The organism is Plantibacter sp. RU18, from assembly GCF_050613355.1.
GTDB lineage: Bacteria > Actinomycetota > Actinomycetes > Actinomycetales > Microbacteriaceae > Plantibacter.
On the sequence record NZ_CP159618.1, the window covers coordinates 2376316 to 2433986 of the forward strand.

Annotated in this window: 50 protein-coding genes, 1 tRNA gene and 2 pseudogenes (2 of these 53 only partly in view); 5 read left to right on the forward strand and 48 right to left on the reverse strand. The window is 67.9% G+C overall.

Annotation, left to right across the window (positions count from 1 at the left end; all coding sequences use genetic code 11):
* The 4 genes from rpsA to polA all read right to left on the reverse strand — a co-directional run.
* Window positions 1–1008 carry the 5' portion of a 30S ribosomal protein S1 gene (gene rpsA, locus ABMA10_RS11435; protein ID WP_347868772.1) on the reverse strand. 450 nt of this gene lie to the left of the window's left edge, so only the first 1008 of its 1458 coding nucleotides appear in the window; its start codon is at window positions 1006–1008; its stop codon lies off the left edge, out of view.
* Window positions 1009–1185: 177 nt separating this feature from the next.
* Window positions 1186–2172 (reverse strand): epimerase, encoded by a 987-nt coding sequence (locus tag ABMA10_RS11440; protein WP_431030567.1) that lies wholly within the window; start codon window positions 2170–2172, stop codon window positions 1186–1188.
* Window positions 2169–3845: a DUF885 domain-containing protein gene (locus ABMA10_RS11445; RefSeq protein WP_347868774.1), complete on the reverse strand. Its 1677-nt coding sequence runs from the start codon at window positions 3843–3845 to the stop codon at window positions 2169–2171. Before ABMA10_RS11445 ends, ABMA10_RS11440 begins: the two co-directional genes overlap by 4 nt.
* Window positions 3846–3920: 75 nt before the next feature.
* Window positions 3921–6581 (reverse strand): DNA polymerase I, encoded by a 2661-nt coding sequence (gene polA, locus ABMA10_RS11450; RefSeq protein ID WP_347868775.1) that lies wholly within the window; start codon window positions 6579–6581, stop codon window positions 3921–3923.
* Window positions 6582–6636: 55 nt separating this feature from the next.
* Here polA and ABMA10_RS11455 point away from each other — a divergent pair, with 55 nt between their 5' ends.
* Entirely contained in the window at window positions 6637–7059 is a 423-nt protein-coding gene (locus ABMA10_RS11455) for a hotdog fold thioesterase (protein ID WP_347868776.1), read from the forward strand.
* 69 nt (window positions 7060–7128) lie between these two features.
* Here ABMA10_RS11455 and ABMA10_RS11460 read toward each other — a convergent pair whose 3' ends face one another.
* Complete coding sequence (locus ABMA10_RS11460) at window positions 7129–7734, reverse strand: ANTAR domain-containing response regulator (RefSeq protein WP_347868777.1); 606 nt, start codon at window positions 7732–7734, stop codon at window positions 7129–7131.
* A 54-nt stretch (window positions 7735–7788) separates the two neighbouring features.
* Here ABMA10_RS11460 and ABMA10_RS11465 point away from each other — a divergent pair.
* Window positions 7789–7872 (forward strand) — tRNA-Leu (locus ABMA10_RS11465).
* A gap of 86 nt (window positions 7873–7958) precedes the next feature.
* The gene (locus ABMA10_RS11470) at window positions 7959–8231 is read left to right on the forward strand and encodes a hypothetical protein (protein ID WP_347868778.1); all 273 of its coding nucleotides are present in this window, start codon (window positions 7959–7961) and stop codon (window positions 8229–8231) included.
* On the opposite strand, the gene ABMA10_RS11475 is transcribed toward ABMA10_RS11470, so the two are convergent.
* The 43 genes and pseudogenes from ABMA10_RS11475 to ABMA10_RS11685 all read right to left on the reverse strand — a co-directional run bounded on the left by ABMA10_RS11475 (window position 8228) and on the right by ABMA10_RS11685 (window position 55574).
* Window positions 8228–8890: a histidine phosphatase family protein gene (locus tag ABMA10_RS11475; protein ID WP_347868779.1), complete on the reverse strand. Its 663-nt coding sequence runs from the start codon at window positions 8888–8890 to the stop codon at window positions 8228–8230. The genes ABMA10_RS11470 and ABMA10_RS11475 overlap by 4 nt on opposite strands.
* An 88-nt stretch (window positions 8891–8978) precedes the next feature.
* Entirely contained in the window at window positions 8979–10394 is a 1416-nt protein-coding gene (gene pyk, locus ABMA10_RS11480; protein ID WP_347868780.1) for a pyruvate kinase, read from the reverse strand.
* 92 nt (window positions 10395–10486) lie between these two features.
* On the reverse strand, window positions 10487–11944 hold the full coding sequence (locus tag ABMA10_RS11485; protein ID WP_347868781.1) for a glutamate synthase subunit beta: 1458 nt from the start codon (window positions 11942–11944) through the stop codon (window positions 10487–10489).
* Window positions 11937–16406, reverse strand: a complete 4470-nt coding sequence (gene gltB / locus ABMA10_RS11490) for a glutamate synthase large subunit (RefSeq protein WP_431030568.1) — start codon at window positions 16404–16406, stop codon at window positions 11937–11939. The genes ABMA10_RS11485 and gltB overlap by 8 nt, the downstream gene beginning before the upstream one ends.
* A gap of 218 nt (window positions 16407–16624) precedes the next feature.
* Window positions 16625–17632 (reverse strand): prolipoprotein diacylglyceryl transferase, encoded by a 1008-nt coding sequence (gene lgt, locus ABMA10_RS11495; RefSeq protein ID WP_431030569.1) that lies wholly within the window; start codon window positions 17630–17632, stop codon window positions 16625–16627.
* Window positions 17633–17756: 124 nt separating this feature from the next.
* Window positions 17757–18587 carry a tryptophan synthase subunit alpha gene (trpA, locus tag ABMA10_RS11500; protein ID WP_347868784.1) on the reverse strand — a complete coding sequence of 277 codons (831 nt, stop codon included), beginning with the start codon at window positions 18585–18587 and terminating at the stop codon, window positions 17757–17759.
* Window positions 18584–19828: a tryptophan synthase subunit beta gene (gene trpB / locus ABMA10_RS11505; RefSeq protein WP_347868785.1), complete on the reverse strand. Its 1245-nt coding sequence runs from the start codon at window positions 19826–19828 to the stop codon at window positions 18584–18586. Before trpB ends, trpA begins: the two co-directional genes overlap by 4 nt.
* Window positions 19825–20601, reverse strand: a complete 777-nt coding sequence (gene trpC, locus ABMA10_RS11510) for an indole-3-glycerol phosphate synthase TrpC (protein ID WP_347868786.1) — start codon at window positions 20599–20601, stop codon at window positions 19825–19827. The genes trpB and trpC overlap by 4 nt, the downstream gene beginning before the upstream one ends.
* A gap of 2 nt (window positions 20602–20603) precedes the next feature.
* Complete coding sequence (locus ABMA10_RS11515) at window positions 20604–20834, reverse strand: DUF6704 family protein (RefSeq protein ID WP_431030570.1); 231 nt, start codon at window positions 20832–20834, stop codon at window positions 20604–20606.
* 115 nt (window positions 20835–20949) lie between these two features.
* On the reverse strand, window positions 20950–21714 hold the full coding sequence (locus tag ABMA10_RS11520; RefSeq protein WP_347868788.1) for a Trp biosynthesis-associated membrane protein: 765 nt from the start codon (window positions 21712–21714) through the stop codon (window positions 20950–20952).
* Window positions 21711–23234 carry an anthranilate synthase component I gene (locus ABMA10_RS11525; protein ID WP_347868789.1) on the reverse strand — a complete coding sequence of 508 codons (1524 nt, stop codon included), beginning with the start codon at window positions 23232–23234 and terminating at the stop codon, window positions 21711–21713. The genes ABMA10_RS11520 and ABMA10_RS11525 overlap by 4 nt, the downstream gene beginning before the upstream one ends.
* A gap of 25 nt (window positions 23235–23259) precedes the next feature.
* Entirely contained in the window at window positions 23260–23637 is a 378-nt protein-coding gene (gene hisI, locus ABMA10_RS11530) for a phosphoribosyl-AMP cyclohydrolase (RefSeq protein WP_347868790.1), read from the reverse strand.
* Entirely contained in the window at window positions 23634–24398 is a 765-nt protein-coding gene (gene hisF / locus ABMA10_RS11535; protein ID WP_347868791.1) for an imidazole glycerol phosphate synthase subunit HisF, read from the reverse strand. Before hisF ends, hisI begins: the two co-directional genes overlap by 4 nt.
* 47 nt (window positions 24399–24445) lie before the next feature.
* Window positions 24446–25285 (reverse strand): ATP phosphoribosyltransferase, encoded by an 840-nt coding sequence (hisG, locus tag ABMA10_RS11540; protein WP_347868792.1) that lies wholly within the window; start codon window positions 25283–25285, stop codon window positions 24446–24448.
* 133 nt (window positions 25286–25418) lie between these two features.
* The gene (locus tag ABMA10_RS11545; protein WP_347868793.1) at window positions 25419–25682 is read right to left on the reverse strand and encodes a phosphoribosyl-ATP diphosphatase; all 264 of its coding nucleotides are present in this window, start codon (window positions 25680–25682) and stop codon (window positions 25419–25421) included.
* Window positions 25683–25748: 66 nt separating this feature from the next.
* Entirely contained in the window at window positions 25749–26417 is a 669-nt protein-coding gene (gene rpe, locus ABMA10_RS11550; RefSeq protein ID WP_347868794.1) for a ribulose-phosphate 3-epimerase, read from the reverse strand.
* A gap of 10 nt (window positions 26418–26427) precedes the next feature.
* A pseudogene (locus ABMA10_RS11555) lies at window positions 26428–27925 on the reverse strand (RsmB/NOP family class I SAM-dependent RNA methyltransferase).
* Window positions 27922–28854: a methionyl-tRNA formyltransferase gene (gene fmt, locus ABMA10_RS11560; protein WP_347868795.1), complete on the reverse strand. Its 933-nt coding sequence runs from the start codon at window positions 28852–28854 to the stop codon at window positions 27922–27924. Before fmt ends, ABMA10_RS11555 begins: the two are co-directional and overlap by 4 nt.
* A gap of 28 nt (window positions 28855–28882) precedes the next feature.
* A complete protein-coding gene (locus ABMA10_RS11565; protein WP_347868796.1) occupies window positions 28883–30817 on the reverse strand; it encodes a primosomal protein N' in 1935 nt (644 codons plus the stop codon).
* A 26-nt stretch (window positions 30818–30843) separates the two neighbouring features.
* Window positions 30844–32037, reverse strand: a complete 1194-nt coding sequence (gene metK / locus ABMA10_RS11570; protein WP_347868863.1) for a methionine adenosyltransferase — start codon at window positions 32035–32037, stop codon at window positions 30844–30846.
* Between the two features lie 202 nt (window positions 32038–32239).
* Window positions 32240–32497, reverse strand: a complete 258-nt coding sequence (gene rpoZ / locus ABMA10_RS11575; RefSeq protein WP_347868797.1) for a DNA-directed RNA polymerase subunit omega — start codon at window positions 32495–32497, stop codon at window positions 32240–32242.
* A 68-nt stretch (window positions 32498–32565) separates the two neighbouring features.
* The gene (gene gmk, locus ABMA10_RS11580; protein ID WP_347868864.1) at window positions 32566–33444 is read right to left on the reverse strand and encodes a guanylate kinase; all 879 of its coding nucleotides are present in this window, start codon (window positions 33442–33444) and stop codon (window positions 32566–32568) included.
* Between the two features lie 28 nt (window positions 33445–33472).
* The gene (pyrF, locus tag ABMA10_RS11585; RefSeq protein ID WP_347868798.1) at window positions 33473–34315 is read right to left on the reverse strand and encodes an orotidine-5'-phosphate decarboxylase; all 843 of its coding nucleotides are present in this window, start codon (window positions 34313–34315) and stop codon (window positions 33473–33475) included.
* Complete coding sequence (gene carB, locus ABMA10_RS11590; RefSeq protein ID WP_431030571.1) at window positions 34312–37602, reverse strand: carbamoyl-phosphate synthase large subunit; 3291 nt, start codon at window positions 37600–37602, stop codon at window positions 34312–34314. Before carB ends, pyrF begins: the two co-directional genes overlap by 4 nt.
* The gene (gene carA / locus ABMA10_RS11595; protein WP_347868800.1) at window positions 37602–38771 is read right to left on the reverse strand and encodes a glutamine-hydrolyzing carbamoyl-phosphate synthase small subunit; all 1170 of its coding nucleotides are present in this window, start codon (window positions 38769–38771) and stop codon (window positions 37602–37604) included. The genes carB and carA overlap by 1 nt, the downstream gene beginning before the upstream one ends.
* Complete coding sequence (locus tag ABMA10_RS11600) at window positions 38768–39370, reverse strand: hypothetical protein (RefSeq protein ID WP_347868801.1); 603 nt, start codon at window positions 39368–39370, stop codon at window positions 38768–38770. The genes carA and ABMA10_RS11600 overlap by 4 nt, the downstream gene beginning before the upstream one ends.
* Window positions 39370–40737, reverse strand: coding sequence for a dihydroorotase (locus ABMA10_RS11605; protein WP_414693669.1), 1368 nt, complete (start codon window positions 40735–40737; stop codon window positions 39370–39372). Before ABMA10_RS11605 ends, ABMA10_RS11600 begins: the two co-directional genes overlap by 1 nt.
* Window positions 40730–41689 (reverse strand): aspartate carbamoyltransferase catalytic subunit, encoded by a 960-nt coding sequence (locus ABMA10_RS11610; protein ID WP_347868802.1) that lies wholly within the window; start codon window positions 41687–41689, stop codon window positions 40730–40732. The genes ABMA10_RS11605 and ABMA10_RS11610 overlap by 8 nt, the downstream gene beginning before the upstream one ends.
* Window positions 41686–42228 (reverse strand): annotated as a pseudogene (gene pyrR, locus ABMA10_RS11615) (bifunctional pyr operon transcriptional regulator/uracil phosphoribosyltransferase PyrR); the annotation flags it as partial. The gene ABMA10_RS11610 and the pseudogene pyrR, both read right to left, overlap by 4 nt.
* 72 nt (window positions 42229–42300) lie before the next feature.
* Complete coding sequence (locus tag ABMA10_RS11620; protein WP_347868803.1) at window positions 42301–42711, reverse strand: VOC family protein; 411 nt, start codon at window positions 42709–42711, stop codon at window positions 42301–42303.
* 2 nt (window positions 42712–42713) lie between these two features.
* Window positions 42714–43130, reverse strand: coding sequence for a transcription antitermination factor NusB (gene nusB / locus ABMA10_RS11625; protein WP_347868804.1), 417 nt, complete (start codon window positions 43128–43130; stop codon window positions 42714–42716).
* Window positions 43127–43690, reverse strand: coding sequence for an elongation factor P (gene efp, locus ABMA10_RS11630; protein WP_347868805.1), 564 nt, complete (start codon window positions 43688–43690; stop codon window positions 43127–43129). Before efp ends, nusB begins: the two co-directional genes overlap by 4 nt.
* 116 nt (window positions 43691–43806) lie before the next feature.
* The gene (locus tag ABMA10_RS11635) at window positions 43807–44250 is read right to left on the reverse strand and encodes a type II 3-dehydroquinate dehydratase (protein WP_347868806.1); all 444 of its coding nucleotides are present in this window, start codon (window positions 44248–44250) and stop codon (window positions 43807–43809) included.
* Between the two features lie 50 nt (window positions 44251–44300).
* Complete coding sequence (gene aroB / locus ABMA10_RS11640; protein ID WP_431030572.1) at window positions 44301–45401, reverse strand: 3-dehydroquinate synthase; 1101 nt, start codon at window positions 45399–45401, stop codon at window positions 44301–44303.
* On the reverse strand, window positions 45398–45916 hold the full coding sequence (locus ABMA10_RS11645) for a shikimate kinase (RefSeq protein WP_347868808.1): 519 nt from the start codon (window positions 45914–45916) through the stop codon (window positions 45398–45400). Before ABMA10_RS11645 ends, aroB begins: the two co-directional genes overlap by 4 nt.
* A 9-nt stretch (window positions 45917–45925) precedes the next feature.
* Window positions 45926–47140 carry a chorismate synthase gene (gene aroC, locus ABMA10_RS11650; protein WP_347868809.1) on the reverse strand — a complete coding sequence of 405 codons (1215 nt, stop codon included), beginning with the start codon at window positions 47138–47140 and terminating at the stop codon, window positions 45926–45928.
* A gap of 78 nt (window positions 47141–47218) precedes the next feature.
* A complete protein-coding gene (locus ABMA10_RS11655) occupies window positions 47219–48091 on the reverse strand; it encodes a shikimate dehydrogenase (protein WP_347868810.1) in 873 nt (290 codons plus the stop codon).
* Between the two features lie 18 nt (window positions 48092–48109).
* The gene (mltG, locus tag ABMA10_RS11660; RefSeq protein ID WP_347868811.1) at window positions 48110–49642 is read right to left on the reverse strand and encodes an endolytic transglycosylase MltG; all 1533 of its coding nucleotides are present in this window, start codon (window positions 49640–49642) and stop codon (window positions 48110–48112) included.
* Between the two features lie 13 nt (window positions 49643–49655).
* Window positions 49656–50126: a Holliday junction resolvase RuvX gene (ruvX, locus tag ABMA10_RS11665; RefSeq protein ID WP_347868812.1), complete on the reverse strand. Its 471-nt coding sequence runs from the start codon at window positions 50124–50126 to the stop codon at window positions 49656–49658.
* Between the two features lies 1 nt (window position 50127).
* On the reverse strand, window positions 50128–52782 hold the full coding sequence (gene alaS / locus ABMA10_RS11670) for an alanine--tRNA ligase (protein ID WP_347868813.1): 2655 nt from the start codon (window positions 52780–52782) through the stop codon (window positions 50128–50130).
* Between the two features lie 68 nt (window positions 52783–52850).
* A complete protein-coding gene (locus ABMA10_RS11675) occupies window positions 52851–53084 on the reverse strand; it encodes a hypothetical protein (protein ID WP_347868814.1) in 234 nt (77 codons plus the stop codon).
* 189 nt (window positions 53085–53273) lie between these two features.
* Window positions 53274–53903, reverse strand: a complete 630-nt coding sequence (gene rpsD / locus ABMA10_RS11680) for a 30S ribosomal protein S4 (RefSeq protein WP_347868815.1) — start codon at window positions 53901–53903, stop codon at window positions 53274–53276.
* A 222-nt stretch (window positions 53904–54125) separates the two neighbouring features.
* Window positions 54126–55574 carry a replication-associated recombination protein A gene (locus tag ABMA10_RS11685; protein ID WP_347868816.1) on the reverse strand — a complete coding sequence of 483 codons (1449 nt, stop codon included), beginning with the start codon at window positions 55572–55574 and terminating at the stop codon, window positions 54126–54128.
* A 183-nt stretch (window positions 55575–55757) separates the two neighbouring features.
* On the opposite strand from ABMA10_RS11685, the gene ABMA10_RS11690 reads away from it, so the two are divergent.
* A complete protein-coding gene (locus ABMA10_RS11690) occupies window positions 55758–56564 on the forward strand; it encodes a peptidylprolyl isomerase (protein WP_347868817.1) in 807 nt (268 codons plus the stop codon).
* A gap of 132 nt (window positions 56565–56696) precedes the next feature.
* Window positions 56697–57671 carry the 5' portion of a DUF349 domain-containing protein gene (locus ABMA10_RS11695; RefSeq protein ID WP_414693670.1) on the forward strand. Its footprint extends 255 nt past the window's final position, so only the first 975 of its 1230 coding nucleotides appear in the window; its start codon is at window positions 56697–56699; its stop codon lies beyond the right edge, outside the window.

A 57671-nucleotide genomic window follows, 5' to 3' on the forward strand; every position in this document is an offset into this window, starting at 1 on the left:
CTGCTCAGCGAGCTCGACGTGCTTGCCGGACAGCTCCGAGATGTGCACGAGGCCCTCGATGCCGTCTGCGACGCGCACGAACGCACCGAACGGAACGAGCTTCGTGACCTTACCCGGTGCAACCTGGCCGATTGCGTGGGTACGGGCGAAGACCTGCCACGGGTCCTCCTGCGTCGCCTTGAGCGACAGGGAGACGCGCTCGCGATCCAGGTCCACCTCGAGGATCTCGACGGTGACTTCCTGACCGACCTCGACGACCTCGCTGGCGTGCTCGATGTGCTTCCAGCTGAGCTCGGAGACGTGGACGAGACCGTCGACGCCGCCGAGGTCGACGAACGCGCCGAAGTTGACGATCGAGGAGACGACGCCCTTGCGGACCTGCCCCTTCTGGAGGTTGTTGAGGAAGGTGGTGCGGCTCTCGGACTGCGTCTGCTCGAGGAGCGCACGACGCGACAGGACCACGTTGTTGCGGTTCTTGTCGAGCTCGAGGATCTTCGCTTCGATCTCCTGGCCGAGGTACGGCGTGAGGTCGCGGACGCGGCGCAGCTCGATGAGCGAAGCCGGGAGGAAGCCGCGGAGGCCGATGTCGACGATGAGGCCGCCCTTGACGACCTCGATGACCGAACCGGTGACGACGCCGTCGGATTCCTTGATCTTCTCCACATCGCCCCAAGCACGCTCGTACTGAGCGCGCTTCTTCGACAGGATCAGACGGCCTTCCTTGTCCTCCTTCTGGAGAACGAGAGCCTCGATCGTGTCGCCGACGTTGACGACCTCTGAGGGGTCGACGTCGTGCTTGATGGAGAGTTCACGCGAGGGGATGACGCCCTCGGTCTTGTAACCGACGTCGAGGAGGACCTCGTCGCGGTCGATCTTCACGACGGTGCCCTCGATGAGGTCGCCGTCGTTGAAGAACTTCAGAGTCTTTTCGACCGCTGCGAGGAAGTCCTCAGCAGATCCGATGTCGTTGATTGCGACCTGCCTGGGGGCGGTCGTTGCGCTTGTCATGTAGTAATTGCTCCAGTGTGGACAATGATTCAGGCCGTGCCTCGCGCATCGTTCCCGACCCGTGGATGACCACGAGCCGTGACCGGGTCGATGCTGTTGTGTGATTCCGATCCGGGGATCGGTTTCGCTCTGCGAGACGGGCAGGCGGATAGGACGTCACAATTGTGACAGTCCAGTTTAGCGGGATTCCGTGCTCATCGGCAAGCTGCGGGCAGCGACGATGTCGCGCAGCGCGGGATCGAGCTCCGGGTACGAGAACCGGTAGCCCGCGTGGAGGAGGCGTTCCGGCAGCACCCAGCGGCTCTTCAGAACGAGTTCCGTCTCGGTACGCAGGATGAACATGCCGAGCTCGAGCATCCAGCGGGGTGCTGCGAGTCCGAACGGTCGACCGAGTGCGTACCGGAGGGTCCGCATGAATCCGCGGTTGTCGGTGGGATTCGGTGACGAGACGTTGATCGGGCCGTCCAGCTCGGGGTGGTCCCTGACGAATCGGACCGTTCCGACCACGTCATCGAGGTGCACCCAGCTGAACCGCTGACGGCCCCCTCTGGCGCCGAGGTCATGCGCGGTTCCGGCCGTCCGTCTGGTTCGGGAAGTCGGCCACCGTCCATCCAACTGGGGCCCGCCGAGCCCGAAGCGCGCCAGCATGAGCAGCGGGATGAGCGCGCCGCCGTCGCCGAGGACGATGGCGATCCGAAGCGCCACTCGCCGGGTGGCGGGCAGGTCGCCGTCGAAGAACGCATCCTCCCAGGCCGTGGCGACACCGACGGAGAAGCCGGTGCCGATCTCCCCGTCCCGCTCGGTCATCGGTCGATCCTCGGCATGGCGGTAGATCGTCGCCGTCGAGGAGTTGATCCAGAGCGACGGTGGCGTCGAGGCCGCGCGGACCGAACGACCGAGCTCTTCGGTGGTCTCCACGCGCGACCGAACGATCTCAGCCCGATTCGCCGGACCGTAACGGCAGTTCACGCTCTTCCCCGCGAGGTTGACGAGGAGGTCGGCGCCATCGACGAGCGCGTCGATCGCCTCCTGGTCGCCCCATCGGGCGTCTGCGCCAGAGCGCCCGATCGTGCTGACGGAGGCGCCCTCCTCGCGGAACGAGGCGACGAGGCGCTGCCCGATGAATCCTGATGCGCCGGCGATGACGACCCGCTGGCTGGTCATTCGAGGATCGCGGATCGGAGGGTGTCGAGTCCGACGCCGCCGAGGTCCAATGCGCGTCGATGGAACTCCTTGATGTCGAACGCCGCTCCCTCGCGTCGTGCGACCTCGTCCCTGAGATCCTCCCAGATGCGCTGACCGATCTTGTAGGACGGCGCCTGCCCCGGCCAACCGAGGTACCGGTTCACCTCGAACCGGACGAACTCCGGGGACATGTTGACGTTCCGGCCCATGAAGTCGAAGGCGTATTCGGCGCTCCAGGTGCCGCTGCCGTCCGGCAGGGGCTTGCCGAGGTGCACCCCGATGTCGAGTACGACGCGAGCGGCACGCATCCGCTGGCCGTCGAGCATACCGAGGCGGTCGGCCGGGTCGTCCAGATATCCCAGCTGCTCCATCAGCCGTTCGGCGTACAGCGCCCACCCCTCGGCATGGCCCGACGTCCCGGCGAGCTGCCGACGCCACAGGTTCAGCTTGCCGCGATTGACGACCGCCTGACCGATCTGCAGGTGGTGGCCCGGCACGCCCTCGTGGTACACGGTCGTCAACTCGCGCCAGGTGTCGAACTCGGTGACACCGACCGGCACCGACCACCACATGCGCCCGGGGCGTGAGAAGTCGTCCGTGGGCCCGGTGTAGTAGATACCGCCCTCCTGCGTCGGCGCGATCATGCACTCGAGCGAGCGGATCTCCTGTGGGATGTCGAAGTGCGTCCGACCGAGTTCCTCGACGGCGCGGTCACTCGTCTCCTGCATCCACCGCTGCAGCGCCTCGGTGCCGTGGAGTTTCCGGGCGGGGTCCTGCTCGAGGAATGCCACGGCCTCCTCGACCGACGCGCCGGGGAGGATCTCGTTCGCGATGGCCTCCTGCTCGGACACCATCCGTCCGAGCTCCTCGATCCCCCATTCGTAGCTCTCGTCGAGGTCGACCGTCGCGCCGAGGAACCGTCGTGACTGCAGAGCGTAGAGCTCGCGACCGATCGCATCCTGCTCGGTGGCGACCGGGAGCAGCTCCTGCGCGAAGAAGTCCGCCAGACGGTGGTAGGCGACAGCGGCGGCGCCCGCCCCTGTCGAGAGCTCGGCGGCCAGCGAAGCCGGCAGCTGGCCGTCGTCCGGGACGGCGTTGGCCGCGAAGTCGACGAAGAAGCCGTCATCGGCTCCGGTGCGCAACACCTGTTCGTACACCTCCGCGACCTGACGCTTCGCCGGGGTGATGCCCCGCGAGATCCCTTCGCGGAGCGTCTCGATGTATCCGTCCACGGCGTTCGGAAGCGCTGCGAGGCGCGTGCGGATGATGCCCCAGTCGTCGACCGTGGCGGTCGGCATCAGGTCGTACACGTCCCGCAACTCCTGCGACGGCGACGCGATCACGTTGAGGTCGCGGTACTGCAGTCCGGCCTCGGATGAAGCGAGGTCGAGCTCCAGTTCCGCTGACAGGTCGGTCTGCGTGACCCGGTCCACGGCGTCGACGGGGCTTGCCGCGCGGAGGTCGGCGAGCGTCCGGGATGCCGCGGCGATGTAGGCCTCGTGTCCCGCCGGCGAGTAGTCACCGTAGCGATCGTTGACGTCGGTCCGGCCGATGTACGTGCCGACCTCCGGTTTGAGCTGGACGAGGGTCTCGACCCAGCTCTCAGCGATTGCGTCGATCGGTGTGCTCTGACGTGGTTCCTCGTGCGACATGCCTTCGAGCCTAGTCCGCACCCGTCACGGACGCCCGGTGCGGATCCTCGATCCGTCGGCCCGGTCGTCCGGCGATCAGTGTGCTGCTGCGTCCCAGTCGTTGCCACGCCCGATCTGGACGTCCAGTGGGACGGACAGGTCTGCGGCGCCGGCCATCCGGGTGCGCACGACGCGTTCCAGGGCGTCCCACTCCCCCTCGGCGACTTCGAAGATCAGCTCATCGTGCACCTGCAGCATCATGCGCGAGGACAACGACTGCGTCGTGAGGTCGGACTCGATGCCGATCATCGCCCGCTTCATGATGTCGGCGGCCGACCCCTGGATCGGCGCGTTGAGGGCTGCGCGCTCCGCATTCTCCCGAACGAGCCGGTTCGGGCTCGACAGCTCGGGGAAGAGACGACGGCGTCCGTAGATGGTCTCCGTGTAGCCGTCGACCTTCGCCTGCTCGACGACGTTCCGCAGGTAGTCGCGGACCGCACCGAAACGCTCGAAGTAGTCGACCATGAGCTGCTTCGCCTCGGCGCTCGAGATGCGGAGCTGCTTCGACAGACCGAAAGCGCTCAATCCGTATGCGAGGCCGTAGGACATGGCCTTCACCTTGTTGCGCATGGCGGGCGTGACGTCCTCGGCGGCGACGCCGAAGATACGCGAGCCGACGAAGCGGTGGAGGTCCTCGCCCGACTTGAACGCCTCGATGAGTCCGGCGTCACCGGACAGGTGCGCCATGATGCGCATCTCGATCTGCGAGTAGTCGGCCGTCAGCAGCGTCTCGAATCCGGCGCCTGCCTGGAACGCCGCACGGATGCGCCGACCCTCCTCGGTGCGGACCGGTATGTTCTGCAGGTTCGGGTCGGTCGACGAGATGCGGCCGGTGCTCGTGCCGATCTGCACATAGGTGGTGTGGATCCGGGCGTCGGGCATGATCGCCTTGTCGAGCGTCTCGACGATCTGGCGGAGCTTCGTCGCGTCTCGGTGCTCGAGGAGCAGCCCGAGGAAGGGGTGCGGGTTCTTCTCCTGCAGGTCGGCCAGCGCGCCGGCGTCGGTGGAGTAGCCGGTCTTGTTCGCTCGGGTCTTCGGCATGGCGAGCTGATCGAACAGCACCTCCTGCAGTTGCTTGGGAGAGCCGAGGTTGACCTCGCGGCCGATCTGGGCGTACGCGTTGCTGGCGAGCTCTGCGGCGCGGCTGCCGAGCTGCTCGGACAATCCACTGAGGATCCCGTGATCGACCGTGACCCCGTTCAGCTCCATGTGGGCGAGCACCCGAAGTACCGGCAGCTCCATGTCGAGGAGGACGCCGAGCGAACCGGCGTCGAGTGCGGTGCGGGTGGCCTCAGCGACACGGAGTGCGTACCATGCGGTTCCGCCGACGCCGACCGGGTCGGTCTCCGGTACCAGCTGGTTCGGATCGGCGACCGGCATCGTCTCGTCCAGATAGCGGCTGACGAGGTCGCCGATGGTCTTGTCTCCGCCGCTCGGACGAAGCAACCAACCGGCGACCGCTGTGTCGTACCCGAGGCCGTCGAAGCCGATGTCCGCGCGTGTGATGCCCTTGAGCTGCGGCTTGGCGTCGTGCATGATCTTCGGTGCTGCGCTCGCCAGCCACGCCTCGAGAGGCGCGTAGTCGGCTTCGCCCGGCCTCCAGGAGAGCGCGACGATCTCCGTCGGGGTCGAGAGTCCTGCGCCCACCGGCAGGCCGTCGTGCAGCTCGAGTTGCAGGCCGATACCGCCTGGATGGGCGGTGACCGCCCGCGCGAGCCACGCTTCGAGTTCCTCGTCGAGGAGCTCCTTCTGCGGGGGCATCACGATGCTCGCCGCAGCGGGGGCCGAGACGTCCGTGTTGGCCTCGAGGCCGTCGAGCTTCAGCACGCGGTCCAGGAGCGTGCGGAACTCGAGCCGACCGAAGATGGTGGCGACGGCGTCGGCGTCGAGCGGTTTGCGCTCGAGGTCCTTCGGGCCGACAGGCAGCTCCACGTCCGTCAGGAGACGGTTCAGACGACGGTTGCGGACCGCGTTCTCCTTGTGCTCACGCAGGCTCTCCCCCACCTTGCCGGTGATCTCGTCCGCGCGCTCCAGGATCTGCTCGAGCGAACCGAACTGGTTGAGCCACTTCACGGCCGTCTTCTCGCCGACCTTCGGGATTCCCGGCAGGTTGTCGCTCGTCTCGCCGACGAGCGCCGCGATCTCCGGATACTGCTCGGGACGGATACCGTAGCGGTCGAAGACCTTCGCGCCGTCGTAGCGGGTGAGGGCCGAGACGCCCTGGCTCGACGGGTACAGCAGCGTGACGTCGTCCGTCACGAGCTGGATGGTGTCGCGGTCGCCGGAGACGACGAGGACACGGAATCCTTCCTCCGCACCCTGCTTCGCGAGGGTCGCGAGGATGTCGTCCGCCTCGTAGTCCTCCTTGCTGACGGTGGTGATGCTCATGGCTTTGAGCGCCTCTTCGAGCAACGGCACCTGACCCTTGAACTCCACGGGGGTCTCGCCTCGGGTCCCCTTGTACTCGGGGTACTCACGAGTACGGAACGATCGCCTCGAGATGTCGAACGCCACGGCGATGTGGGTCGGGTTCTCGTTCTTGAGCAGGCTGATCAGCATGGAGATGAACCCGTGGATGGCGTTCGTGTGCTGGCCGTCGCGCGTTTGGAAGCTGTCGACCGGGAGGGCGTAGAACGCCCGGAACGCGAGCGAGTGGCCGTCGATGATGAGGAGGGTAGGCTTTTCTGATTCCGACACGCGCCCAGCCTACAAGCCGGTGCCGACACGGTTCAGGCACGATCCGAAGGTGGACATGACGAACGAGACCGACGAAGCCCTCGACTTCCTGCGTACGAGGGGCAGCGGTGCCCTGGCGGCGAAGATGGGGATCGAGTTCACCGAGTTCACGGTCGAACGATCCGTGGCGACGATGCCGGTGGAGGGGAACACCCAACCGGCGATGCTGCTCCACGGGGGCGCCTACGTCGTGCTCGGCGAGTCGCTCGGTTCGATGGCGGCCAACCTCTTCGCCGGACCGGGCAAACTCGCGGTGGGCATCGACATCAACGCGACCCACACGCGTTCGGCGACGTCGGGGATCGTGACCGGCATCTGCACGCCGATCCATCTCGGACGTTCGCTCACCGTGCATGAGATCGCGGTGAGCGACGAACAGGGGCGACGCTGCTCGACGATCCGCATCACGAACCTCATCAAGGACGCCCCCGGGAGCTGAACGCCCCGAGTACGGCAAAGCGGCCCGCCCCGATGGGGCGGGCCGCTTTTGCGACGAGGTGGGAGCGCGCTACTTCTTTGCGCTGAGCTGTTCGATGATCGCCTGGGCGACATCGTGCATGGTGAGGCGGCGGTCCATGGAGGCCTTCTGGATCCAGCGGAAGGCCTCGGGCTCGGACAGGCCCATCTTCTCGTTGAGGAGGCCCTTGGCGCGATCGACGAGCTTGCGGGTCTCGAAGCGCTCGACCATGTCGGCCACCTCGGCCTCGAGGGTGATGATCTGCTGATACCGCGAGAGGGCGATCTCGATCGCGGGGAGCAGGTCGTTCGGCGTGAACGGCTTGACGACGTACGCCAGCGCACCGGCCTCGCTCGCCCGCTCGACGAGCTCCTTCTGGCTGAAGGCCGTGAGGAGGACGACAGGCGCGATGTGTGCCTTACCGATGCGCTCGGCGGCGGAGATGCCGTCGAGCTGAGGCATCTTGACGTCCATGATCACGAGATCCGGACGGAGTTCCGTCGCGAGTGCGACAGCAGTCTCGCCGTCGCCGGCCTCGCCGACCACCTCGAAACCGTTGTCACGGAGGATCTCGACGATGTCGAGGCGGATGAGGGATTCGTCCTCAGCGACGACGACGCGCCGTGGGGCTACGGGAGGGGTCTCTTGCTCGGTCACCCTCAAATCCTACGGTACTCTGATGCAGGTTGCTGTTCGCCCTGCGGCGGACGCGCCGGTGTGGCGGAATGGCAGACGCGGAGCACTCAAAATGCTTTGTCGAAAGACGTGTGGGTTCGAGTCCCACCACCGGTACCAGACTGTGAGCGATCTCCCGGCCGGGAGATCGCTCACGTCGAGCTGACGGCGTCGCGTGCGTCGTCCGGGACGATGGGATCGACGCGATGACCGAAGAGCACTCCGAACCGCAGCAGGACGTCCACGACGCGAGCGGCGACGACCGCCTCCACGGGATCCTGGTGCAGGTCGCGGCCGATCGTTCGCTCTCCCCCGAGCTCGATGTCCGCGCCGCCATCGCAGACCGCCTCCGTGATCAGCAGATCGTCGTCGACGAACGCGAGCTCGACGAACTCGTGCGATCCCTCCCCGGTCTGCCCGGCGAGGAGCCGGGCCCGTTCATCCAAGGCGACGGCCAGCCGGACGCAGGCGCGCGCTAGAAGCCGCGTTCGACCTCGGCGGCCGGGCCATCGGCGTCCGTCGTGAGGTCCGGGCCGCCGACAGCGTCCCCGGTCCAGGTCTCGACCGTCCAGCCGAGACCCGGGTCACCGGTCACGACGATGACGCCCGTGTTCGTGATCGGGTGCGTGCCGATGAAGTGGCCGTCGACGTTGGTGGCCCGTAGACCGAGCCAGGAGCGCAGCATCGCGCCGTGGCTCACGAGCGCCACCGTCGAGGACCCCGAGGCGACGATCTCCTCGATGACGGCGTCGAAACGCGCGAAGGCCTCTCGACCGCTCTCTCCACCCGGGATCCGTGCGTCCAAGTCGCCGTACGCCCACGCGACGATGCCGTCGATGTACGCCTGGACGGCCTCCCGCGTGCCCAGCATCTCGCCGTCACCGGCGCTGATCTCCCGGATGCCGCCCCGCACGAGCACAGGGAGCGAGCACGCGGCAGCGAGTGGAGCCGCCGTCTGCTGTGCGCGGACAGCGGTCGATGCGTACACGGCCTCGATCGCCTCGCCGGCGAGGGCGCGGGGCAGCGCTCCGGCCTGTTGCTCGCCGAGCGGCGTGAGCACGGCTCCAGGGATCGCGGTGTCGAGGAGCCCTGCGACGTTCGAGGAGGTCTGACCGTGTCTGATGAGGATGAGGGGCATGGTTCCAGCGTAGGCGAATCCGCCGACCGACCGAGAAGGCCGCGATCCCCGTACGGGAGGATCGCGGCCTTCGGATGCATCTGACGACTTAGAGGACGTCGCCCACCTTGTGGACGCGGATGTCGTTCGTCGTCCCCGGGATTCCGGGAGGGGATCCGGAGATGATGATGACTGGCTCGCCGACCGCGGCCTTGCCGGTGGCGACGAGGACCTCGTCCACCTGCGCAACCATCTGATCGGTGTGCGTCACCCGCTCGACGACGAAGGACTCGACGCCCCAGTTCAGTGCCATGCGACGACGGATCGCCGGGTCCGGCGTGAACGCGAGGATCGGGATGCGATTGCGCAGACGGGACATCCGGCGGACCGACTCGCCCGACTCGGTGAACACGCAGAGGAACTTCGCACCGACGAAGTCGGCGACCTCGACGGCTGCGAGCGTGATCGCTCCGGCCTGCGTGCGCGGCTTCGTGCCGAGCGGCTGGACACGGTCGAGCCCGTGGATCTCGGTCGACTCCACGATCCGGGCCATGGTCTGGACAGTGATCACCGGGTAGGCACCGACGCTCGTCTCGCCACTGAGCATGACCGCGTCAGCACCGTCGAGGACCGCGTTTGCGACGTCGGACGTCTCGGCGCGGGTCGGGATCGGGCTCGAGATCATCGACTCGAGCATCTGCGTCGCCACGATGACGGGCTTCGCCATGCGACGGGCCAGTTCCACGGCGCGCTTCTGCACGATCGGGACGGCCTCGAGCGGCAGCTCGACACCCAGGTCGCCTCGGGCGACCATGATGGCGTCGAACGCCTCGATGATGCCCTCGAGGTTGTCCACGGCCTGCGGCTTCTCGATCTTGGCGATCACGGGGACCTTGCGGCCCTCCTCGGCCATGATCTCGTGGACGCGGTCGATGTCCGACGCATCGCGGACGAACGAGAGCGCGATGAGGTCGGCGCCGAGACGCAAGCCCCAGCGGAGGTCCGCTTCGTCCTTCTCGCTGAGCGCGGGGACGTTGACCGCAACACCGGGCAGGTTGATGCCCTTGTTGTTCGACACCGGTCCGGCGACGATGACGCGCGTGGTGACGACGGTGTCGTCGGCCTCCACGACCTCGACCTTCACCTTGCCGTCGTCGATGAGGAGGAAGTCGCCCGGCTTGACGTCCTGAGGCAGCCCCTTGAACGTCGTGGAGGAGAGCTCCTTCGTGCCGAGGATGTCCTCGGTGGTGATCTTGAAGATGTCTCCGACGGCGAGGTCGTAGGGGCCACCCTCGAACTTGCCGAGGCGGATCTTCGGGCCCTGGAGGTCGACGAGGACGGCGACGGCGCGCCCGGAGTCCTCGGTGGCCTTGCGCACGTTGGCGTAGATGGCCTCGTGCACGTCGTAGCTGCCATGGCTCAGGTTCATCCGGGTGACATCGACACCCGCATCGATGATGGCCCGGATGTTCTCATAGCTGGATACTGCAGGCCCCAGCGTTGCGACGATCTTGGCTCGTCTCATTTGTGTGTGTTCTCCATGATTTCTGCGCGCATGGCGCTTCGGTACTCACTGCTCGGCATGATACGTCCGACGCTTGTCGTCCGTCTGAAAGCCTAGAGGGAGATGGGCTGGTCCGTTGGACGGACCGGGAAGGGAAGCTGCGTCTCGCCCTCGAGGTACTGGTCGACCGCGGCAGCCGCTGCACGGCCCTCGGCGATCGCCCACACGATGAGCGACTGGCCTCGGCCTGCGTCGCCGGCGACGAAGACGCCTGGTTGACTCGTCTGGTAGTCGTCCTCTCGAGCCACGTTGCCGCGCCCCGTGAACGGCAGCTTGAACTGCGATTCGAGCGTGTCCCCTTCGGGACCGGTGAACCCCATGGCCAGTAGCACGAGGTCCGCGGGGATCTCTCGCTCGGTGCCGCTCTTGGGCACCCGGCGGCCGTCGAGGAACTCCGTCTCGGCGACGCGGATGGCGCGTACCTCTCCGGCGTCGTTGTGCAGGAACTCCACGGTCGAGACCAGGTACTCGCGATCGCCGCCCTCTTCGTGCGCGCTCGCGACCTCGAAGATCGTCGGCATCATCGGCCACGGCTGATGGTCGGGACGGTCGTCGCCCGGCTGGTTGCCGATCGCGAGGTTGGTGACCGACGCAGCGCCCTGACGATGGGCGGTGCCGATGCAGTCGGCGCCGGTGTCACCGCCGCCGAGGACGACGACGTGCTTGTCCTCCGCGGTGATCTGCCCGGGGACGCTGTCTCCGGCGCCCACCTTGTTGGCCTGCACGAGGTACTCCATGGCGAAGTGCACGCCGTCGAGGTCACGGCCGGGGATCGGGAGGTCGCGCGGTACCATGGCGCCTGTCGCGATCACCACGGCGTCGTACCGTGCGCGCAGTTCGTCCCAGGTGATGTCCACGCCGATGTTCACACCGGCTCGGAAGCGCGTGCCCTCGTCCTGCATCTGCTTCAGACGGACGTCGAGGTGCTTCTTCTCCATCTTGAAGTCGGGGATGCCGTACCGCAGCAGACCGCCGATGCGGTCGTCGCGTTCGTAGACGGCGACCGTGTGGCCTGCGCGGGTCAGCTGTTGGGCCGCGGCGAGCCCTGCGGGCCCTGAACCGACGACGGCGACGGTCTTGCCGGTCAGGCGCTCCGGCGGGTGGGACTCGACCCATCCGTTGGCGAACGCCTGATCGATGATCGAGACCTCGACCTGCTTGATGGTCACGGCCGGCTGGTTGATGCCGAGCACACACGAGCTCTCGCACGGAGCCGGGCAGAGTCGTCCGGTGAACTCGGGGAAGTTGTTCGTCGCATGGAGACGCTCGATCGCCGACCGACCCTCACCGCGCCACATGAGGTCGTTCCACTCGGGGATCAGGTTCCCGAGCGGGCAGCCCTTGTGGCAGAACGGGATACCGCAGTCCATGCAGCGGCCGGCCTGCTTGCGCACGGTTGCTGCATCGCCCTGCTCGTAGACCTCTTTCCAGTCCATGATGCGCACCGGCACGGGCCGGCGCTTCGGGAGCTCGCGCTCCGGTACTTTCAGGAATCCCTTGGGATCAGCCACCGGTCACCTCCAGGATTCGGTTCCACACGATGTCGCCGTCGGGGTCGAGTCCCTCGTCCAGCGCGGTCTGCCGGGTGGCGAGGACCGCTGCGTAGTCGCGTGGCAGTACTTTCACAAAACGTACGACGGTCTGCTCGAAGTCGTCGAGCAGGCGTCCGGCCAACGGAGACCCGGTCTCCGCGACGTGGCGTTCGAGGAGATCGCGGACGATCTCGACGTCGCTGCTGCCGAGCTCCGACAGCGTGAGCTCGCCTGAGGCGAGCGATTCGCGGTTGACCTGTTCGCGGTCGAGGTCGAACACATAGGCAGTGCCGCCGGACATGCCTGCACCGAGGTTGCGGCCGGTCTGGCCGAGGATGAGCGCCAGGCCGCCGGTCATGTACTCGAGCGCGTGGTCTCCCACGCCCTCGACGACAGCGGTTGCACCGGAGTTCCGGACGAGGAACCGCTCGCCGACCATGCCGCCCAGGAACATCGTGCCCTGGGTCGCGCCGTAACCGATGACGTTACCGGCGATGACGTTATCCTCAGGAGCGAAGATGACGCCCTCAGGCGGTCGCACGACGATCTGGCCGCCCGACAGGCCCTTGCCGACGTAGTCGTTCGAGTCGCCGATCAGGCGGAGCGCGATGCCGCCGGGCAGGAACGCTCCGAACGACTGGCCGGCCGAGCCGCGCAGCGTGATGTCGATGCTGCCGGCAGGCAGTCCGTTCTCGCCGTGGCGGAGCGTGACCTCGTGTCCGAGCATCGTGCCGACGGCACGCTCCGTGTTGCGGATCGGCAGGTCCACCGCGAAGTACCCTCCGTGCTCGAGCACGTCTGCCGCCGCACGGATGAGCTGCTGGTCGAAGTGCTTCTCGAGCTCGTGCTCCTGCTGGCGGCGATTCGTGCGAGGCTCGTCATCGGCGAACGCCGGACCGACCAGCACCGGCGAGAGGTCCAGCCCGGACGCCTTCCAGTGGTCGATGGCGCGATCGGCGTCGATCAGCTCGTTGTGGCCGATCGCCTCCTCGATGGAGCGGAACCCGAGCTCCGCGAGGTACTCGCGAACCTCCTGGGCGATGAACTCGAAGAAGTTCACGACGAACTCGGGTTTCCCGGTGAAACGCTGGCGCAGCACAGGGTTCTGCGTCGCGACGCCGACCGGGCACGTGTCGAGATGGCAGACGCGCATCATGACACAGCCGGACACGACGAGCGGAGCCGTCGCGAAACCGAACTCCTCGGCCCCGAGCAGTGCGCCGATGACGACGTCGCGGCCGGTCTTCATCTGACCGTCGACCTGGACGACCACGCGGTCGCGCATGTTGTTGAGCATGAGCGTCTGCTGCGTCTCGGCGAGACCGAGCTCCCATGGCGTGCCGGCGTGCTTCAGCGAGTTCAATGGACTCGCGCCCGTTCCGCCGTCGTGACCGGAGACCAGGATGACGTCGGACAGGGCCTTCGCGACACCAGCGGCGACAGCACCGATACCGGACTGGCTGACGAGCTTCGTGTGGATACGCGCCTTCGGGTTCGCGCGCTTGAGGTCGAAGATGAGCTGCTTGAGGTCCTCGATCGAGTAGATGTCGTGGTGCGGTGGCGGCGAGATGAGACCGACGCCGGCCGTCGCGTGACGGGTGCGAGCGACCCACGGGTAGACCTTCGTCGGCGGCAGCTGGCCACCCTCACCGGGCTTCGCGCCCTGGGCGAGCTTGATCTGGATGTCGTCGGCGTGGGTCAGGTACATGCTCGTCACGCCGAAACGGCCGGAGGCGACCTGTTTGATGGCGCTGCGGCGAGTCGGGTCGAGGAGACGGTCGACATCCTCGCCGCCCTCGCCCGTGTTGGACTTCGCCCCGATGCTGTTCATCGCAATCGCGAGCGTCTCATGCGCTTCCCGCGAGATCGAGCCGTAGCTCATCGCGCCGGTGGAGAACCGTTTCACGATCGACGAGACGGACTCGACCTCGTCGAGTGCGACCGGCGGACGCGCTCCGGTGCGCAGCGTGAACATGCCGCGCAGGGTCATGAGCTGCTCCGCCTGGGAGTCGACGAGGTGGGTGTACTCACGGAAGATGTCGTATCGACGGGTCTTCGTCGCGTGCTGCAGTTTGAACACCGTGTCCGGGTTGAACAGATGGGGAGAGCCGTCGCGGCGCCACTGGTACTCGCCGCCGGACTGCAGGCGCTCGTGGGCAGTGGAAGCCGCGTCCTCCGGGTACGCGTAGCGGTGACGCTTCGCGTTCTCCTCTGCGATGACGTCGATACCGACGCCACCGAGCTTCGTCTCGGTGCCCGTGAAGTATGCATCGACCAGCTCCTGGCTGAGACCGACGGCCTCGAACGCCTGCGCACCGGCATAGGAGGAGACGGTCGAGATGCCCATCTTCGACATGATCTTGAGCACGCCCTTGCCGAGTGCCTTGATCACGTTCTTGACGGCCTGCTCGCGGGTGATGCCCTGGATGAGACCGCTGCGGACGAGATCCTCGCAACTCTCCATGGCGAGGTACGGGTTGATCGCGGACGCCCCGTAACCGATCAGCAGCGCGACATGGTGCACCTCGCGGACGTCACCTGCCTCCACCACGAGACCGACCTTCATGCGGTTCTGGGAGCGGATGAGGTGGTGGTGCACGGCCGCGAGTGACAGCAACGACGGGATGGGCGCCAGATCGGAGTTCGAGTCTCGGTCGCTCAGCACGATGAACTCCGAGCCGGAGGCGATCGCCTCGTCGACCTCGTCGCACATCTCACGGAGACGGGTCTCGAGCCCCGCCGCGCCGTCCTCGGCCCGGTACAGCGCCCTGATCGTCTCGGTCAGGCGGCTACCCGGAGTCGGGTCGATGTGCTGGATCTTCGCGAGCTCGTCGTTGTCGATGACCGGGAAGTCGAGGACGACCTGCCTGGCGTGCTCCGGACCCCATGACAGCAGGTTCCGCTCCGGCCCGAGCCCGAGCTTCAGAGAGGTGACGACCTCTTCGCGGATCGAGTCGAGCGGCGGGTTCGTCACCTGGGCGAACTGCTGCACGAAGTAGTCGAAGAGCAGCCGAGGGCGCTCGGACAACACCGCGATCGGTGTGTCGGATCCCATGGCACCGAGCGGCTCTGCGCCGTTCTGCCCCATCGGCTGCAGCAGGATGCGCACCTCCTCCTCGGTGTAGCCGAAAGTGCGCTGGCGGCGCGTGACGGAGGCGGGGGTGTGTACGATGTGCTCCCGCTCCGGCAGGTCGCGGAGGTGGATGCGCCCCTGCTCCAGCCAGTCTCCCCAAGGCTCGGCGGAGGACAGCTCGTCCTTGATCTCGTCGTCCTCGATGATGCGCCCAGCAACGGTGTCGACGAGGAACATCTTCCCCGGGCGCAGACGACCCTTGCGCTTCACCCGGCTCGGTTCGACGTCGAGGACGCCGATCTCGCTGCCGAGCACGACGAGGCCGTCAGTGGTCTCCAACCAGCGCCCAGGCCTCAGTCCGTTGCGGTCGAGGGTTGCGCCGACGAGTGCTCCGTCGGTGAAGGTGAGCGCAGCAGGGCCGTCCCACGGTTCCATCTGCATCGAGTTGAACTCGTAGAAGTCGCGACGCTCCTGCGTCAGCCCCGTCTGCTTCTCCCAGGCCTCGGGAACCATCATCATCATGGCGTGCGGCAGGGAGCGGCCGGTGAGCGTGAGGAGTTCGAGCACCTCGTCGAAGGACGCGGAGTCACTCGCGCCAGGGGTGATGATGGGGAGGAGCGGGCGAACATCGCCGATGAGTTCGGATTCGAGCTGCGACTGCCGGGCCCGCATCCAGTTGCGGTTTCCCTCGACCGTGTTGATCTCACCGTTGTGCGCCATCATGCGCAGCGGCTGCGCCAACGGCCAGGACGGGAAGGTGTTCGTCGAATAGCGGGAGTGCACGATCGCGAGCTTCGTCGCGAAACGTTCGTCCGAGAGGTCGGGGTAGAACGGTTCGAGCTGGAGTGTCGTCACCATGCCCTTGTAGACGAGCGTGCGACTGGACAGCGAGATGAAGTAGGCGCCCAGTTCGCGTTCCGCGCGCTTGCGGAGCCGGAAGGTCAATCGGTCAAGGGCGATGCCGCTGGGCTTCGAGGCGTCCGCTCCCGCGACGAACAACTGCTCGAAGGCGGGCATGGCCGCACGAGCGAGCTTGCCGAGTTCATCAGGATCGACGGGGACGTCCCGCCAGCCCAGGACGGACAGCTGCTCCGCTGCGGCGATCTCGGCGATCTCGGACTTCAACTGCGATCGCGCGGCCTCGTCGGTCGGGAGGAACGCCATGCCGACCGCGTACTCCCCCGCGGGCGGCAGTGCGAAGCCTGCGACACCGCGCAGGAAGTCGTCCGGCATCTGGGTGAGGATGCCCGCACCGTCACCGGTGCCGGCATCGGAGCCGATGGCTCCGCGGTGCTCCAGGTTGCGGAGCGAGCCGAGCGCCGCGTCGATGATGCTGTGGGACGCCTCGCCGGTGAGCGTGGCGACCATTGCCAGGCCACAGGCGTCCTTCTCTCGGGCAGGGTTGTACATGCCCTGCTTGGGCGGAACCGCGCTGAACGAAGCGTACGGTGCGTGCGCCATGGGAATACCGTCCTCACGAAAGGGGGATCAGAGAAGGGACGCCACTGGCCCTGGAACGAAACGGTTGACGAATCCTGGAGTCGAGGACGGGGGTTCGCCGGGCCGGAGAGAGGTGTGCGCCTGGCCTAGGATGTGGAGCCGGTTCTGCTTGTGGCGACCGTGGCTTCGGACTCCGGAGCGGACGATGCAGTGCTGTCGGCTCCGTCGGCGTCATTGTCGGCGGAAGCACTGCGCAGTCCCAAGTTCTCCGCGTCGGTGTCGTAGAAGTCTACAGCAGCCTTCGGATCGGTCCACGCCCGACCGTCGACATAGGCCGACGGCTCGCCGCCGGCGTGTCGACGGGACTGGATGACGATGATCGCGATGCCGACGACGATGGCCAGGATCGCTGCCCAGACGTTCGCGCGGATGCCGAAGAGGTACTCGCTCGGATCGATACGGATCGTCTCCCACACCGTACGACCGGCGCCGTACCAGATGAGGTACACGCCGAAGAGCCGGCCCCACTGCGGGTTGAAGCGGTGGCCGATCCAGAGGATGACGGCGACGCCGAGCAGGTTCCAGAGGATCTCGTACAGGAAGGTCGGCTGGAACAGGGTGTCGGACGGAAGGCCGATCGGGAACGCCGGATTGCTCGCGGGGATCTCAAGACCCCACGGCAGGTCGGTGGGGAGCCCGTAGAGCTCCTTGTTGAAGTAGTTGCCGAGGCGACCGAAGGCCTGCGCGAGCAGGAGTCCTGGCGCGAGCGCGTCGGCGAAGGTCCAGAAACGGATGCCGGTCATGCGGCATCCGATGTAGGCACCGACCGCACCACCGAGGAGGGAGCCGAAGATCGCGATGCCGCCCTCCCAGATGTACAGGGTCCGCAGGAGGTCCGCACCCGGATAGAAGTAGTCGCCCGGGTGGGTGAGCACGTGGAAGATACGAGCACCGATGATGCCCAGCGGAATCGCCCACAGGATGATGTCCAGCACGATCCCGGGCTCGGCGCCGCGCTTGGTGAGGCGGCGCGAGGTCAGGATCGTCGCGACGATGATGCCCGCGATGATGCAGAGAGCGTAGATGTGCACCGTGAACGGGCCGACGCTGAAGCTGGAGATGTCGGGGCTCGGGATGCTGAAGGGTGCAATCACTGCGCTGGTCGCCTTTCGTTACGAACTGTGATCGAGTGTACGGCCTCGGCCGTCGGCGGATTGCTGAGGATACCCTCAGGAGTCCGGTCGGTTGGTCTCTCCCCCGAACGCTTGAGCGCTCAGGTCAGCGGGCAGCGCCGGCTGCGAGGGACCGCACGACCTCGGTGACAGCCGGAACGCCGCCGTCCGAGAGTGCCTTCACGAACACCGACCCGACGATCGCGCCGTCGGCGTACTCGAGCACGGAGCGCACCTGCTCGGCCGTGGAGATGCCGATGCCGACGCACGCGTACTCGGCGCCGACGGAGCGCAGGCGGGAGACGAGGGTCTTCGCCGCAGCGTCGAGGTCCTGACGCGCTCCAGTGATGCCCATGGTCGACACCGTGTACACGAATCCACGCGAGTGGGCGGTGACGAGCGCGAGCCGCTCGTCACTCGAGGTGGGTGCTGCGAGGAACACACGGTCGAGCCCATGGCGGTCGCTCGCGTCCAACCAGTCGGCCGCGGAGTCCGGTGTGATGTCCGGTGTGATGAGACCTGCGCCGCCCGCGGCGACGAGGTCTGCCGCGAAGCGGTCGACGCCGTACTGCAGCACCGGGTTCCAGTAGGTCATCACGAGGATCGGGACGTCGACAGCCGCACGGATGGCCTTGATCGCCGTGAAGACGTCGTGGAGGCGGAAGCCCGCGGAGAGCGCGGTGATCGTGGCCGCTTGGATGACGGCGCCGTCCATCACCGGGTCGGAGTACGGGACGCCGAGTTCCAAGACATCCACACCGTTCTCGGCCAGGGCGATAGCGGCGTCGATACTCGTCTGCAGATCGGGGAAGCCGACCGGCAGGTAACCGATGAGTGCTCCGCGGCGGTCGATCTGGGCGTGGTCGATCGCCGCAGCCACGGAAGATGGAGCCGTGTCTGCAGGCGTGGTGGCGGGAACCGAGCCGGTGGTGCTCATGCGCCCTGCCCATCGTCGAGGAGACCGAAGTAGGTCGCAGCGGTCTCGACGTCCTTGTCGCCCCGGCCGGAGAGGTTGACGAGGATGGTCGCTTCGGGCCCGAGCTGCTTGCCGAGCACGATCGCCCCCGCGAGGGCGTGCGCCGACTCGATCGCAGGGATGATCCCCTCGGTGCGGCTGAGGAGACGGAACGCCTCCATCGCCTCGGCGTCGGTCGCAGGCACGTAGATCGCCCGGCCCGTCGCTGCGAGCCACGCGTGCTCCGGGCCGACGCCCGGGTAGTCGAGCCCGGCGGAGATCGAGTGCGACTCGATGGTCTGGCCATCCTCGTCCTGGAGGACGTAGGTGCGGGCACCGTGGAGGACGCCGGGGCGCCCGCGTTCGATCGAAGCAGCGTGGCGCGGCGTGTCGATGCCGTCTCCGGCCGCTTCGACGCCGTAGAGCGCGACATCGGCGTCGTCGAGGAACGCGTGGAAGATGCCGATCGCGTTGGACCCGCCACCGACGCACGCCACGACGGCGTCGGGGAGCTCGCCCGTCAGCTCGAGGAGCTGCGCGCGCGCCTCCTCGCCGATGATCTTCTGGAAGTCGCGCACCATCACGGGGAACGGGTGCGGCCCCGCGGCGGTACCGAAGATGTAGTTGGTCGTCTCCACCGACGCGACCCAATCGCGGTACGCCTCGTTGATGGCATCCTTGAGCGTGCGGGAACCGGTCGTGACCGGGATCACGGTCGCGCCGAGCAGGCGCATCCTGGCGACATTGAGCGCCTGACGTTCTGTGTCGACCTCGCCCATGTAGATGGTGCATTCCAGCCCGAACAGGGCCGCGGCGGTCGCGGTCGCGACACCGTGCTGACCCGCGCCGGTCTCGGCGATCACGCGGGTCTTCCCGATGCGCTTCGTGAGCAGCGCCTGGCCGAGGACGTTGTTGATCTTGTGCGAGCCCGTGTGGTTGAGGTCTTCGCGCTTGAGGAAGATCCGCGCTCCCCCGGCCGAAGCGGCGAAGCGAGGCACCTCGGTGATGATCGACGGACGTCCTGCGTAGTCGCGCAGGAGTGTGGTGAGCTCGTCCTGGAACGTCTCGTCGGCCTTCGCCGTGTCGTAGGCGGCCGCGAGTTCGTCCGTCGCTGCGATGAGCGCCTCCGGCATGAAGCGCCCGCCGAAGTCGCCGAAGAATGGACCGGGCTCATCGCGCAGGCGCGTCGTGACCGGTTCGTCGGGAATGGTGGATGAGGTCATGCGTTGACTCCCAGGAACTGTTCGAGGGTGGCGACCGGGTCGCCGGTGACGAGTGCTTCGCCGACGAGGACGACGTCGGCGCCGTCCTGCCGGTAGGCGGCGACGTCGGAGGCCGCCAGGACAGCGGATTCCGCAACCTTCACCGCGTCGCTCGGGAACCGATCGCTCAGCGTTCCGAAGAGGCGCTGGTCGAGCTCGAACGTGCTGAGGTTCCGTGCGTTGACGCCGATGACGCGGGCGCCGATGTCGGCCGCGCGGGTGAGTTCGTCAGCCGAATGGGTCTCGACGAGCGGCGTCATGCCGAGCTCGATGATGAGCTCATGGAGTTCACGGAGCGTGGACTGCTCCAGGCCTGCGACGATGAGCAGGACCAGGTCGGCGCCGGACGCGCGCGCCTCGAACACCTGGTAGGGCACCGAGATGAAGTCCTTGCGGAGCACCGGGATGCGCACCGACGCGCGGACCGCCTCCAGGTCCTGCAGGGAACCGCCGAAGCGACGCCCCTCCGTGAGGACGCTGACCGCACTGGCGCCGCCCTGTTCGTACAGCGAGGCGAGCAAGGCTGGATCGGGGATGTCGGCCAGCGGGCCACGCGACGGACTGGAGCGCTTCACCTCGGCGATGATCTTGACCTGATCTGCGGGGGCAAGCGCTGCGAGGGCGTCGATGGCCGGGGGCGCTTCGAGGGCGGCCGCCTCCACGATCGCGGACGACCGATTCGTCAGACGCTCTGCAGCGTCCTCCATCGCGCCGGCCATCAGGTCGGCGAGCATGTTCAGTGCTCTTTCGCCACGTACTTGGCGCCGCCGACGCCGTAGCCGGTCTTGGCGAGGATGCCACCCGTGATCCAACCGAGCAGCAGCAGACCGGCCGAGGCCCAGACGAGCACCGGCATGTCGAGCCAGAAGAAGACCGTCCCGGCAGTGAACGCGACCAACATGATGATCACGGCCGTCCAGGCGGCGGGCGAGTGTCCGTGGCCGGGGTCCGAGGGATCGGTGCTCATGATTCTCCTTCTGTGCGAGTGCGGGTTCCAGTGTACCGGGAAGAGGTCGGTGGTTCCGTGCGGCGGGCCACCGGAGCGCAGGTGGCTTGTCGCGTCCGCGCACCCGAGGGCGAGATCAGCGGGTGGGGTCGTCGCCGCGGCTGAGATCGTCCCAGGCGCCGACCGGATCGGCGTCGGGTGCGGTGTCGGTCTGAGCGAACTGCACGGTCTGGTACTTGCGAGACGGGCCCGGCCACAGACGGTGGGTGAGCACGGTGGCGACGCCGGCGAGCGCGAGGAGGATCCCGAGTGCGAGCGTGATGACCGGCCAGGCGGTCAACGACGTCGCCGCGACGAGGTCGATCGTCGACTGTGAGCCCGCGACACCCGTGGCCTCGGTGACGGCTGCACCGCCAGCGGCGGCGGGTGACGCCAGGACGGCGATCGCCGAGTAGGCGACGCACGCGCCGATGATCGTCTCCAGGGAGCCGAGGATGATGCGGAACACCGGGCCGGCGATGGCGAGAGCGGCAACGAGCGCGAGCCCGGCGAGAGCCAGCGCGGACAGCGCGGGGGCTGCGACGGAGCCGACGACGTCGAGCGCTCCCGAGTGCGGGCCGAGGCCGACCAGACTGATCGACAGCCAGGTCTGCGTCCAGGCGGCGAGGATGAGGGCGTCGAAGAGCACCGCCGAGACCAGGAGGATGGTCTTGAGCCGGCGCTGACGTCCGCGCAGTTCTCGTGCGGCGACGTCGTCGTCGGCGGACAGTCCGTCTTCGGGGCGTGACGTCTCGGACCCGACGGCGTCCGACCGCGTCTGCGCCGGCTGTGCCTCGTCGACCGGGGTGCCCTCCAGGGGTGTTCCAGCGGCGTGCGTTGCGTTGGTCTCGTCGTCGGTCATGCGCGTACTCGATTCATGGTGTTGGCGATGGCGACGGCGCTGAGTGGCGCGGCAGCCTTGTCTTGCGATTCCCGGAACTCCGAGAGCGGGTCGGAGTCTGCGACGAGACCGCCGCCTGCTTGGACGTGTGCGACACCATCGATGATGGTCGCGGTGCGGATGGCGATTGCGAGGTCGAGGTCTCCGGAGAAGCTGAAATACCCCACCACTCCTCCGTACACCCCGCGTTGGGCCGGTTCGAGGGCGTCGATGATCTCCAGCGCACGCGGTTTCGGCGCGCCCGACAAGGTACCGGCTGGGAAGGTCGCGCGGAAGACGTCGATGGGGGTCACGCCGTCGGCCGTCGTGCCTTCGACGCTCGAGACGAGGTGCATGATGTGGCTGAACCGTTCGACGCGCATGAACTCGGTCACCTCGACGCTGCCTGCCCTGCAGACCTTGGAGAGGTCGTTGCGGGCGAGGTCTACGAGCATGAGGTGTTCGGCGCGCTCCTTCGGGTCTGCCCGCAGTGCCGCTTCGAGTTCCGCGTCTGCCTCTGGCGTTCCACCCCGCGGTCGGGAGCCGGCGATCGGGTGGGTGAAGGCCCGACCGGACTCGACCTTCACGAGTGCTTCCGGCGAGGAGCCGACGATCGTGTACGGACGACCGTCCGATGCTTCGAGGGCGAGGAGGTACATGTACGGGCTCGGGTTGAGTGAGCGGAGCACGCGGTAGACGTCGATCGGTCGGGCGGTGCACTCCTGCTCGAAGCGCTGCGACACGACGACCTGGAACACGTCGCCGGCGCGGATGTGCTCTTTGGCCACCTCGACGGCGGCGAGGAAGTCCGCCTGTTCCGTGCGGTGGTCCGGTGCCGCACGGGCGTCGGGATCGAGTTCCGCGAGCCAGGCGTCGGTCGGCGCCGCCAGTCCGGCCTGCAGGCGGTCCAGACGATGCTGAGCCTGCTGCCAGAGCTCCGCTGAGCTCTCGAGACCATCGTTCAGCACATTGGCGATGAGGTGGACGAGTCCGCTCCGATGGTCGATCGCGACGAGGTCTGCCGAGAAGGAGAGCGCCTGATCGGGGACCGGGATCTCGCGGGGCGGGCGGTGCGGCAGTCGTTCGATCTGGCGGATCGCCTCCCAGCCGATGAAACCCACCAGTCCGCCGGTCAACGGGGGCAGGCCGGGCGGAGCACTTGTGCGCCAGCGGTCGTGCAGCTGCTCCAGCGCCTGGAGCGGCCCGAGGCCCGTGATGTCGCCGAGCGCGCGTCGAGCTGACAGTCCGTAGTCGAGCCAGTGCGGAGCATCCCCCTGCTGCGTCAGGACGCCGAACGAGGACACGCCGATGAACGAATATCGGGACCAGATGCCGCCTTGCTCTGCTGACTCCAGGAGGAAGCTGCCTGGCTTGCCGAGCGCGAGCTTGCGATAGACCCCCACCGGTGTCTCGCCGTCGGCGAACAGCGTCCTGACCACCGGGATGACCCGATGACCGTCCGTGAGCCCGTTGAACGCTCGCCGCGACGTGGTGCCGATCATGGGTGCTCCGAACCGTCCGTGGAGGTCACGACCCCGTGACGACGTCGAGGGCGCGGCCGTCGAAACAGCTGTGCGTACCCGTGTGGCAGGCGGCACCGTGCTGGTCGACCTCCACCAACAGGGTATCTCCGTCGCAGTCGTACGCGAGAGAGCGCACCAGCTGGATGTGGCCCGAGGTGTCCCCCTTGCGCCAGTACTCGCTGCGCGACCGCGACCAGTACGTGACCCGGCCTTCGGTCATCGTCCGGCGAACGGCTTCGGCGTCCATCCAGCCGAGCATCAGCACTTCCCGGGTGTCCCACTGCTGCACGATGGCCGGCAGGAGACCCTGCGCATTGAAGGACAGCTGGGCGATCGCCGTCTGGGCGTCCGCGCCGACCGGGATGGTGATGTCGGCGCTCATGCGCGCACCGTCCAGCCGGCGCCTGCGAGTTCCTGCTTGACTTCGTCGATGGTGAGCTCGCCGTTGTGGAAGACGCTGGCGGCGAGTACCGCATCCGCGCCCGCAGCGATGGCCGGGGGGAAATCCGCGAGCTTGCCAGCGCCGCCTGAGGCGATCACCGGCACACGACTGACTTCCCGCATCGCGCTGATGAGCGCCGTGTCGAAACCGGCTTTGGTGCCGTCGGCGTCGATGGAGTTGACGAGCAACTCGCCGACACCGCGTTCGATCGCAGCTGCCGCCCAGACGAGTGCGTCGAGTTCTGTCTCCCGACGACCGCCGTGAGTGGTCACGATCCAGCCGGAGGCGCTCCCCTCGTGCCGCTTCACGTCGAGGGAGAGCACGAGCACCTGCGCACCGAACCGGTCCGCGATCTCGTCGAGGAGATCGGGCCGGGCAATCGCAGCACTGTTGACACCGACCTTGTCGGCGCCGCTGGCGAGCAGTCGCGAGACGTCTTCGGTGGAGCGGATGCCACCTCCCACGGTGAGCGGGATGAAGACCTGCTCAGCGGTGCGACTGACGAGGTCGTACGTGGTGTCGCGACCGGCGACCGTCGCGGTGACGTCGAGGAAGGTGAGTTCGTCTGCTCCCTGCTCGGCGTAGCGCTTCGCAAGCTCGACGGGATCGCCCGCGTCGCGCAGGTCGAGGAAGTTGACGCCCTTCACGACGCGGCCGTCGGCGACGTCGAGACACGGGATGACACGGGTGGCGAGTGACACGGAGGCCTCCGCTGGTACGACTGGCGAACTGGTGGTGGGGGCGCGGCTCAGAGGCGTGCCGCGTGGATGGCCGTCACGAGGATGGCGCGGGCGCCGAGCTCGTACAAGCGATCCATGACGTCGTTGGCGTCGCCACGCGCGATCATGACGCGCACGGCGACCCAATCCGGGTCGCGCAGCGGCGAGATCGTCGGCGATTCGATGCCGCCGGCGACCGCCGTGGCCTGCTCCAGGAGCGCGACGGGGAGGTCGTAGTCGACGAGGACGTATTGCCGTGCGACGAGGACACCCTGCAGCCGACGGATGAGCGTGTCCGTGCCGGGTCTCGTCTCCGGAGCGGTGATCAGCACGGCCGTCGACTCGAGGATGACCGGCCCGAAGATCTCGAGGCCGGCTTTGCGGAGCGTGGTTCCGGTCGACACGACGTCGGCGACGGCATCCGCGACACCGAGCTGCACCGCCGACTCGACCGCTCCGTCGAGGTGCACGAGCGTCGCTTCGACACCGGCCGCCTGCAGGAAGTTGCCGACGAGTCCCGGGTAGCTCGTCGCGACGGTCCGGCCGCCGAGGTCCGTCAGTTCGGTGAACTGTCCTTCCGGCCCGGCGAACCGGAAGGTCGAGCCGCCGAAGCCGAGTTCGACGAGTTCGGTGGCGGTGGAGCGGGAGTCGAGCAGGAGATCGCGACCGGTGACCCCGATGTCGAGGGCACCCGAACCGACGTACGTCGCGATGTCGCGGGGACGGAGGTAGAAGAACTCCACGCCGTTCCGTGCATCGACGACATGCAGCTCCTTGGTGTCACGACGAGTCGCGTAGCCCGCCTCCTGCAACATCTCGACGGCGGTCTCGGACAGTGAACCCTTGTTGGGTACGGCGACTCTCAGCATGGGGTGGATCTCATTTCGTGAACGTGTGCGGGTGACGAGGACTGACCGGTGGCGACCTGCGGCGGTCGACTGCCCGGTGGCCTACCGATGGGGACGGGAGACGTGTGCAACGGTTGCGACGGCAACCAGTGCTTCACAGATGTCGGTAGACATCGGCGGGGGTCAGTCCCTTCGCCACCATCATCACCTGCACGTGATACAGCAGCTGGGAGATCTCCTCGGCCGTCTCGACGTCGGTCTGATACTCGGCGGCCATCCAGACCTCGGCGGCTTCCTCGACGATCTTCTTGCCGATCCCGTGCACGCCGCTGTCGAGTTCCCGGACCGTGCCGGAACCCTCAGGCCGCGACTCGGCCTTCATCTGCAGCTCGTCGTACAGCTCGTCGAAGGTTTTCACGTGCCCAAGGGTACCGGTTCCGGGAGGCGCTCCGCGCCGCGCGGTCCCTCGGCCGTGGACGCTGCCTCAGTGGGTGTGCGCCGCCGACTCGGCTGCCGCCCGGAGGAGCGCGATGTTGGCAGCGGGATCGGATCCGCCGTAGACAGCCGAACCGGCGACGAAGGTGTTCGCGCCGGCCTCGGCGGCGATGCCGATCGTATCCGCTGTGATGCCGCCGTCGACCTGCAACCAGACGTCGAGGCCCGTGCGCGCGACCTCCGCCGACAGTGCCTGCAGTTTCGGCATGGTCTCCGGCATGAACGACTGCCCACCGAAACCGGGCTCGACCGTCATGACGAGCACCTGGTCGAACTCCGGCAGGAGTTCGAGGTACGGCTCGACCGCGGTGCCCGGCTTGAGCGCGATCCCTGCCCGCGCGCCGATCGACCGGAGGCGTCGGGCCAGGGCGACGGGGTCGCTCGCGGCCTCGGCATGGAATGTGACCGAGTAGGCGCCGAGTTCGGCGTAACCGGGAGCCCAGCGGTCGGCGTCCGAGATCATGAGGTGCACGTCGAGCGGGACCGGCGAGACGTCCTGGATCCGGCCGACCATCTGCGGCCCGAAGGTGAGGTTCGGGACGAAATGGTTGTCCATGACGTCGACGTGGACGAGGTCCGCCGTCGAGATCCGTTCCAGATCGAGCTGGAGGTTCACGAAATCGGCGGACAGGATGCTCGGATTGATGCGCACGGACATGGTGTCGAGCCTACCGAGCGGGCGGGTCGTCGACGGACGCGATCGGCTTGCGGAGCAGCGCGATATACATCGCGTCGGTTCCCTGGCGGTGCGGCCAGAGTTGCACTGCTCCACCGGGCGCTGCTGCGTCGAGTGGCTCCAGGGTCACGGCGTCGAGGACCTCGGACGTGTCGAGACGCTCCAGACCGGGATGGGACCGCAACGCGCTCTCGACGATCAGACCGGTCTCGCCGACATGCGGCGAGCACGTCACGTAGGCGACGATGCCGCCTGGCGCGAGCGCGAGGATGGCGGCGTCGAGGAGCGAGGCTTGGAGCTTCGTGAGGTCCGCCACATCCTTCGGCGTCTTCCTCCAGCGCGCCTCCGGGCGACGACGCAGGGCACCGAGTCCGGTGCAGGGCGCATCGAGGAGGATGCGATCGTAGGTGCCGGGGTGCGCGCCGGCGAGTTCGGCTCCGTCGGCGGTCGACACCTCGACGTCGAGCGGAACGCCGACGAGCGCGCGCTCGACGAGTCGCGCGCGGGCGGGGACGAGCTCATTCGCATCGAGGTGAGCGCCGCCGGCCAGTGCTTCGGCCGCGAGCAGAGCGGCCTTGCCGCCGGGACCGGCGCACAGGTCGAGCCACCGCTCCCCCGGTTCCACGGACCTCGCCCGCGTGAGAGCCAGTGCCGCGAGCTGGGATCCCTCGTCTTGGACGCGGAGGCGTCCGCCGCCAGCGCCGACCAGCTGGACAGGGTCACCGCCGGCCGAACGGAAGCCGTAGGGCGAGTAGCGGTTGACGTCCGCATCCGCCGGCCGCTCGGCGAGACCGGGCAAGGCGATGAGGGTTCACCTGCGGAGCGACGTTGTCGGCAGCCAGAGCAGCCTCGAGTTCGTCACCTCGATCCTGGAGGTCGAGCGACTGTCGGATGGCGCGGACGACCCAGGACGGGTGCGCGGTGCTGATGGCGAGGCGGTCGATCTCGTTCGTCGCGTCGCCGAGCAGGATCCGCTCCCACTCGGCCGGTTCGGTGCGCGAGATGGTGCGAAGCACGCCGTTGGTGAAGCCCGCCGCGGAGCGTGAGCCGGCGCTGCGGGCGAGCTCCACCGATTCGTTGACGGCTGCGTGGCCAGCGACACGCATCGACAGCAGCTGGTGTGCGCCGAGCCGGAGGACGTCGAGGATGGCGTCGTCGATCTCCGTCACCGGACGGTTGGCTGCGTGGGCGATGACACGGTCATAGTAGCCACGACGGCGCAGCGTGCCGTACGTCAGCTCCGTCGCGAGTCCGGCGTCGGCGGGGTTCAGCTTCGCTTCCGCCAGGCGGTGCGGGAGGAGCAGGTTGGCATAGGCGTCGGAGGTGCTGACGGCATGGATGACGTCGAACGCGACCCGACGGGCCGGTTGGATCGCCCACGGGTCCCGTGGCCGCGTCGGTCGCTGCCGTCCTCGACGCGGTTCCTCGCTGCGGGGGCGCTGCTCGGCTCGACGCTGATCACGGCGGCGATCCTGCTGCTCGCCGCTCATGCTGCCACCAGCCGATCCGCACCGGTCGCGACGCCGCGCCACCAGTCGGCCGCGCCCATCGAGGTCCGGCCGGCCGGCTGCACCTCGAGGAGCTCCAACAGGCCGTCGGCTGTTCCGACGACCACCCGACCGTCGACGAGCATGATCCCCCCTGGTTCCGGTGGCGTCGAACCGGATCCGACCGAGGTCGGCTCTGCCCTGTGGATCTTCAACCGGGTGTCGTCTATGACCGTGTACGCGCCGGGTTCCGGTGTCACCCCACGGATCTGCGCCCAGACCTCGGTCGTCGGACGGCGCCAGTCGATCCGTCCGGCCAGGCCGTCGAGCTTGGGGGCGAGTGAGACCTCGCCCGTCTGCGGCGCAGCTGTGGCTGTCCCTGCCGCGATGCTGTCGACCACCTCGAGCGTGAGTGGAGCGCCCGACAGCGCGAGGCGGTCGAGCAGCTCGCCCGCCGTCTCGCCCCGCGCGATCGGGGTCTCGAGCGTCGCGAAGACGTCGCCGGCGTCGAGGGCCGGCACCAGTTGGAACACCGACGCCCCGGTCAGGGCGTCTCCGGCCATGACGGATCGCTGGACGGGCGCTGCCCCGCGCCAGGCAGGCAGCAGCGAGAAGTGGAGGTTGATCCACCCGTGTTCGGGAGCCGAGAGCAACGGCTCCCGGACGAGCCCGCCGTAGGCGACGATGACACCGAGTTCGGCGCGCAGCGCGACGATCCGCGCTGTCGCGTCGTCATCGAGTCGGGCAGCCTTCAGGATCGGGAGGCCGAGCCGCTCTGCGGCGACGGCGATGGGCGACGGGGTGAGGACGCGCTTACGGCCGAGCGGAGCATCCGGTCTGGTGACCACGGCGACGACCTCGTGTCCGGCGATCACCAGAGCCTCGAGGGTGGGGACGGCGACTGCCGGTGTACCGGCGAAGACCAGCCTCATGCGGTGCGGGCTTCGTGGGAGGGGTGGATCATGACAGCATCTCCGGATCGTCGAATCGTACTCTGAGTGTAGGCGCGGCCTTCGGTGCCCGACGGCCGGGGGTCGGCTTGCGACGCTTCGCAGCCTGAGCGATGACGCTGGCCCTGAGCTGCTCGGCGACAGCCCGCGCGTGCCCGTAGTCGACGCGCAGGATCGCGATGCTGTCGCCTGCCTCGTCGACCGTCGGACCGAGCACGCGACTGCGATACTCGGCGGGAAGCTCGGCGAGAGCGGCATCGACGGCGTCTCGTCGTCCGGTGAGCGTCGCGCTCCTGACCGCGGGCGGGAAGCCCAGTTCCCGGCGCTCGGCGAGCTCCTCGCTCGCGAAACGCGGCTGCTGCCACAGTGCCAGCGCCGTCGCGACCGGGGCCTCGACGCCGATGAGCAGGACCGGCGCGCCCGGGCTCGCAAGGGCGGCGGCGTTCGACCACCAACGCAGACAGTCCTCCGCGACGCGGAGGGACTCCCGAGCGAGCATCCGATCGGCGTCCACGAGCAGCACCGCCGCATACCCGCCGGCAGCGACGGGTTCCGCGCCGCGCGTGGCGATCACGAGAGCGGGCTCGGGACCGACGTCGAGTTTCGGCGCGTCGCCGTCGGAGACCACCACCCGATACCGGGGGAAGGCTCGACCGAGCTCCTCGGCGGTGCGGCCGGTTCCGGCCGTCGTCACGCGGAAGGCCGTGTCGTGACAGGTCTCGCACGACCAGCCGGCCGCCAGATGACCGCACCACCGGCAGGACGGTTGTGCTCGCGCCGTCGCCAGTTGGAGGGGTCCATGACACACCGAGCAGTGTGCCCGGGTGCCGCAGCGCCGGCAGGCGAGGTGTGGCGCGTATCCCGGACGTGCCACCTGGACGAGGACCGGGCCGTGCTTGAGCGCTTCGTCCACGGCACGCCACGCGCTCGAGGGGATCCGAGCCTGGCTCGTCATGGCGTCGTCGCCGCTCGCGCGGGAGATGACGACGCGAGGCCGCGCGGGAGGAGTCGGGAGTACCTCTCGGAGCCATCCGAGTTCGACGAGACGTTGCGTCTCCGTGCTGCGGGAGTGCGCGGCGAACACGAGGCCTGCACCGCTCATCTCCTGGCGGGTGAGCGCGACGTCGCGTGCGTGCACGTATGGAGCGAGCTGCTCCTGATGCAGCGTGTCTCCATCATCCCAGAGGGCGATGAGCCCGAGCTCATGGGCAGGTGCGTAGACCGCGGACCGGTTGCCGACGATGATCCGTGGGACCGGCCAGAGGCCGTTCAGGTACGAGCGGTATCGCTCAGCGGGCGTCTGCTTCGCGTCGGTGCGCGCGACCGCGGATCCCGCGCCAAGCTCATCGAGCGCGACGAGCAGATGTTCGACGTCGCGGTAGTCGGGTACGGCGAGGATCGTGCTGCGGCCGTCGGCGAGCTGGTTCACGGCCAGTGCGGCAAGAGTGAACGCCCAATCGGGGATCGAGACTCCGGCCGCCGTCGCCGTCAGCGTCGGCACAGAGCTCACGGCGTACCGCTCACCGGGAGCGACGCGATCGAGTGTCCCCGGCGCGAACCCGGGGATCGTGCGGCGTTCCACGACCGGTGCCTCTGGAGCCACGCTGGCGGCCCAGGTCTTCTCGACGCGCACCTGCCTCGGTGGGATTGCGAGTCGTAACACGTCCATCGCACTGCCGGCGCTGCGGTCCGCGACTCGGCGGGCGAGCGTCCACAATGACGGAGGCAGCACCGGGACCGGAGACACGACCGATTGCAGCGGGCTCAGCTTCCCTCCGAATTCGCTCGATTCGGCAAGCGCGACGATGAAGCCGTTCGCGGTGCGGCCAGCCGTCCGCAACGAGACGGACACCCGAGCACCGAGAACCGCCTCCGCGGCGAACTCCTCGGGGATCGCGTAGTCGAACAGGTGGTCGAGCTGCGGCAACGGCGAGTCGAGGACCACCCTGGCGACCCTCGCGCCCTCCACCGCTAGATCCCGGCTGCTGACCGCAACGCCTCCACCCGGTCGAGACGCTCCCATGTGAAGTCCGGGAGTTCGCGGCCGAAGTGCCCGTACGCGGCCGTTGCCGCGTAGATGGGGCGGATGAGGTCGAGGTCGGCGATGATGGCGGCCGGACGGAGATCGAAGACGTCGCGGATGGCCCGCGTGATGTCTGCCTCCGGCACGTGTGCTGTTCCGAAGGTCTCGACGTACAATCCGACAGGTGCAGCCTTGCCGATCGCGTAGGCGACCTGCACTTCGAGCCGCTCCGCGAAGCCAGCGGCGACAGCGTTCTTCGCGACCCAACGCATGGCGTATGCGGCCGAACGGTCGACCTTGGACGGGTCCTTGCCGCTGAAGGCGCCACCACCGTGACGGGCAGCGCCACCGTACGTGTCGATGATGATCTTGCGGCCGGTGAGACCGGCGTCGCCCATGGGGCCTCCGACGACGAAGATGCCGGTCGGGTTGATGAGGTGGGTCACGTTCGAGCTGTCGAGCTCGACCGTCGCGAGCACCGGCTCGATGACGTGACGCTGCACGTCGCGGCGCAGCTGCTCCGTGGAGACGCCGGGGTTGTGCTGAGTGGAGACGACGACGGTCTCGACCGTCTTCGGCACGAACCCGTCGTAGCCGATGGTGACCTGCGTCTTGCCGTCGGGCCGGAGGTAGTCGAGCTGACCGGACCTCCGGACCTCGGCCAGTCGCTCGGCGAGGCGGTGCGCGATCCAGCTCGGGAGCGGCATGTACTGCGGGGTCTCCGTGGTCGCGAACCCGAACATGATGCCCTGGTCGCCGGCGCCCTGGAGGTCGTACGCGTCGGCGCTCGCCTGCTCGCGTGACTCGAACGCATGGTCGACACCTGCAGCGATGTCGGCCGACTGCGAGCCGATCGACACGCTCACACCGCAGGAGTCGCCGTCGAAGCCGATGTCGGAGGAGGTGTAGCCGATCGACCGGATCAGGTCGCGGACGATCGTCGGGATGTCGACGTACCCGCGGGTCGAGACCTCGCCGGCGACGTGGACGAGGCCGGTGGTGACGAGGGTCTCCACGGCGACACGGCTGCGCGGGTCCACTTCGAGCAGTGCGTCGAGGATGCTGTCCGAGATCTGGTCGCAGATCTTGTCGGGGTGGCCCTCGGTCACGGATTCGGAGGTGAACAGGCGCAGCTCGGTCATGCGGTCTCCCATGGGAAGTTGTGTATCGGTGCTGGATTGAACGGCCGTCGCGGACTCGCCGGGGCCTGAGCATTCATCACTCTAGCCGAGGGCCCCGACACCGTACGCGCTCATGACAAAGCGCGACGGTCGGCGTCATAAGCCGCCCCACACGACGAATCCGCCGGCCGTCTGGCGGCCGGCGGATTCATCGTGATGATGCTTATTCGGCGATCGGCCGAACCTGGAGCTTGTCCTCGTTGATCTCGTGCATCGCGATCGAGAGGGGCTTGTCCTCGACCGACGAGTCGACCAGCGGGCCGACGTTGTCGAACAGGCTGCCCTCGTGGAGGTCGGCGTAGTAGTCGTTGATCTGGCGCGCGCGCTTGGACGCGAAGATCACGAGCGCGTACTTGGACTCGACCTTGGTGAGCAGGGAGTCGATGGGCGGATCGATGATGCCCTTGAGCTTGTCAGCCATGCAGGTTCACACTCCTCGTGTGGTTGTGTTCGGGGATGAATGGGTCGATGCGGGGTGCGCGTCGGACGTCAATCCCCGTGAATCTTCATCAAGTCTACGACTTCTTGGGCCGCTCGGGCCACGTCGTCGTTCACGACACGGTGATCGAACTCGTCAGCGGCGGCCAGTTCGACCTTCGCGGTGCGCAGTCTGCGCTCGCGCTCCTCCTCGTCTTCGGTGCCCCGACCGACGAGGCGGCGGACGAGTTCGTCCCAGCTCGGAGGCAACAGGAACACCAGTGTCGCCTCCGGCATCGCCGCTCTCACCTGCCTGGCGCCCTGGATGTCGATCTCCAGCAACGCACTGTCGCCGCTCGCGAGCGCGCGCTCGATCGGCTCCCGCGGCGTGCCGTAGCGGTGCGCGTTGTGCACCGTCGCGTGTTCGAGGAGCTGGTCGTCGTCGATGAGGGTGTCGAACTCGTCGTCGCTCACGAAGTAGTAGTTCACCTCGTGCTGCTCCCCCGGACGCGGCTTGCGCGTCGTCGCGGAGACCGAGAGGTGGACCTCGGGATGGTTGTCGCGGATGTACGCCGCCACGGTCCCCTTTCCGACGGCGGTCGGCCCGGCGAGGACGACCAGCCGACTGCGGGCGGTGCCGGGATACCGTTCGGCGATGAATGCTCGCAACCGTTCGCGCTGCAACCGGCCGAGGCCGCCGAGACGCTTGACCGACGAGATCCCGAGCGCCTCGAGGATCCGGCCGAGCTTCGTCACTCCGACGCTCGGGATGCTCAACAGGTACTCGGTGATGCGGATCCCACCCTCGATGCCGTCGGGGTCGGCCGTGGCGGCGTCGAGGACCTGCAACGGGGTGCGTGCACCGGATGCGATGGACGCCTTGACGGTGGCACGCGCACGGCGCTTGCGGACCGCCTCGCGCGAAGCAGCTGCGCGGTCCACCTCCGGCATGGATTTGGACTGCTCGCTCTGCTCGGGGTCAGCCACGGGCGTTCCTCACTGCTGTCGCGGACCGCTCGACGGCGTCGGCGATCCCGGTGGGTCCTGCGGCCAGGATGCTGCGGGACTCGGAGACGATGACACCGGGGGCGAAGGCCCCGTAGATGGACTCGAGGTCGGCGACCGTCGCGCCCTGGTGGCCGAAGCCCGGTGCGAGCACGGGCAGTGTCGTCGCCGGCGCCTCGGTCAGACCGAACTCCGCGAGCTGCAAGGTCGCTCCGATCACGGCGCCGATCGATCCCGTCGCGGCGGGATGGTGCTCGGCGTTCCACGCTGCGATCTCTCGGATGATCCCCGCCGAGACCGTGCGGTCGTCCGGGGTCCGTGCGAGCTGGACGTCTCGACCCTCGGGATTCGAGGTCGCAGCGAGGGCGAACAGGCCCTTGCCGTGCCGCTCGGCGAGGTCGAGCGCCGGGCGGAGCGAGCCGAAGCCCAGATAGGGGTTGACGGTCACGGCGTCGACCTCGAGGGGCGAACCCGGTGTCAGCCACGCTTCGGCGTAGCCCTCCATGCTCGTCCCGATCTCACCGCGCTTGGCGTCGCCGATCACGAGCAGGCCCGCGTCGCGGGCGGCGGCGAGCACGCTCTCGAGCGCGATGTACCCAGCGGACCCGAACCGCTCGAAGAAGGCCACCTGCGGCTTCACGATCCCGGCTCGGCCGGCGGTCGCCTCGACGACAGCCAGGCCGAAGGCCCCTGCCCCCGCCGCGGTGTCGGGCAGGTCCCAGGCCTCGAGGAGGAAGCGGTGCGGATCGATCCCGACGCACAGGCGACCCGACCGGACGAAGACCTCGTCCAGCCGGGTCCCGAACGAGGGCGTCACGAGCGCGCGGCCCGATCGAGTGCGTACTCCTGGAGGGAGCGGACCTCGAACCCCTCCCCGAGGGCCTCGAAGGATCCGACCGCAGCAGTCAGTTGCGCGATCGTCGTGAACAGGGGTTTGTCCGCTGCGACGGCGGCCGCACGGATCTCGTACCCGTCGGCGCGGGCCGACCGCCCGCTCGGCGTGTTGATGACCATGTCGACCTCGTCGCGATTGATGAGGTCGACGATCGAGTCGTCCTCCCCCGCCGCGGTGGTCTCGCTGTACTTGCGCACGGTGCGGGCACTGATGCCGTTCCGGTTCAGCACCTCCGCCGTTCCGTCGGTCGCGAGGATGTCGAAGCCGAGCTGCTGGAGCCTGAGCACCGGCAGGATGATCGAGCGCTTGTCGCGGTCCGACACCGAGACGAACACGGTGCCGCTGGTCGGCAAACCGCCGTACGCCGCTTCCTGGCTCTTCGCGAACGCTCGCGGGAAGTCCTTGTCGATGCCCATGACCTCACCGGTCGAGCGCATCTCCGGGCCGAGCACGCTGTCGACGATCTGGCCGTCCTTCGTCCGGAACCGCTTGAAGGGCAGGACGGCCTCCTTGACGGACACGGGCGAGTCGATCGGGACCCGCGAGCCGTCGACGGGTGGCAGCAGACCGGAGTCCTTGAGCTCGGCGACGGTCGCACCGGTCATGATGAGCGATGCGGCCTTGGCGAGCGGGATCCCGAGCGCCTTCGAGACGAACGGGACGGTGCGGGACGCGCGCGGGTTTGCCTCGATGACGTAGAGGATCCCGGCACCGATGGCGAACTGCACGTTGAGCAGCCCGCGGACGCCGATCCCCTGCGCGATGGTGAGCGTGGCGTTCCGCACGCGATCGATCTCGGCGCGTCCGAGGGAGACGGGCGGCAGGGTGCAGCTCGAGTCGCCGGAGTGGATGCCGGCCTCCTCGATGTGCTCCATGACGCCGCCGATGTAGAGCTCCTCGCCGTCGAACAGCGCGTCGACGTCGATCTCGATCGCGTCGTCGAGGAAGTGGTCGACGAGCAGCGGTTGGTTCGGACCGACGATGCCCTGATCGGCGATGCGCACGAAGTAGTCGGCGAGCGACGCGTTGTCGTAGATGATCTCCATGCCGCGGCCACCGAGGACGAAGCTCGGGCGGACGAGGACCGGGTAACCGATCTCCTCGGCGACGCGCAGTGCGCCTTCGACCTCGATGGCGGTCCCGTTGCGCGGAGCGACGAGGCCCGCGGCGTCGAGGATCTCCTGGAAGAGACCGCGCTCCTCGGCGAGATCGATCGCGGACGGCGTCGTTCCGAGGATCGGGACGCCAGCGGCCTCGAGGCCCTTCGCGAGCCCGAGGGCCGTCTGGCCACCGAGCTGGACCACGACGCCGACGAGTTCACCGGACTCGCTCTCGGCGTGGATGACCTCCAGCACGTCCTCGAGCGTGAGCGGCTCGAAGTACAGGCGGTCGCTCGTGTCGTAGTCGGTGGAGACCGTCTCGGGGTTGCAGTTGATCATGATCGTCTCGAAGCCGGCGTCCTGCAGGGCGAACGAGGCGTGCACGCACGAGTAGTCGAACTCGATGCCCTGACCGATGCGGTTCGGGCCTGAGCCGAGGATGACGACCTTGCGACGGTCGCTCGGGACGACCTCGGTCTCGGTGTCGTAGCTCGAATAGTGGTATGGCGTGAGGGCTGGGAACTCGCCCGCGCAGGTGTCGACCGTCTTGTAGACGGGGCGCACGCCGAGGATGTGGCGGACCTCGCGCACCTCCTGCTCGCCGAAGCCGCGCAACTGGCCGATCTGGGCATCAGAGAAGCCGTGGTTCTTGGCCGTGCGGAGGACTTCGGTGTCGAGCCGTTCGGCCTCCGAGATCCATTCGGCGACGTCGTTGATGAGGACGATCTGGTCGATGAACCACGGATCGATCTTCGTCGCCTCGAACACCTGCTCGGCCGTTGCGCCCTTGCGGAGCGCCTGCTGCACGACGACGATGCGCCCGTCGGTCGGGGTCTTCATGACCTCGAGCAGCTCGTCGACGCCGCGGGACTCGTCGCCCCAGTGGAAGCTCGACCCACGCTTCTCGAGTGAACGGAGCGCCTTCTGCAGGGCGGTCGCATAGTTGCGACCGATCGCCATGGCTTCACCGACCGACTTCATGGTGGTGGTGAGCGTCGGGTCTGCGGCCGGGAACTTCTCGAAGGCGAATCGTGGGACCTTGACCACGACGTAGTCGAGCGTCGGCTCGAAGCTCGCGGGCGTGACCTTGGTGATGTCGTTGGGGATCTCGTCGAGGCGGTAGCCGATCGCCAGTTTCGCTGCGATCTTCGCGATCGGGAAGCCCGTCGCCTTCGACGCGAGTGCGCTCGAACGCGAGACGCGCGGGTTCATCTCGATGACGATGATCCGGCCGTCCGCGGGGTCGACGGCGAACTGGATGTTACAGCCACCGGTGTCGACGCCCACGGCGCGGATGATGTCGATGCCGATGTCGCGGAGTTTCTGGTACTCGCGGTCCGTCAGTGTGAGCGCCGGGGCGACAGTGATCGAGTCGCCGGTGTGCACACCGACCGGGTCGACGTTCTCGATCGAGCACACCACGACGGTGTTGTCGGCCGTGTCGCGCATGAGCTCGAGTTCGTACTCCTTCCAACCGAGGATCGACTCCTCGAGGAGGACCTCGGTCGTGGGGCTCTGGTGGAGACCGTCGCCGACGATCCGGCGGAGCTCCTGCTCGGTGTAGGCGAAGCCGGAGCCCAGACCGCCCATGGTGAACGATGGACGGACGACGAGCGGGTACCCGAGGTCGGAGGCGAACTGGACGGCCTCCTCGACCGTGTGGGCGATGTGCGAACGGGCGACATCCGCACCGGCGTCGAGGACGAGCTGCTTGAAGATCTGGCGGTCCTCGCCCTTGTTGATCGCCTCGAAGTTCGCGCCGATGAGCTCGACGTCGTACTTCTCGAGGATGCCGTGCTCGTGCAGCTGGATGGCGGCGTTGAGGGCCGTCTGGCCGCCGAGCGTCGGGAGGATCGCGTCGGGCTTCTCCTTGGCGATGATGGTCTCGATGACCTGCCAGGTGATGGGTTCGACGTAGGTCGCGTCGGCGAAGTCCGGGTCCGTCATGATCGTGGCGGGGTTCGAGTTCACGAGGATGACACGGACGCCCTCCTCTCGGAGGACGCGGCATGCCTGCGTGCCGGAGTAGTCGAACTCGGCGGCCTGCCCGATGACGATCGGCCCGGAGCCGATGACGAGAACGCTGTTGATGTCGTCGCGCTTGGGCACTAGTTGTTCTCCTTGGTGCTGGCAGTGGTGGCATGGGTGACGACCAGGTCGCGGAACCGGTCGAAGAGATAGGTGGCGTCGTGCGGGCCTGCCGCGGACTCCGGGTGGTACTGCACCGAGAAGGCGGGGATGTCGATGCAGTTGAGGCCTTCGACCACCTCGTCGTTCAAGCTGTAGTGACTGACCTCGGCGAGACCGAAGCCCGCCGGGGTCTCGTGCTGGCCCTCGATCGGCAGATCGACGGCGAACCCGTGGTTCTGCGAGGTGATCTCGACGCGGCCGGTGGCCTTGTCGAGCACCGGCTGGTTGATGCCACGGTGCCCGAACGGCAGCTTGTAGGTCTCGAAGCCGAGGGCACGCCCGAGCAGCTGGTTGCCGAAGCAGATCCCGAAGTACGGCACACCGGCGCGGAGCACGTCCTGCAGGAGTGCGACGTGCGCATCGCTGGCTCCCGGATCACCCGGCCCGTTCGAGAAGAACAGCGCGGACGGCGCGAGGGCGAGGACCTCGGCTGAGGTGACCGACTGCGGCAGGACGATGACGTCGAAGCCGCGTGCGGCGAGATGGTTGAGCGTCGAGGTCTTCACGCCGAGGTCGAGCACCGCGACGGAGCCGACCTTCTCACCGACTGCCGGGACCGTGTACTGCTCGGCGGTCGAGACCTGACCGGAGAGGTTGAGACCGCTCATCTCCACGCCGGCCCGCACCAGGCTGAGCTGCTCGGCCCCCGAGAGCTTGAAATCCTCACCGGAGAACACACCGGCTCGCATCGAGCCCGCGGAACGGATGTGGCGAGTCACCGCGCGGGTGTCGATGCCGCTGATGCCGACGATGCCGTCCTCGACGAGCTCGTCGTCCAGGGATCGGTCCGCTCGGAAGTTGGACACGACACGCGATGGGTCGCGGACCACGTAGCCGGCGACCCAGACCCGGGAGGACTCCATGTCCTCACGGTTCACGCCGGTGTTACCGATGTGCGGAGCGGTCATGAGCACGATCTGGCCCGCGTAGGACGGGTCGGTCAGCGTCTCCTGGTAGCCGGTCATGCCGGTTGAGAACACGACCTCGCCGAGAGTGCGGCCGGTGGCGCCGTAGGCATGACCGACGTAGCGGTTCCCGTCCTCGAGGACGAGGACTGCTGGGCTGGGTGGAGTGAAGGAGGAGGTCATGATTCGCTCTCGTTCTGCGTGCGGATTCGGTCGTCGTGGGTGGGGGCCGCATCGACGGTGTCTGGGGTGTGGGCGGGCCGCGTATCGCTCTGCACAGGCGTCGCCATGGTGGTGATGAGATCGGAGACCGCGTCCATGAGCCTGGCGCGGTCCGACTGCTCGACGACGCGGAAGGTGCTGTCCGCGGTCACGTGTTCGGTCGCGCGCCAGCTCAGTCGGACAAGGCCGCCCGGCTCGACCACGCGGTCGATGGTGAGGTTCGTCTGATCGATCCCGACGATGCTCGCCGCGGGGATGAAGGTCTCGTGCTCGCCGGGGACGTCCAGGACGACTCCGGCCGGGCCGAGCTCCAACGTGATGCGCGAGCGATATCCGAGGCCGGGGAGGGCCAATCGTTCGAGCGGTTGGTCATGCTTCGACGTCGCTACGTACAGGAGCCTGAAGACCTCGGTCGGGACTGGACGCGGTTCGGGCAGTTGCGGGAGCGGGCCGACGGTCGCATCACGCGCAACGCGGCGCCGCCACGCGGACACCATCAGCGCGAGGACACCGAGGAGGACGAGGGCGACGATGATCGCGGCGAGGACACGTCCGTCCATCAGCGCTGCACCTCCGCCTGGAGCGCGGCGTGGCGCGCTGACGCAGCGACCTGTTCTGCGGGCAGTACCGATCCGTCGGCGACGGTCGCGTACCCCTGGTGGAAGGTGCTGACGACTCGCCCCGGAAGCTCGAGACCCAGGTAGGGCGAGTTCACGCCTTTCCCGGCGAGGTCGACGGTGCCGAACGGGCGACTCGCGGACGTGTCGTACAGGACGAGCTCGGCCGGTGCGCCGAGTTCGATGGGTGCACCCTGGCCCGCGAGTCGTCCGATGCGGGCAGGCGTCGCGGAGAGGACCCGTGCGACATCGGTCCAGTCGAGGAGACCGGTCGCCACCATCGAGGCGTGTACGACCGACAGTGCGGACTCGAGGCCGACCATGCCGTTCGCGGCAGCGTCCCACTCGCAGTCCTTGGCTTCGACCGGATGCGGTGCGTGGTCAGTCGCGACGATGTCGATCGTGCCGTCAGCCAGAGCCGCGCGCAGTGCTTGCACGTCCTCGGCGCGGCGCAGCGGCGGGTTGACCTTGTACCGTGCGTCGTAGCTCGACACGAGTTCCTCGGTGAGCAGCAGGTGGTGCGGCGTGACTTCGGCCGTGACGGGGATACCCCGCGCTTTCGCCCACCGGATCACGTCGACCGAACCGGCCGTCGACACGTGGCAGATGTGCAGGCGAGAGCCGACGTGCTGGGCCAGGAGTACGTCCCGCGCGATGATCGACTCCTCAGCGACCGCTGGCCAGCCCACGAGGCCGAGCTCGCCTGACAGGGCTCCCTCGTTCATCTGGGCGCCGACGGTGAGTCGCGGTTCCTGGGCGTGCTGCGCGATGACACCGTCGAACGCCTTGACGTACTCGAGGGCGCGCCGCATGAGGAGCGGATCCGAGACGCACATGCCGTCGTCGGAGAAGACCCGGACCTTCGCACGCGAGGACGCCATTGCGCCCAGTTCCGCGAGGCGTTCGCCCGCGAGCCCGACCGTGACCGCGCCGATCGGCTGGACGGTCGCGTATCCGGCGAGCTCGCCGAGCGAGCGCTCCTGCTCGACGACACCTGCCGTGTCCGCCACCGGTGAGGTGTTGGCCATGGCGAACACCGCGGTGAACCCGCCTGCGGCAGCGGCGCGGGTACCGGTCAGGACGGTCTCGCTCTGCTCGAAGCCGGGCTCTCGGAGATGGGTGTGCAGGTCGACGAGTCCGGGGAGGGCGAGGAGTCCGTCGGCGTCGACGACCGTTGCGCCGGATGCACTGAGGCCGGAACCGAGCTCGGCGATGCGGCCGTCGCGCAGGAGGACGTCGGTGCGCGTGCCGTCGGCCAACGTGGCGCCGGTGATCAGCGTCGTGGTCGTGTTCGGGGTGGTCTCAGACACGTGGGGTTTCCTCTCGATCGCCGGACAGCAGCAGGTACAACGCGGCCATCCGGACGGACACGCCGTTCGCGACCTGTTCGAGGACGGTCGACTGTGGCGAGTCCGCTGCCCCGGACGAGATCTCCAGTCCGCGGTTCATCGGTCCGGGGTGCATCACAATGCTAGTCGGCTCGAGACGCGCGAGGCGCTCGTCGTCGAGCCCCCATCGCCTCGAATACTCCCGGCTGTTGGGGAAAAACGCCGCATGCATACGCTCCGACTGGATGCGGAGCATCATCAGCACGTCCGGGCGCCTGGCGATGGCGTCGTCGAGGTCGTACAGCACGGTCGCGGGCCAGGGGCTGAGGTCGACCGGGAGGAGCGTGGGTGGAGCGACGAGCGTGACCTCGGCGCCGAGCGTGTCCAACAGCCACACATTGGACCGGGCGACCCGTGAGTGCAGGATGTCGCCGACGATCGTGACGGCGATCCCGTCGAGATCGCGGCCGCGCGATGCCGAGCCGTGCAGGCGCTTGCGCATCGTGAAGGCGTCGAGCAGTGCCTGCGTCGGGTGCTCGTGCGTCCCATCACCGGCGTTGAGGATGCCCGCATCGATCCAGCCACTGTCGGCGAGGGTCTGGGGTGCTCCGGACGCCGAGTGCCGGATGACGACGGCGTCTGCGTGCATGGCGGCGAGCGTCTGCGCCGTATCCTTCAGGCTCTCGCCCTTGGAGACGCTGGACCCCTTGGCGCTGAAGGTGATGACATCCGCAGACAGACGCTTGGCGGCTGCTTCGAAGGAGATGCGGGTGCGGGTGGAGTCCTCGAAGAAGAGGTTCACCACCGTCTTGCCGCGCAGCGTCGGGAGCTTTCGGACCTCGCGGTCCTGGGTCTGCGCCATGTCCTCGGCCACGTCGAGGATCTCGATGGCCTCAGCGCGGGTGAGGGTCTTGGTGGACAGGAGGTGCCTCATGCGTGGCTCCCGTCGATGCTGACGGACTCTTCACCGTCGAGTTCGGAGAGGCGGACGTAGATCCGCTCCGACTGCGAGGACGGCAGGTTCTTGCCGACGAAGTCCGGACGGATCGGGAGTTCGCGATGGCCGCGGTCGACGAGCGCCGCGAGCCGGACGATCCGCGGACGGCCGAGGTCCGTCAAGGCGTCGAGCGCGGCGCGGATGGTGCGGCCCGAGTAGAGCACGTCGTCCACGAGGATGACGGTTCGGCCGTCGATACCCTCCGGAGGGAGCGTCGTCGGCTGCGGCACGCGAGTCGGATGCTTCGCGAGGTCGTCGCGGTACATGGTGACGTCGAGCGCACCCGAGACGATCGTCGTCCCGGAGATGGCCGAGATGGACTCGGCGATACGCCTTGCGAGGATGACCCCGCGCGTCGGTATCCCGAGGATCACCAGGTCGTCAGCACCGCGATTGGACTCGAGGATCTCGTGGGAGATCCGAGTCAACGCTCGCGTGATGTCAGCTTCGTGCAGCACGATACGTGCGCTCATCGCCGACTCCCTTCTCCGCCTCTCTGGACGGTCTTAAAGGTTGTCTTGGTCAACACCCGAGCCTAGCAGCTGGGACTACGCCTCGTAGAGCTCCAGCGGGAGGCCGTCGAGATCGAAGAAGAAGAGCATCTTCCGGCCGGTGTGCGGATCGATCCTGACCTCCTCGACGCGGACGCCCAGCTCGACGAGACGCGCATGACCGGCGTCGACGTCGTCGACCGCGAACGCGAGGTGTCTCAGGCCGAGGGCCTCAGGGCCGGAGGCTCGTGCGGGCGGCTCGGGGAACGAGAACAGCTCGATGAGGTACTCGCCGTTCAGCGCGAGGTCTCCCATCCAGGAGTCCCGCTCGGCGCGATACACCTCGGTGATCAGCTCGCAGCCGAGCACCGAGGTGTAGAACCGCTTGGAGTGTTCGTAGTCGCTCGCGATGATCGCGATGTGATGCACCCGTTTCAGCGGGAGCGGAGCACCGTTGTCGTCGGTCATGGTCAGCGGGGGTTGATCTGCGAGATCTTGCCGAGCAGCCCGTTGATGAAACCGGCCGAGTCATCGGTCGACAACGTCTTGGCGGCCTCCACGGCCTCATCGATGGCGACGCCGTGCGGCACCTCGTCGTTGAAGAGGATCTCCCAGATGGCGATGCGCAGGATCGCGCGGTCGACGGTGGGCATCCGTGCCAGCGTCCAGCCCTGCGAGTAGGTCTCGATCTGCTCGTCGATCTCCTCGGCATGGTCGCCGACGCCGTCGACGATCTCGCGGGCGTAGAGCCAGGAGGCCTGACGATCCGGCTCGCTGACCGCGCGCGACGCTTCAGCAGAGAGGACCTCGGCGAGTGTCTGCTGACGGACGTCGGCCTGGTACAGGAGGTCGAGGGCGCGCTTGCGCGCCTTGGTGCGAGCGCTCACTCGTTGACGCGACCGAGGTAGTCACCCGTGCGGGTGTCGACCTTGACCTTGGTGCCGGTCTCGAGGAACAACGGCACCTGGATCTCGTAGCCGGTCTCGACGGTGGCCGGCTTCGTACCGCCGGTGGAACGGTCACCCTGGAGGCCGGGCTCGGTGTAGGTGACGAGGAGGATGACCGATGCCGGGAGCTCGACGTACAGCGGGTTGCCGTTGTTGAGCGCGACAGTGACGTCCTGGTTCTCGAGGAGGAAGTTCTTCGTGTCGCCGACGATGACCGCGGGGATCGTGATCTGGTCGTAGTCGCTCTTGTCCATGAACACGTAGGCGTCACCGTCGGCGTACAGGTAGGTGAAGTCGCGACGGTCGACGTTCTCGATGTCGATCTTCGTGCCGGCGTTGTACGTCTTGTCGACGACCTTGCCGGTCATGATGTTCTTCATCTTCGTCCGGACGAACGCGCCACCCTTGCCCGGCTTCACGTGCTGGAACTCGATCACCGTCCAGAGCTGCCCGTCGATGTTGAGGACGATGCCGTTCTTGATGTCAGCGGTAGAAGCCATGCGCGAGAGTGTCCGTTCGTGGAAAGTGTGCGGCCGGAAGCGACCCAACGAACGAGTGTAACCGTTGCGGACACCGGTGGACAACGCGATCACCGTCGTCGTGCGCCGGATGTGGGTCAGCGGGCGCTTCGGCTGACGATCAGATCCAGGGCGAGACGGTACGAGTCGAAGCCGAAACCGGCGATGACACCGGTGGCGATTCCGGAGATGACGCTCGTATGGCGGAACGTCTCGCGGGCATGCGGGTTCGACAGGTGCACTTCGACGAGGATGATGTCCGCCTTCGTCACCATCGCCGCCGCATCCCGCAACCCGTAGCTGTAGTGGGTGAAGGCCGCAGGGTTCAGGATGACCGGTGTCCTGGCGTCGACTGCACCGTGCAGCCAGGCGATGAGCTCGCCCTCGTCGTCGGTCTGGCGCAGGTCTATCGCCGTTCCAGGAGGGGCCGCCGCCTCCAGCGTGGTGCGGAGTGCCTCGAGGTCCGCAGCGCCGTAGACGTCGGGTTCGCGGCTGCCGAGGCGTCCGAGGTTCGGGCCGTTGAGGACGAGCACGGTGGTCATGGTGTCGAGGGTATCCGTTCGGGACGGGTGCGCGGGGCAGGCGCCATGGGTCAGGAGCCGATCTCCTGGTACGCGGCGAACAGGAGCGAGGTCTCCGGACCCTGCAGCACCGTCGGCTTCGCGATGTCGTCGAGGACGATGAAGCGGAGCATGGAGCCGCGGGTCTTCTTGTCGCGCTGCATCGTGGCGAGCAGGGTGTTCCACCGACCGACCGGGTAGGCGATCGGCAGGCTGAGGAGCTCGAGGACCCGGCGGTGTCGGTCGACGACATCGTCGGACAGACGGCCGGCGAGACGGGACAGTTCGGCGACGTACATCATGCCGATCGCGACCGCCGCGCCGTGTCGCCATTGGTAGCGCTCAGCGTGCTCGATCGCGTGACCGAGCGTGTGGCCGTAGTTGAGGATCTCGCGGAGGCCCTGCTCGGTGAAGTCCTCGCTCACCACATCGGCCTTCATCCGGATGGCGAGCTCGATGCAGCGACGGAACTCGGGTGTGGTCGGGTCTGTCGCACGATCCACATCGGCCTCGATGAGGTCGAGGATCTCGGGGTACCGGATGAAGCCGGCCTTGGCGACCTCGGCGAACCCGGCGAGGATCTCGTTCTTCGGCAGGGTGTCCAGCGAATCGAGGTCGGCGATGACCGCTGCCGGAGCGTAGAACGCGCCGACGAGGTTCTTCCCCTCCGCGGTGTTGATGCCGGTCTTGCCACCGACGGCAGCGTCCACCATGCCGAGCACGGTCGTCGGGACCTGGACGAGACGGACGCCCCGCAGCCAGGTTGCGGCGACGAAGCCCGCAAGATCGGTGACGGCGCCGCCACCGAACCCGATCACGGCGTCGGAACGCGTGAAGTCCGCCTGCCCCATCACGCCCCAGCAGAAGGCGGCCACCTCGACCCGCTTGCCTGCCTCGGCGTCCGGTACCTCGGCGAGCAGGACCTCGTACCGGTCGCGCAGCGACTCACGCAACTTCGCGGCCTTGTCACCGAGGGTGGCAGGGTGGACGATCAGGACACGTTGCACACCGGTACCGAGGACATCGACCAGATCCGTGTGCAGGTCGCGGCCGATGGTGATCGCGTACGGCGACGTTCCCGTGACCTCGATGACGGTGCGGTCGATCGGTGTTGCGGACGATTCGGTGCTCATGCTGGCTCCTTGACCCAGGCGACGAGCTCGTCGACGATGCCTGAGATGGGTCGGTGCGAGGTGTCGAACTCGACATCCGCAAGGCGTTCGTAGATCGGTCTGCGGGCCGCGGCGATCCGCGCCCATGCGCCAGGGTCGTCACGCAGTAGCGGACGCTTCCCGAGGTTGGCGCGGGAGAGCACTGCCTCCTCGGTCACGGTCAGCAGGACGACCCGCGCGTCGGCGAGGTCCTGCTGCGTCTGGGCGTCGAGCACAGCCCCGCCGCCGAGTGAGACGATCGCCGGTTCGAGCAGTGCCGCAGCGACAGCCGCACGTTCCAGGGTCCGGAAGTGCGCTTCGCCGTGCTGGTCGAAGATCCCGGCGATCGCGCCATGTTCGCCGATCACCACGTTGTCGGTGTCGATGAACGGGATGCCGAGTCGTTTCGCCAGCTGCTTGCCGACACGGCTCTTCCCGGAGGCCATCGGTCCGATCAGGACGACGGGCAGGCGGAGCAGGTCATCGTGCTCTGGCATCGCTCGTGCTCAGGCGCTCGGGTTCGAGGCGTCGTCGCCCCGGGTGCGGAGGTTCGACGGGATGGCTGCGAGGTAACCGTCGAGGTTGCGCTTGGTCTCGGGGACGGAGTCGCCACCGAACTTCTCGAGCACCGCTTCGGCGAGGACGAGCGCAACCATGGCCTCTGCGACCACGCCGGATGCCGGCACGGCACAGACGTCCGAACGCTGGTGGTGGGCGGTTGCGGCTTCGCTCGTCGCGATGTCCACCGTGCGCAGGGAGCGCGGGACCGTCGCGATCGGCTTCATGCCCGCGCGCACGCGCAGCACGGTACCCGTCGTCATGCCGCCTTCGGTACCGCCGGCGCGGTCGCTCTGGCGAGCGATGCCGTCGTCCTCCTGCACGAGTTCGTCGTGCGCCGCCGAGCCGCGGCGGGTCGTCGTGAGGAAGCCGTCGCCGACCTCGACACCCTTGATCGCCTGGATACCCATGAGTGATGCCGCGAGGCGCGCGTCGAGGCGACGGTCCCAGTGGACGTAGGAACCGAGGCCCGGCGGGAGGCCGTAGGCGAGCACCTCGACGACACCACCGAGGGTGTCGCCGTCCTTCTTCGCCGCGTCGACCTCGGCCACCATGAGCTCGGAGGTCGCAGCATCGAAGCAGCGCAACGGATCGGCGTCGAGTGCATCGACGTCCGACGGAACCGGGAGGGCGCTGTCTTCGGGGACGCGGACCGGACCGATGGCCAAGGTGTGGCTGACCAGCGTGATGCCGAGCTCAGCAAGGAACGCACGGGCGACCGCACCGAGGGCGACCCGAGCCGCGGTCTCGCGGGCACTTGCGCGCTCGAGGACCGGGCGGGCCTCGTCGAAGCCGTACTTCTGCATGCCTGCGAGGTCTGCGTGGCCGGGTCGCGGGCGCGTGAGCGCGGCACTGCGGCCGCGGGACTTGTCCGAGATCTCAGCCGGCTCCGGACTCATGACCTCGGTCCACTTGGGCCACTCGGTGTTGCCGATGCGGATGGCGACCGGGCTGCCCATGGAGAAACCGTGCCGGACGCCGCCCGAGAGGTGCAGCTCGTCCTGTTCGAACTTCATCCGCGAACCACGACCGTAGCCGAGTTTGCGACGCGCGAGGTCGGCACGGATGCCGTCCATGGTGATGGGGACGCCGGACGGGAGTCCCTCGATGACGGCGATGAGTTCCGGGCCGTGAGACTCTCCGGCAGTGAGCCAACGAAGCATGGTCCTATCCTTCCATAGTGCTGAGGCGCGCTCGTGCGCAGCCGTGCCCTCGTCCGACGGACGGGGCGATGTCGTGGCTCAGCGCGATCGACCAGCGCGATCCAGGCCCGCTGCGTCGAGCATGGCGACGAGCACCGCCTCCTCGTCGTCGAGCGGGAGCACCGGGTCGCCGTTCACGAAGATGCGGACCTGGAGCATGGCCTGGTGGACGAGCATCGCGAGGCCGCTGAGCACGGGCCCCCCGGCTGCCGTCCACGCCGTCGCGAGGGCACTCGGCCAGGGGTCGTAGGCGACGTCGAGGAGAAGCGCATCGGGAGCGAGCCCGAGGACCGCGCCGGGCGACGTGAGGGCGCCGCCCGGCAGCGTGCTGATGACGAGCCGTCCTGCCGGCACGCCCTCGTCGAGGAGGCCGACGGTCGTCCGGAGGCCGAGTCGTCCGGCGAGCTCGACGAGTGGGGAGGCTTTCGCGGGCGTACGCAGGGCGATATGCACGTCCTCGGCGCCGAGCTCTGCTGCCGCCATGACCGTGGAGGCTGCAGTCGCTCCCCCACCCAGGATCACGACATGCTCCACGACGGGCAGTCCGGCGGCACCGACCGCGCGCACGATCCCGCCGACGTCGGTGTTGAAGCCGTGCAGTCGTCGCGAGCCGTCCTGGGCGTACTGCAGTCGAAGGGTGTTGACCGCTCGTGTCTCGACCGCCGTGCGGTCCAGTTCGTCCGCGAGCTCGAGGGCGCGCTGTTTGAGAGGCATGGTGAGCGAGAGCCCACGCCACGTCGGGCCGAGCCCGGCGAGCAGACCGTCGAGCCCGTTCGCATCGACCCGCCGCCGGTCATACTCCCAGTCCAACCCGAGCGCGCCGTAGGCCGCTGCGTGCAGGGCCGGTGACTTCGAATGCTCGATTGGGTCGCCGAGTACTGCGAGGTGCTGAGGCTGCTCGGAAGCGTTCACCGTGTGGACCGTGCTCGGCTACTGGTACTCGGGGTGGTCGTCCATCCAGGACAGCCACTGTTCAACGGCGGCCTCATGCTCAGCCTGGGTGGTGGAGAAGATGGTCTCCCCGGAGTCGAGGTTCCACGTCACGAAGTACAACCACGGACCGTCGGCCGGGTGCAGAGCAGCGTCGATCGCGAGGTCGCCCGGATTCGAAATGGGACGGACGACCATGCCGGGGTGGACGTAGGTGTTGTAGGGGTTCGACTCGTCCGCACGTTCCGCGTCCGTCGTCGACACCCGGTGGGTGTTCCCGGTGCCGTACGCGACGGTCGCGTCGGACTGCAGCAGACCGCTCTCCCATTTCGCGGGATCGAGGCGGTTCAGGAAGACCCGCGAGACCTTGTAGTAGTCGTCGCGGAGCCCGGCCTCCTTCTGGATGAGCGAGGCGAGGACGATGGTGCTCCACCGGTCCTCCGGAGCGACGCCGGCGTCGTCCAGCGCTTGGAAGGAGCGATCGACGAGCGTCTGCAGTACTGCGTGCGCATCTCCCCCGTCGGGCAGGCTGTAGGTGGCCGGGAACAGGAAGCCCTCGAGCGAGGTGGCCTCTGCAGGCAGCCCGAACGACGCGACGTCGGCTGCTGCCGCCTGGAGGTCTGCGAGTGCGATACCAGTCCCCTCAGCGATGGCGGGCAGTGCGTCCTGCTCTGCGGTCCCTTCAGGGATCACGAAGGTGTCCTGCATGCGGTTCGCCTCATCGGTCAACGCCGCGAGGGCGGCTTTGGCGCTCATCCCGAGCTTGAGCTTGTAGGCGCCGGGGAAGAACTCGGGCTGCGTCGCCTGTGCGAGCAGGAGGTCGTAGAACGCATCGAAGGACCGCGTGACGCCGGCGTCGTGGAGCGTGGTCGCGATGTCCTCACCGATGTCCCCCTCGTGGATCTGGACCACGGCCTCGCCGGTACCGCCCCCTTCGAAGTCGTTCGGTTCCTCCCAGCCGAGCACCTTCCGGATCTGCGGCTCATAGCTGGTCCAGACGACGCCTGCGCATGCGACGAGACCGCCGACCACGACGAGCGACACGATCAGCGCGATGAGGCCGCGGCGACGACGACGGGGCTTCGGTGGTTCGCCGCCGGCGAGGGCGCGACGACGTCCTCGGTGGATCGGCTGCGGGCCGCTGTCCGCGGGATCAGTCTGGCCGTCCTCGGCGATGAGGTCCTCGAAGGCCGGGATGGTCATGGTCCGCGTCGACGCGGTCGTGGTCTCCGCGGCCGGGCCGGGCTCGGCAGCGGCTGGCGCGGGAGCCGGCGTGTCGGCCCGGGCAGGAGTCGACGCAGGGGCGTCCGCGGCAGGTGCGGACGGCTCCGCGGCCTCAGGAGCCGGACCCTCGGCGCGGGTGGGCGGGACCGACGTTCCGGCCTCCGCGGCCTCCGCCGCCTCGCGCTGCTCACGGGCCTCCCGGCGCGACAATGGCGCAGACTGCTGGGCATCGACGACGTCGTGTTCCGAGGTGAAGAGCTCGGCGAACGGGTCTTCTTCTGGGCGGTTCTCGGGTGTCAGATTCGACACAGGCAGGTCCTGTTCACGGTTCGACGGGGGTTCCGGGGGGTCGCCCCGAACCACGTTCGGCGTCGAGGGCGTACTGCAAGAGTATGACGGCTGCCACCTGATCGACAATCGAACGGGTCTGCTTCTGCCGTTTCCCAGCCGACCGCAAGGCGCTGTGTGCCGTCACCGTGGTCAGTCGTTCGTCGACGAGCCGGCCCGGCAGGCCGGTCGCGGCGGTGAGCCGTGCGGCGAACTCGCGAGCATCCTGCGTCGACGCGGTGTCCTTGCCGGAAAGCGCGATCGGGAGTCCGACCACGAGCTCGACGACACCGATCTCGGCTGCGACCGCTGCGATGGCCGCGATGTCCGTGTCGCCGCCCAGGTCACGGGCCACCGTCTGGACCGGCGTCGCCAGCAGGCCGTCGGGGTCGCTTCTCGCGACCCCGACGCGGGCCTTGCCGACGTCGATGCCGAGTCGGACACCCGGGCGGAAGCCGTCGGCCACGTCAGCCGATCTCGCGCGCGACCGCCGCGAGGGCGTCGCCGAGCGCAGTGGCGTCGACGCCGCCACCCTGCGCCATGTCATCCTTGCCGCCGCCGTTGCCGCCGAGGATCCCGGCGGCGACGCGCACGAGCGCACCTGCCTTGAGGCCGGCATCGCGAGCGCCCTGATTGGTGGCGACGACGATGGCGGGCTTGCCCGCGACCACTGCGCCGAGCGCAACGACCGCCGGAGCCGCACCGAGGCGTTCGCGCAGCTGCGTCACGAGTGTCCTGACGTCGTTCGGAGAGGCGAGCTCACCGAGGTGCTCGGCGACGAGCGAGACCGGCCCGACGGTGTGAGCGGTCTGCTGGAGAGCTGGGAGACGCTCGCTCAAGCCACGTGCCTCGAAGGCTGCGATCTTCTTCTCAGCGGCTTTGAGGTTCGCGACAAGCTCGGCGATCCGATCCGGGAGCTGTTCCTTCGGCGTCTTCAGGCTGCCGGAGAGCTGAGTGACGAGTGCTCGCTCGGCAGCGAGGTCGCGGAACGCCTCGAGGCCGACGAGAGACTCGACGCGGCGATTGGTCGACCCGACGGATGATTCGCTGACCAGGTTGATCATGCCGATCTCCGCGCTCGATCCGACATGGGTGCCGGCGCACAGTTCACGTGACCACGGGCCACCGATGTCGACGACGCGCACGGTCTCGCCGTACTTCTCGCCGAACAGGGCCATCGCACCGAGGGCCTTCGCATCGTCGAGGGCCATCTCGCGGGTGCTCACCTGCAGATTGTCGCGGACGGCGTTGTTCGAGATCTCCTCGATCTCGGACTTCGTGGCGGGAGACAGCGGCTGGTTCCAGGTGAAGTCGAGGCGCAGGTAGCCGGCCTTGTTCGACGAGCCCGACTGGTGTGCGCTGTCGCCGAGGACCTGTCGGAGTGCCGCGTGGATGATGTGGGTGCCCGAGTGCGCCTGCTGCGCGCCTCGACGGTAGCTCGCGTCGACGAGGGTGGTCGCCGGCGCGTCGAGACCGACCTCGCCCTGGCTCACCTGGACCTTGTGTGCAATGAGCCCCTTGACCGGCTTCTGGACGTCCAGGACCTCGAGTTCGTAACCCGGGCCGACGATGACGCCCTGGTCCGCCTCCTGGCCGCCGGACTCCGCGTACAGCGACGTCTCGGCGAGGATGACCTCCGCGATGTCGCCCGCGACGGCGCGCTGGACGGGATGGCCGTCGACGATGATGCCCAGGATTCGCGACTGGGTCTCGAGCTCGGTGTAGCCCGTGAAGACCGTCTCGCCCTTGGCTCGGATCTCGCTGTAGACGGAGAGGTCCGCGAGGACGCTCTTCTTCGCCTTGGCGTCTGCCTTCGCGCGCTGGCGCTGAGCGGTCATGAGCGAGTCGAACGCGTCACGGTCGACGGCGAGACCCGCCTCCTCGGCGATCTCGAGGGTGAGGTCGATCGGGAAGCCGTAGGTGTCGTGGAGCAGGAACGCCGAGTCGCCGGCGAGCTTGTCCTCCCCAGTCTCCTTGGTCTTCACGAGGGCGAGGTCGAGGATCGTCGTGCCGCTCGCGAGCGTGCGCAAGAACGTCTCCTCCTCGGCAAAAGCGCTCTGCGAGATCCGGCCGTAATCGGTCTCGACCTCGGGGTAGGCGGCCTTCATCGCGTCGCGCGACGCAGCGAACAGCTCGGGGAACGTGGCCGTGTCGACGCCGAGTAGACGCATGGCGCGCACCGTCCGCCGCATGAGGCGCCGGAGGATGTAGCCGCGGCCCTCGTTCGACGGGGTGATGCCGTCGCTCATGAGCATCAGAGAGGACCGGACGTGGTCGGCGATGACGCGCATCCGGACGTCGTCGTCGTGGTCGGCGCCGTAGCGACGTCCGCTGAGGGCCGCTGCGCGGTCGAGGACCGGACGGACCTGGTCGATCTCGTACATGTTCTCGACGCCCTGCTTGAGGAAGGCGACCCGCTCGAGGCCCATGCCCGTGTCGATGTTCTTCTTGGGCAGCTCACCGACGATGTCGAAGTCGACCTTGCTGGTGACGTTCTCGATCAGGTACTGCATGAAGACGAGGTTCCAGATCTCCACGTAACGGTCGTCGTCGGTTGCAGGGCCGCCGTCGATGCCGTACGCAGGGCCTCGGTCGAAGAAGATCTCCGAGCACGGTCCGGCCGGCCCGGGCTGGCCGGTGGACCAGTAGTTCGTGTCCTTGTCGAGGCGCTGGATACGGTGCTCCGGCAGGCCGGCGACACGCTTCCAGAGGTCGATCGCCTCGTCGTCGTCCTTGTACACGGTGACCCAGAGGTCCTTCTCGTCGAAGCCCAACCCGCCGGTGGACTCGCTGCCGGTGAGGAGCTCCCAGGCATACGTGATCGCCCCCTCCTTGAAGTAGTCGCCGAAGGAGAAGTTGCCGTTCATCTGGAAGAACGTGCCATGACGGGGCGTCTTGCCGACCTCTTCGATGTCGTTCGTGCGGATGCACTTCTGCACACTCGTCGCGCGATCGAACGGCGACGGGACCACGCCGGTGAGATAGGGGACGAACGGCACCATGCCGGCCACGGTGAACAGCAACGACGGGTCGTCGCTCACGAGCGAGGCGGACGGGACGACGGTGTGCCCCCGATCGCCGAAGAAGGTGAGCCAGCGGGAGCGGATGTCAGCGGTGTCCATGGTGTCCGTACGTCGGGGGTGTGCGTGTGTCGGTGTGCGTGGTGCAGTGGTGCCGGTCGGGGCGCGCCTTACGGCTTGGTGAGGTCGTCGACGACGTCCTCGGCATGTTCGGCCACGGCGTGAGCGGTGTCACGCAGTTGGGCCTCGCGCTCCTTGTAGGCGTCGCCGACCGTATCGGTGAACTCCTTGATGCGTGAGTCCAGCTCGGTGAAGAACCGCTGGCCGGACTGGGTCTTGTTGATCTCATGGGCGACGACGAAGCCGGCGCCGATTCCGACGATCAGCCAGAACACGTTCTTCATGGGGACTCCTCATCTCCGATGCGATCGCCCGCACGCTGCGGAGCGGGCCAAGCAACCATCGTAGTCGAGCGCGGAGTCCTGGCGCCGCTTCCGAGCGTCAGCGCATGGCCCGATGTACTCGGAGACGACGAAGGGGCACCGGCGTAAGCCGATGCCCCTTCGTGCTGCGCCCGGAACCGGGCAGGAGTGCTAGCGGGCTGCGTAGTACTCGACGACGAGCTGCACTTCACAGGTCACGGGGACCTCTGCGCGCTTCGGACGACGCTCGAGACGTGCCTGCAGCTTGTCGAGCTCGACCGAGAGGTACGCGGGCACCTTCGGGAGAACGTCGACGTGACCGCCGGCGGCAGCAACCTGGAAGGGCTCGGTGCCCTCGGAGCGCGCCTTGACGTGGATGAGCTGACCCGGCTTCACGCGGAAGGACGGGCGGTCGACGAGCTGGCCGTCGACGAGGATGTGACGGTGCACGACCATCTGGCGAGCCTGTGCCGTGGTGCGGGCGAAGCCCGCACGCAGCACGAGCGCATCGAGACGGGTCTCGAGGATCTCGACCAGGTTCTCACCGGTCAGGCCCTGGGTGCGGCGAGCCTCCTGGAAGGCGATCTTCAGCTGGGCCTCGCGGATGCCGTACTGGGCGCGCAGACGCTGCTTCTCGCGCAAACGAACAGCGTAGTCGCTATCTGCCTTGCGCTTGGTGCGGCCGTGCTCACCGGGAGCGTAGGGACGCTTCTCGAGGTACTTGGCAGCCTTCGGGGTGAGGGCGATGCCGAGGGCCCGCGAGAGGCGGGTCTTGCTGCGGGTACGTGACTTGGTAGACACGGTTTCCTTTCGATGAAGTCTCAAACGATGAATGACCGACGCGAACACGCGTCGGTGATCCGGAATCACACCGGACAAAGTCAGAGGGGTCTGCCGGGGCTGTTCGGCTACAGAACACGCCCGTCGAACACGGTGATCGAGCAGCCGCGCAGTCACACCGGTTCTAGGCGGATCAATACTAGCACGACGGGCGTCGTGCAGCGGGTGTGTGGCCGGCGGCGCTCACTCGCCCCGGACGATCTTCCTGAGTTTGTCGAGCCGTGCCGAGATGTCGCGCTCGTTCCCGTGATCGGTCGGCTCGTAGTAGCGGACCTCACGGAGCTCGTCGGGCAGGTACTGCTGGGCGACGACGCCGATCGGGTGGTCGTGCGGATAGCGGTAGCCCTTGCCATGCCCGAGCCGCTTCGCGCCGGCGTAGTGTGCGTCGCGCATCGGCTTCGGGACACGGCCGAACGCCCCTGCCCGGACATCGGCGATGGCCTTGTCGATGGCGACGTACGCGGCGTTCGACTTCGCCGCGGTCGCGAGGTAGACGACGGCCTCCGCGAGCGGGATCCGACCTTCCGGCATGCCGATGAACTGCACGGCATCCGCTGCGGCCACGGCGATCGGCAGTGCCTGCGGATCTGCGATGCCGATGTCCTCGGCGGCCGAGATGATGATGCGCCGGGCGATGAACCGCGGGTCCTCCCCGGCCTCGATCATCCGCGCGAGGTAGTGCAGCGCCGCATCCACATCGGAACCCCTGATGCTCTTGATGAACGCGCTGATCACGTCGTAGTGCTCATCGCCGTTGCGGTCGTAGCGCAGGAGGGCGCGGTCGACGGCCTGCGCGACGAGTTCGTCGGTGATGACGGGACCGCGTGGAGACGTCGGCTCACGCCGCACGGTGTCCGCCGGCTGTTCGTCCTCGTCGTCTTCGTCCTCGCCGACGTCGAGCAGTCCTGAGTCGTCGAGGTCGTCGTCGTCGGTGACCGCTCCCCCGCTGAGGTCGGCGTCAGCCGCGATGGCTGCCGCCTCGAGCGCCGTGAGCGCGCGCCGCGCGTCGCCTGAGGACAGCTGGATGATCGCCGCCCGGGCCTCCGGGGTCACCGTGAACCGACCACCGAGCCCGCGTGGGTCCGTCGTCGCCCGATCGATGAGGATGCCGAGGTCGTCGTCGCTCAGCTGCTCGAGCGTGAGCAGGAGGGATCGGGACAGGAGCGGAGAGATGACGGAGAACGACGGGTTCTCCGTCGTTGCGGCGACCAGGATCACCCATCCGTTCTCGACGCCAGGGAGGAGCGCGTCCTGCTGCGCCTTCGTGAAGCGGTGGATCTCGTCGAGGAAGAGGACCGTCGAGCTGCCGTAGAGGTCGCGACTCGACATCGCCTCGTCCATCACCTGACGGACGTCCTTCACACCGGCAGTGACGGCCGACAGCTCGACGAAACGGCGACCGGAGCTGTGCGCGATCGCTTGTGCGAGCGTGGTCTTGCCGGTACCGGGCGGCCCCCACAGGATGACCGACACGGCAGCCTGGGTGCCTTCGCTGTCGCTCGCCAGACGGACGAGCGGGGAGCCCGGGCGGAGCAGATGCTGCTGTCCGGCCACCTCCTCGAGGCTGCGGGGGCGCATGCGCACGGCGAGTGGTACCGGTGCGCCCGCGATGCCGGGTCCTCGATTGAACATTGCTCCAGGCTAGCTGGACCCTGGGACACCGGACCGCGCTGCTGAACGGCTGCGAACGGTGGCGAGTCGTTTGGCGGCTACCGAGCGGTCCCCGTAAAGTTCTCCTGGGCAGCCGCCGCAGGCGCGATGCCGGCTGACAGCGCGATGCCGTCGCTCACAGCGACGGCATCTGGAGGGAACGACGTGGTTACGAGCAAGGGTCCGGACAAAGAGGCTCGCGCAGCGCGCGCGCGACTGCGCGGCTACAACGCGAGGCGTACCGTGCACGAGCACCGGGCGAAGCGTCGCGTCCGGGACAACGTGATCGCAGCTGCCGCCCTCGTCGTCGTCCTCGCCGGCGCCACGGCCGCCCAGGTCTTCTTCTTCTCCGGCGGTCCCGGCACGCCGGTGGCCACCCCGACCGCATCCGCTGAAGCCGGCGCCTGCGGTGTCGCCGGCGCCACCGACGGAGCGAACACCGGCGACGTCCCTGCCAGCACGGTCGCGGAGGATCGCGACTGGACCGGCGAGATGACGATCAACGACGTCGTCCTGAACCTCAGCCTCGACGGGGCCTGTGCGCCTCAGGGCGTCTCGTCCTTCATCTCACTCGCTCAGTCGGGCTTCTACGACGGCGTCACGTGCCACCGCCTCACGACGAGCGGCATCTACGTGCTCCAGTGCGGCGACCCCGATGGCACCGGGACCGGTGGTCCCGGCTACAGCTACGGTCCGGTCGAGAACGCTCCCACGGACGACGTCTACCCGGCGGGCACCATCGCGATGGCGCGTCAGGGCGGCAACGGATACAGCAACGGCTCGCAGTTCTTCCTCGTGTACCAGGAGTCCACCATCCCGTCTGACGCTGCGGGCGGCTACACCGTGCTCGGTCAGATCACGGGTGGGCTCGATGCGCTCGTGTCCGGCGTCGTCTCGGGTGGAGTCGCCGACGGCAGTGGCGACGGGAAACCTGCCGTCCCGGCCACCATCACCTCAGTGACGGTGCAGTAGCGCGTGCAGTAACCTGCACCAGACGGAACGACCGGCGCAAGCCGTCGCCCCGAGCGAGCCTCGGGGTAATAGGCTTGTGGATCGATCACGATCGCCGCGAGTGGCGATCAACACACAGCAAGGGTGATGCGCGTGACGAGTTCAGAGATCGAGCCATGGGGCCGGGTGGACGACGACGGGACCGTCTACGTCCGCGAGGCCGACGGCGAGCGAGCAGTCGGACAGTATCCGGACGGCTCGAAGGAGGAGGCTCTCGCGTACTTCCAGCGGAAGTTCACGGATCTCGCCGGTCAGGTGACCCTCGTCGAGCAGCGCGCGAAGCGCGGCGCACCCGCGGCCGACGTCGCCAAGGCCGTCAAGTCGATCACCCGCCAGGTGCAGTCTGCCAATGCCGTCGGTGACCTTCAAGCGCTGCTCACCAGGCTGGGCGCACTCGACGGCGCGGTGAACGAGCTGACCGAGGTGCAGACGCAGGAGGCGAAGGCCGCTCTCGATGAGGCGGTGCGCTCCCGCGTCGCGATCGTCGAGGAAGCCGAGCAGCTCGCGGAGCAGGATCCCGCGCGCGTGCAGTGGAAGCAGACCTCGACACGTCTCGACGAGCTCTTCGCCGAGTGGCAGCGCCAGCAGCACGATGGCCCGCGACTCCCGAAGAACGAGGCGAACGAGCTGTGGAAGCGCTTCCGCACAGCCCGTGCAGCGATCGAGCAGCACCGCCGAGCGTTCTACACCGAGCTCGACTCGGTGCACAAAGAGGCTCGCAGCATCAAGCAGAAGCTGGTCGAGCGCGCTGAAGCCCTGATCCCGAAGGGTGCCGACGGTGTGCCTGCATATCGGAGCCTCTTGGATGAGTGGAAGCACTCGCCCCGCGCCGGCAAGCGTCAGGACGACGCCCTCTGGGCGAAGTTCAAGGCCGCCGGCGATGCCATCTACGGTGCGAAGGCCGAGATCGATGCCCGCGACAACGAGGAGTTCCAGGGCAACCTCGAACTCAAGCTCGCGGTCCTCACGGACGCGGAGCCGATCCTCAACGACACGAACCGGGACTCGGCACGGAAGTCCCTCTCGGACATCCAGCGCCGTTGGGACGAGATCGGCAAGGTCCCGCGC

Excerpts from the sequence above, each read along its gene's own strand:
- ABMA10_RS11440 (WP_431030567.1), bottom strand. The coding sequence starts at position 2,172 with ATGACCAGCCAGCGGGTCGTCATCGCCGGCGCATCAGGATTCATCGGG.
- ABMA10_RS11445 (WP_347868774.1), bottom strand. The coding sequence starts at position 3,845 with ATGTCGCACGAGGAACCACGTCAGAGCACACCGATCGACGCAATCGCT.
- ABMA10_RS11455 (WP_347868776.1), top strand. The coding sequence starts at position 6,637 with ATGACGAACGAGACCGACGAAGCCCTCGACTTCCTGCGTACGAGGGGC.
- ABMA10_RS11470 (WP_347868778.1), top strand. The coding sequence starts at position 7,959 with ATGACCGAAGAGCACTCCGAACCGCAGCAGGACGTCCACGACGCGAGC.
- ABMA10_RS11475 (WP_347868779.1), bottom strand. The coding sequence starts at position 8,890 with ATGCCCCTCATCCTCATCAGACACGGTCAGACCTCCTCGAACGTCGCA.
- pyk (WP_347868780.1), bottom strand. The coding sequence starts at position 10,394 with ATGAGACGAGCCAAGATCGTCGCAACGCTGGGGCCTGCAGTATCCAGC.
- gltB (WP_431030568.1), bottom strand. The coding sequence starts at position 16,406 with ATGGTCGCCACGCTCACCGGCGAGGCGTCCCACAGCATCATCGACGCG.
- trpA (WP_347868784.1), bottom strand. The coding sequence starts at position 18,587 with ATGAGCACCACCGGCTCGGTTCCCGCCACCACGCCTGCAGACACGGCT.
- trpB (WP_347868785.1), bottom strand. The coding sequence starts at position 19,828 with ATGACCTCATCCACCATTCCCGACGAACCGGTCACGACGCGCCTGCGC.
- trpC (WP_347868786.1), bottom strand. The coding sequence starts at position 20,601 with ATGCTCGCCGACCTGATGGCCGGCGCGATGGAGGACGCTGCAGAGCGT.
- ABMA10_RS11515 (WP_431030570.1), bottom strand. The coding sequence starts at position 20,834 with ATGAGCACCGATCCCTCGGACCCCGGCCACGGACACTCGCCCGCCGCC.
- ABMA10_RS11520 (WP_347868788.1), bottom strand. The coding sequence starts at position 21,714 with ATGACCGACGACGAGACCAACGCAACGCACGCCGCTGGAACACCCCTG.
- ABMA10_RS11525 (WP_347868789.1), bottom strand. The coding sequence starts at position 23,234 with ATGATCGGCACCACGTCGCGGCGAGCGTTCAACGGGCTCACGGACGGT.
- hisI (WP_347868790.1), bottom strand. The coding sequence starts at position 23,637 with ATGAGCGCCGACATCACCATCCCGGTCGGCGCGGACGCCCAGACGGCG.
- hisG (WP_347868792.1), bottom strand. The coding sequence starts at position 25,285 with ATGCTGAGAGTCGCCGTACCCAACAAGGGTTCACTGTCCGAGACCGCC.
- rpe (WP_347868794.1), bottom strand. The coding sequence starts at position 26,417 with ATGTCCGTGCGCATCAATCCGAGCATCCTGTCCGCCGATTTCGTGAAC.
- fmt (WP_347868795.1), bottom strand. The coding sequence starts at position 28,854 with ATGAGGCTGGTCTTCGCCGGTACACCGGCAGTCGCCGTCCCCACCCTC.
- metK (WP_347868863.1), bottom strand. The coding sequence starts at position 32,037 with ATGACCGAGCTGCGCCTGTTCACCTCCGAATCCGTGACCGAGGGCCAC.
- rpoZ (WP_347868797.1), bottom strand. The coding sequence starts at position 32,497 with ATGGCTGACAAGCTCAAGGGCATCATCGATCCGCCCATCGACTCCCTG.
- gmk (WP_347868864.1), bottom strand. The coding sequence starts at position 33,444 with ATGCCGGAGGTGGACCGCGCAGCTGCTTCGCGCGAGGCGGTCCGCAAG.
- carA (WP_347868800.1), bottom strand. The coding sequence starts at position 38,771 with ATGACCTCCTCCTTCACTCCACCCAGCCCAGCAGTCCTCGTCCTCGAG.
- ABMA10_RS11600 (WP_347868801.1), bottom strand. The coding sequence starts at position 39,370 with ATGGACGGACGTGTCCTCGCCGCGATCATCGTCGCCCTCGTCCTCCTC.
- ABMA10_RS11610 (WP_347868802.1), bottom strand. The coding sequence starts at position 41,689 with ATGAGGCACCTCCTGTCCACCAAGACCCTCACCCGCGCTGAGGCCATC.
- ABMA10_RS11620 (WP_347868803.1), bottom strand. The coding sequence starts at position 42,711 with ATGACCGACGACAACGGTGCTCCGCTCCCGCTGAAACGGGTGCATCAC.
- efp (WP_347868805.1), bottom strand. The coding sequence starts at position 43,690 with ATGGCTTCTACCGCTGACATCAAGAACGGCATCGTCCTCAACATCGAC.
- ABMA10_RS11635 (WP_347868806.1), bottom strand. The coding sequence starts at position 44,250 with ATGACCACCGTGCTCGTCCTCAACGGCCCGAACCTCGGACGCCTCGGC.
- aroB (WP_431030572.1), bottom strand. The coding sequence starts at position 45,401 with ATGAGCACCGAATCGTCCGCAACACCGATCGACCGCACCGTCATCGAG.
- ABMA10_RS11645 (WP_347868808.1), bottom strand. The coding sequence starts at position 45,916 with ATGCCAGAGCACGATGACCTGCTCCGCCTGCCCGTCGTCCTGATCGGA.
- aroC (WP_347868809.1), bottom strand. The coding sequence starts at position 47,140 with ATGCTTCGTTGGCTCACTGCCGGAGAGTCTCACGGCCCGGAACTCATC.
- alaS (WP_347868813.1), bottom strand. The coding sequence starts at position 52,782 with ATGGACACCGCTGACATCCGCTCCCGCTGGCTCACCTTCTTCGGCGAT.
- ABMA10_RS11675 (WP_347868814.1), bottom strand. The coding sequence starts at position 53,084 with ATGAAGAACGTGTTCTGGCTGATCGTCGGAATCGGCGCCGGCTTCGTC.
- ABMA10_RS11685 (WP_347868816.1), bottom strand. The coding sequence starts at position 55,574 with ATGTTCAATCGAGGACCCGGCATCGCGGGCGCACCGGTACCACTCGCC.